This window comes from Deinococcus metalli (genome assembly GCF_014201805.1).
GTDB classification, from domain to species: Bacteria; Deinococcota; Deinococci; order Deinococcales; family Deinococcaceae; genus Deinococcus; species Deinococcus metalli.
Genome location: NZ_JACHFK010000008.1, coordinates 168,508 through 210,864, shown reverse-complemented (window position 1 = coordinate 210,864; position 42,357 = coordinate 168,508). Strand labels below are relative to the sequence as shown.

38 protein-coding genes (1 of these 38 only partly in view) are annotated in these 42,357 nt (G+C 70.9%); 22 read left to right on the top strand and 16 right to left on the bottom strand.

Going from position 1 to position 42,357, the window contains the following annotated elements; all coding sequences use genetic code 11:
* Positions 1 to 138: 138 nt before the first annotated feature.
* Both HNQ07_RS16165 and HNQ07_RS16160 read right to left on the bottom strand, forming a co-directional pair.
* On the bottom strand, positions 139 to 1,455 hold the full coding sequence (locus tag HNQ07_RS16165; protein ID WP_184113626.1) for a vanadium-dependent haloperoxidase: 1,317 nt from the start codon (positions 1,453 to 1,455) through the stop codon (positions 139 to 141).
* 178 nt (positions 1,456 to 1,633) lie between these two features.
* Positions 1,634 to 4,129: a G8 domain-containing protein gene (locus HNQ07_RS16160; protein WP_184113624.1), complete on the bottom strand. Its 2,496-nt coding sequence runs from the start codon at positions 4,127 to 4,129 to the stop codon at positions 1,634 to 1,636.
* Positions 4,130 to 4,280: 151 nt separating this feature from the next.
* Here HNQ07_RS16160 and HNQ07_RS16155 point away from each other — a divergent pair, with 151 nt between their 5' ends.
* The 10 genes from HNQ07_RS16155 to HNQ07_RS16110 all read left to right on the top strand — a co-directional run bounded on the left by HNQ07_RS16155 (position 4,281) and on the right by HNQ07_RS16110 (position 14,360).
* Complete coding sequence (locus tag HNQ07_RS16155) at positions 4,281 to 5,672, top strand: nicotinate phosphoribosyltransferase (RefSeq protein WP_184113622.1); 1,392 nt, start codon at positions 4,281 to 4,283, stop codon at positions 5,670 to 5,672.
* Positions 5,669 to 6,346 carry a hypothetical protein gene (locus HNQ07_RS16150; RefSeq protein ID WP_184113620.1) on the top strand — a complete coding sequence of 226 codons (678 nt, stop codon included), beginning with the start codon at positions 5,669 to 5,671 and terminating at the stop codon, positions 6,344 to 6,346. The genes HNQ07_RS16155 and HNQ07_RS16150 overlap by 4 nt, the downstream gene beginning before the upstream one ends.
* Positions 6,336 to 6,806: a hypothetical protein gene (locus HNQ07_RS24135; RefSeq protein ID WP_229832097.1), complete on the top strand. Its 471-nt coding sequence runs from the start codon at positions 6,336 to 6,338 to the stop codon at positions 6,804 to 6,806. Before HNQ07_RS16150 ends, HNQ07_RS24135 begins: the two co-directional genes overlap by 11 nt.
* 3 nt (positions 6,807 to 6,809) lie before the next feature.
* A complete protein-coding gene (gene ybiA / locus HNQ07_RS24130; RefSeq protein WP_184113618.1) occupies positions 6,810 to 7,253 on the top strand; it encodes a riboflavin biosynthesis intermediates N-glycosidase in 444 nt (147 codons plus the stop codon).
* On the top strand, positions 7,250 to 7,840 hold the full coding sequence (locus HNQ07_RS16135; protein WP_229832094.1) for a nicotinamide mononucleotide transporter family protein: 591 nt from the start codon (positions 7,250 to 7,252) through the stop codon (positions 7,838 to 7,840). Before ybiA ends, HNQ07_RS16135 begins: the two co-directional genes overlap by 4 nt.
* Positions 7,833 to 8,825, top strand: coding sequence for an AAA family ATPase (locus HNQ07_RS16130; RefSeq protein WP_184113616.1), 993 nt, complete (start codon positions 7,833 to 7,835; stop codon positions 8,823 to 8,825). The genes HNQ07_RS16135 and HNQ07_RS16130 overlap by 8 nt, the downstream gene beginning before the upstream one ends.
* Positions 8,826 to 8,871: 46 nt before the next feature.
* On the top strand, positions 8,872 to 9,354 hold the full coding sequence (locus HNQ07_RS16125; RefSeq protein ID WP_184113614.1) for a hypothetical protein: 483 nt from the start codon (positions 8,872 to 8,874) through the stop codon (positions 9,352 to 9,354).
* 263 nt (positions 9,355 to 9,617) lie between these two features.
* Positions 9,618 to 12,659 carry an ATP-binding protein gene (locus HNQ07_RS16120; protein WP_184113612.1) on the top strand — a complete coding sequence of 1,014 codons (3,042 nt, stop codon included), beginning with the start codon at positions 9,618 to 9,620 and terminating at the stop codon, positions 12,657 to 12,659.
* A 28-nt stretch (positions 12,660 to 12,687) separates the two neighbouring features.
* A complete protein-coding gene (locus HNQ07_RS24415) occupies positions 12,688 to 13,509 on the top strand; it encodes a class I SAM-dependent methyltransferase (protein ID WP_184113610.1) in 822 nt (273 codons plus the stop codon).
* Between the two features lie 62 nt (positions 13,510 to 13,571).
* Positions 13,572 to 14,360, top strand: a complete 789-nt coding sequence (locus tag HNQ07_RS16110) for a TM2 domain-containing protein (RefSeq protein ID WP_229832093.1) — start codon at positions 13,572 to 13,574, stop codon at positions 14,358 to 14,360.
* An 87-nt stretch (positions 14,361 to 14,447) separates the two neighbouring features.
* Here HNQ07_RS16110 and HNQ07_RS16105 read toward each other — a convergent pair whose 3' ends face one another.
* A complete protein-coding gene (locus tag HNQ07_RS16105) occupies positions 14,448 to 15,698 on the bottom strand; it encodes an aminotransferase class V-fold PLP-dependent enzyme (RefSeq protein ID WP_184113608.1) in 1,251 nt (416 codons plus the stop codon).
* A 110-nt stretch (positions 15,699 to 15,808) separates the two neighbouring features.
* The gene (mscL, locus tag HNQ07_RS16100; protein WP_184113606.1) at positions 15,809 to 16,192 is read right to left on the bottom strand and encodes a large conductance mechanosensitive channel protein MscL; all 384 of its coding nucleotides are present in this window, start codon (positions 16,190 to 16,192) and stop codon (positions 15,809 to 15,811) included.
* Between the two features lie 144 nt (positions 16,193 to 16,336).
* Here mscL and nth point away from each other — a divergent pair, with 144 nt between their 5' ends.
* Both nth and HNQ07_RS16090 read left to right on the top strand, forming a co-directional pair.
* Positions 16,337 to 17,011: an endonuclease III gene (gene nth / locus HNQ07_RS16095; protein WP_184113604.1), complete on the top strand. Its 675-nt coding sequence runs from the start codon at positions 16,337 to 16,339 to the stop codon at positions 17,009 to 17,011.
* A gap of 83 nt (positions 17,012 to 17,094) precedes the next feature.
* Positions 17,095 to 17,817 carry a zinc ribbon domain-containing protein gene (locus tag HNQ07_RS16090; protein WP_184113602.1) on the top strand — a complete coding sequence of 241 codons (723 nt, stop codon included), beginning with the start codon at positions 17,095 to 17,097 and terminating at the stop codon, positions 17,815 to 17,817.
* A 138-nt stretch (positions 17,818 to 17,955) separates the two neighbouring features.
* Here HNQ07_RS16090 and HNQ07_RS16085 read toward each other — a convergent pair whose 3' ends face one another.
* From HNQ07_RS16085 to HNQ07_RS16075, 3 genes are all read right to left on the bottom strand, one after another.
* A complete protein-coding gene (locus HNQ07_RS16085; RefSeq protein ID WP_184113600.1) occupies positions 17,956 to 18,921 on the bottom strand; it encodes an asparaginase in 966 nt (321 codons plus the stop codon).
* 10 nt (positions 18,922 to 18,931) lie between these two features.
* A complete protein-coding gene (hemC, locus tag HNQ07_RS16080; RefSeq protein ID WP_184113598.1) occupies positions 18,932 to 19,861 on the bottom strand; it encodes a hydroxymethylbilane synthase in 930 nt (309 codons plus the stop codon).
* 72 nt (positions 19,862 to 19,933) lie between these two features.
* Complete coding sequence (locus HNQ07_RS16075) at positions 19,934 to 21,229, bottom strand: MFS transporter (RefSeq protein WP_184113596.1); 1,296 nt, start codon at positions 21,227 to 21,229, stop codon at positions 19,934 to 19,936.
* Positions 21,230 to 21,437: 208 nt separating this feature from the next.
* Here HNQ07_RS16075 and HNQ07_RS16070 point away from each other — a divergent pair, with 208 nt between their 5' ends.
* Positions 21,438 to 22,442, top strand: coding sequence for a C40 family peptidase (locus tag HNQ07_RS16070; protein ID WP_184113594.1), 1,005 nt, complete (start codon positions 21,438 to 21,440; stop codon positions 22,440 to 22,442).
* Between the two features lie 6 nt (positions 22,443 to 22,448).
* Here the strand turns inward: HNQ07_RS16070 and HNQ07_RS16065 are convergent, their stop codons facing one another.
* The gene (locus HNQ07_RS16065) at positions 22,449 to 22,673 is read right to left on the bottom strand and encodes a transcriptional regulator (RefSeq protein WP_184113592.1); all 225 of its coding nucleotides are present in this window, start codon (positions 22,671 to 22,673) and stop codon (positions 22,449 to 22,451) included.
* 287 nt (positions 22,674 to 22,960) lie between these two features.
* Between HNQ07_RS16065 and murA the strand changes: the two genes are divergently transcribed.
* The gene (murA, locus tag HNQ07_RS16060) at positions 22,961 to 24,238 is read left to right on the top strand and encodes a UDP-N-acetylglucosamine 1-carboxyvinyltransferase (protein WP_184113590.1); all 1,278 of its coding nucleotides are present in this window, start codon (positions 22,961 to 22,963) and stop codon (positions 24,236 to 24,238) included.
* A gap of 209 nt (positions 24,239 to 24,447) precedes the next feature.
* Here the strand turns inward: murA and HNQ07_RS16055 are convergent, their stop codons facing one another.
* From HNQ07_RS16055 to ald, 3 genes are read right to left on the bottom strand one after another with little or no spacing between them, the layout of a single operon-like run.
* Complete coding sequence (locus tag HNQ07_RS16055; protein WP_184113588.1) at positions 24,448 to 25,341, bottom strand: aldo/keto reductase; 894 nt, start codon at positions 25,339 to 25,341, stop codon at positions 24,448 to 24,450.
* A gap of 23 nt (positions 25,342 to 25,364) precedes the next feature.
* Positions 25,365 to 27,185, bottom strand: coding sequence for an ABC transporter ATP-binding protein (locus HNQ07_RS16050; RefSeq protein WP_184113586.1), 1,821 nt, complete (start codon positions 27,183 to 27,185; stop codon positions 25,365 to 25,367).
* A 53-nt stretch (positions 27,186 to 27,238) separates the two neighbouring features.
* Positions 27,239 to 28,345 carry an alanine dehydrogenase gene (ald, locus tag HNQ07_RS16045; protein WP_184113585.1) on the bottom strand — a complete coding sequence of 369 codons (1,107 nt, stop codon included), beginning with the start codon at positions 28,343 to 28,345 and terminating at the stop codon, positions 27,239 to 27,241.
* A 160-nt stretch (positions 28,346 to 28,505) separates the two neighbouring features.
* Here ald and HNQ07_RS16040 point away from each other — a divergent pair, with 160 nt between their 5' ends.
* The 4 genes from HNQ07_RS16040 (at position 28,506) to HNQ07_RS16025 (ending at position 31,545) form a co-directional block, all read left to right on the top strand.
* Complete coding sequence (locus HNQ07_RS16040) at positions 28,506 to 28,976, top strand: Lrp/AsnC family transcriptional regulator (RefSeq protein ID WP_184113664.1); 471 nt, start codon at positions 28,506 to 28,508, stop codon at positions 28,974 to 28,976.
* A 43-nt stretch (positions 28,977 to 29,019) separates the two neighbouring features.
* Positions 29,020 to 29,697, top strand: a complete 678-nt coding sequence (locus HNQ07_RS16035; protein ID WP_184113584.1) for a peptidylprolyl isomerase — start codon at positions 29,020 to 29,022, stop codon at positions 29,695 to 29,697.
* A 107-nt stretch (positions 29,698 to 29,804) separates the two neighbouring features.
* Complete coding sequence (locus HNQ07_RS16030; protein ID WP_184113583.1) at positions 29,805 to 30,476, top strand: phosphatidylserine decarboxylase; 672 nt, start codon at positions 29,805 to 29,807, stop codon at positions 30,474 to 30,476.
* A gap of 142 nt (positions 30,477 to 30,618) precedes the next feature.
* On the top strand, positions 30,619 to 31,545 hold the full coding sequence (locus tag HNQ07_RS16025; RefSeq protein ID WP_184113582.1) for a hypothetical protein: 927 nt from the start codon (positions 30,619 to 30,621) through the stop codon (positions 31,543 to 31,545).
* 59 nt (positions 31,546 to 31,604) lie between these two features.
* On the opposite strand, the gene HNQ07_RS16020 is transcribed toward HNQ07_RS16025, so the two are convergent.
* Positions 31,605 to 32,102 (bottom strand): Hsp20/alpha crystallin family protein, encoded by a 498-nt coding sequence (locus tag HNQ07_RS16020; RefSeq protein WP_184113581.1) that lies wholly within the window; start codon positions 32,100 to 32,102, stop codon positions 31,605 to 31,607.
* Positions 32,103 to 32,439: 337 nt separating this feature from the next.
* On the opposite strand from HNQ07_RS16020, the gene pyrR reads away from it, so the two are divergent.
* From pyrR to HNQ07_RS16005, 3 genes are read left to right on the top strand one after another with little or no spacing between them, the layout of a single operon-like run.
* Positions 32,440 to 32,988 (top strand): bifunctional pyr operon transcriptional regulator/uracil phosphoribosyltransferase PyrR, encoded by a 549-nt coding sequence (pyrR, locus tag HNQ07_RS16015; RefSeq protein WP_184113580.1) that lies wholly within the window; start codon positions 32,440 to 32,442, stop codon positions 32,986 to 32,988.
* Positions 32,985 to 33,926, top strand: coding sequence for an aspartate carbamoyltransferase catalytic subunit (locus HNQ07_RS16010; protein WP_184113578.1), 942 nt, complete (start codon positions 32,985 to 32,987; stop codon positions 33,924 to 33,926). Before pyrR ends, HNQ07_RS16010 begins: the two co-directional genes overlap by 4 nt.
* Before the next feature lie 8 nt (positions 33,927 to 33,934).
* On the top strand, positions 33,935 to 35,200 hold the full coding sequence (locus tag HNQ07_RS16005; RefSeq protein ID WP_184113576.1) for a dihydroorotase: 1,266 nt from the start codon (positions 33,935 to 33,937) through the stop codon (positions 35,198 to 35,200).
* Between the two features lie 271 nt (positions 35,201 to 35,471).
* On the opposite strand, the gene HNQ07_RS16000 is transcribed toward HNQ07_RS16005, so the two are convergent.
* The 4 genes from HNQ07_RS16000 to HNQ07_RS15985 form a co-directional block, all read right to left on the bottom strand.
* Positions 35,472 to 36,275, bottom strand: a complete 804-nt coding sequence (locus tag HNQ07_RS16000) for an alpha/beta fold hydrolase (RefSeq protein WP_184113574.1) — start codon at positions 36,273 to 36,275, stop codon at positions 35,472 to 35,474.
* Positions 36,276 to 36,313: 38 nt separating this feature from the next.
* Complete coding sequence (locus HNQ07_RS15995) at positions 36,314 to 37,024, bottom strand: hypothetical protein (protein WP_184113572.1); 711 nt, start codon at positions 37,022 to 37,024, stop codon at positions 36,314 to 36,316.
* 94 nt (positions 37,025 to 37,118) lie between these two features.
* Positions 37,119 to 38,360: an MFS transporter gene (locus HNQ07_RS15990; protein WP_184113570.1), complete on the bottom strand. Its 1,242-nt coding sequence runs from the start codon at positions 38,358 to 38,360 to the stop codon at positions 37,119 to 37,121.
* A 77-nt stretch (positions 38,361 to 38,437) separates the two neighbouring features.
* Positions 38,438 to 40,543 (bottom strand): molybdopterin oxidoreductase family protein, encoded by a 2,106-nt coding sequence (locus HNQ07_RS15985; protein ID WP_184113568.1) that lies wholly within the window; start codon positions 40,541 to 40,543, stop codon positions 38,438 to 38,440.
* A gap of 230 nt (positions 40,544 to 40,773) precedes the next feature.
* On the opposite strand from HNQ07_RS15985, the gene nirB reads away from it, so the two are divergent.
* Positions 40,774 to 42,357: the 5' portion of a nitrite reductase large subunit NirB gene (gene nirB / locus HNQ07_RS15980; RefSeq protein ID WP_184113566.1), read on the top strand. Its footprint extends 972 nt past the window's final position; 1,584 of the gene's 2,556 nt are visible here — the first part of the coding sequence; the start codon lies at positions 40,774 to 40,776; its stop codon lies off the right edge, out of view.

Here is a 42,357-nt window from a genome sequence, read left to right as displayed (position 1 = left end):
GTGACGTCGGGGGGGACGGTGCGGACGACGGTGGCGATTCCGGTGTACGGGGCCGCCTACGACCACTGAACCCATACCTCTGGACCGCGCCTGTCCCACATTGAGGGGACGGGCGCTCCTCTGTATCTCCCGCGAGCGTCAGGTGAGGGGATGCAGCTTCGGGTTGAAGTGGTGCAGGGCGCGCAATACGGCCAGCTGGCCGATCTGGCGGCCGGCGGCGCGGCCCGCCAGGTCCGCGTCCCGGAAGTGCAGGCCGCCGTAGCGGCGTGACAGGCCCGCCTCGTCCGCGGCGTCGCTGAAGGTCGCCCACGTCAGGCGCACCAGACTCACGCCGTCGCCGTGCCCGACGGGGAGGGTCACGCCGTGCCCGAACACGTCGCTGCCGGTGATCAGGCGCAGGGCGGTGGCGGCCGCCGCGCTGAAGGTGCTGTGCCCGCTGGTGTACTCCGCAAAAGGAGGGGTGCGGCCCGTGCCCGGCCGCCACGCGGAGGCGAGGGGAGCGTGGTTGCCGGGCCCGTCCCAGCCGGGGAGGGCGCGGCCGCGCAGCAGCGAGCGGACAGCGCTGGCGGGCTGCGCGTAGTCGTAGTGGCGTTTGGCATCCCAGCACGACACGCCGGCGTCCATGACCGCCCCCGTCACGGCGAGGAACATGCGGGCGTCCTGCGCGGCGTCGTGCCCGTCGCGTTCCGAGACGAACGTGGCGAACAGCGTCCAGTGACCGGGGGGCAGCTCGCCGCCGGGGCCGTCGGCCCAGTAGTCGGCGGTGGCCTGCTGGATGGGCGTGAGCGTCGCGGAGTACGCGAGCACCTCGCGCACCTGTTCCAGAAATTCCGGCGTGCCCCAGCGGGCGGGCGGGGCGGGCTGGAACTGGTCGGGGCGGCTCAGGGCAAAGGGCGTGACGGTCCCCCAGTGCGGCGCGACGAAGCTCTGCACCTGCCAGCCGCCGTACCCGTCGCTGACGCGCAGCGGCTGCCAGCGCCCGCCGTCGGTGATGCGCTCGGGGGTGTTCACGGGCGCGTAGCCGGTGGTGTCGGCGTACTCGTGGAGCTGGTTCGAGCCGTCGCCGTGCCGGTCAGCCAGGACTTCGGCGGCGGCGAGGTTGCCGACGCCGTGCGGCGTGGCGGGATTGGTGTCGGTGCGGGCCGCGTCCAGGCCCAGGTCGTCCAGCACCGCGGCGAAGGTGGCGGCGCGCGCAGGGAACAGGTCGCTCAGGACCCGGCACGCGGCGTAGGCCATGGCGGTGCGCTGGCGGGCCTCGCTGTGCTCGGCGGCGGGGCGGCGGGTCTGGGCCTTCCAGTGCAGGCCGACCGCGGTGCGGTCGTACGCGGCCCACGCGTCAAATATGGCGGCGTGCAGCATGAACAGCGCCCGCGCGGCCACCGGCGGCCCCGGTGGCGCGGCACGGATCGCCTCCAGCGCAATTTCGTTCCAGACGACGCTCGGCGTGTCCGTCATGTCCGCTGCCCTCCCCTCCCCCGGTCCCCGGCCGGATGGTTCAGGGTAGGAGGGGCCGCGTGATCAGCCCATGACCGGCACAGAGGGCCGGCGCGGTCTCGGAGCAGTCACCCCATCCAGAGCATGACCGTCAACGGAGCTGGGACGAGCGGAGGGGCACCGCGTCCTCAGCACGGCGTTACTGACACAGGGCGGCGGCGCAGATCTCGGCCTCGGCGTAGGTCTCGCCGGGGCGCACGACCAGCTTGAGGTACAGCCGCCCGCCGTCCAGGGCGTAGCTGTCGCCGGTCGTGGCATTCAGGCTGGTCAGGGGCACGGCCTTCAGGCGGTTGCGGTCATCGATCCACCAGTCGCGGTAGACCGCGGGCGCGGCGCTCACGGGAAGGCTGAGCTGGACCACGTCGCCGGGCTGGCGGCCGTCGATGCCCACACGCAGGTGCGTGCTCGATCCGGCGGGCGTCAGGGTGTAGCGCTCGCCCACGCGCACGCTGGTCGAGAAGGATGTGTGGTCGTCCGGCACGCCCACCAGCGTCTGGGCGGCTCCGCGCGCGTTGCCGACCCCCACCGGCCCGATGTGGCCGTCCGTGACGTCCTGCATCCACAGCCGGGCGTACTGGCCGCCGCACACGCTGGCGCCCCACGCGGGCCGCGCCGCGCAGTCCGGGGCGTCCTGCAGGATCGCGCTGCCCGTCACGGTGCGCCCGGCCGTGCCGGTCACGCTGCCGTCCACGTCGAGGAAGGTGGCGGCCGCGTCGCCGTCCCGGTCCGGCTGGGCGGGCGGCAGGTACACGCGCACGCTGTCGTCCAGCCACGTCACGCCCTGCGCGGCGTTCTGCGGGTCGATCGGGAAGGCGTTCTCCGTGAGGTATCCCAGGCCGCTGGCCTGCCGCACGCCGTCCGGGCGGAAGCCGGCGATGGCGGTGTCCTGGATGCGGACACGGCCGTCGTAGAACTGGTAGCCACGGATGGGAAAGGTCGCGTCCCACGGGCGCGGCAGGCTGCGGCCGCCCGCGCCGGTCTTCTCCCACGGCTGCGCCTTGCCCACGTTGGCGGTCTCGCCCACCAGCAGCGAGCCGGTCATGGCGGTCTGGTCGGCGGCGAAGGTCGCGCCGACCGCGTTGTCGGCCAGCGCCGCGCCGGAGAGCGTCAGGTGCTCGCCGCGCAGCCACGCGCCCTGGTCGCGCTGCTTGTACGCGGTGAAGGCCGTGAAGGTGGCCGGGGCGGGCGCGGACTGCTCGTCGGCGGGCGTCACACGCGGCATGTAGTACGTGGTCTCGGTATGGCTGCCGTCGGCCTGCGGGCCGTCGTCCACGTTCAGGCCGCGGTCACCGCTGTGCGCCACGTTGCCGCTGAACTCGCCCAGCGGCGTGCGGCGGTTCCACGTGGTCTGCCCGCTGGCGGCCGCGAGTCCGGTCGGGTGCTCCGGGAAGGCCAGCCAGAAGCCGCTGCCCTCCACGCCGGCTGCGACGTTGCCACGCACGGTATTGGCCGGGTGGCTGATCCAGTAGCCGGCGGGGCTCTGGTCGCTGTCCAGCAGGGGCGTCTGGCCCAGGTCCTTGTCCGGGCGGCGCACCAGGGTCACGAGGTTGCCGCTGATGGTGTTCCCGGTCTCGTCGCCGTCCTCCAGGAAGATGCAGTGGCCGACATTGTCGTAGGTCACGTTGTCTTGCACGCGCAGGTCACTGGTGCCGTGCACGACCACGCAGCGGTTGAACGACTGGTGGATGGAGTTGCCCCGCACGTACGACGCGGGCGCGCTGCCCAGCCGGTGGAAGTGCACCGGATAGCGCCGCAGCGTGTTCACCTGCCCGACCCGCGTGAACTCGGTGCCCTCGATGCGCGCCGCGCCGCTGCCCATCACCATCACGTCCGCGCCCAAGTGCGACTGCGCGGCGTCCTCGCTGGCGGCGACGCGGACGTTGCGGGTCAGCAGGCCGACCTCGGCCCGCTCGACCAGGGTCTTGCCGCCCAGGGTGGTCGTCTGCGCCCAGTGGGTGTACTTCAGGGGCGTGGCGAGCGTGACCTGCGCGCCGCTGACGCGCTGCACGACCACCGCCTCGGTCTGCCCCGGGTCGAAGTCGGTGCTGGCAAGGGTCAGCGTGCTGCCGGGCGCCCAGTCCGGCGCGCGTTCCAGCGTCAGGGTCGAGGTGCCGGCGCTCGCGGTGGCGGCCAGGCGCGTCCACGGCAGCCGCGGCTGGCCGTGCAGTTCCAGCGTGCCGTCCATCACGCCCAGCACGCGGTCACCCATGCCCATGACGTTCTCGCCGGGCGTGGTGTCGGTCAGGATGAGGTCGGCGGCGTGCTGGAAGGGCGCGGCCTCGCTGCCGACGCGCAGCTCGCCGTGCACCATGATCCACTCGCTGGTGAGCGTCAGGTCCTGTTCCGCGAACTCCAGGGCGCTGCCGGCCGGGATGGTCAGGCCCGCCAGCGCGGGCGGCGACACGTCCAGCATCACGCGCTTGCCGGCGGGCAGGGTGACGCTGGCGCCGGCGGCCGGGACCGCGCCGCCCCACGTGGCCGGATCGCTCCAGTTCGCCGTGGGCAGGGTCGCGGTGGGAGCCGGAGCGGTCGGCGGCGTGCCAGGCGGCGTCCCGGTCTCGGCGCCCCCGCCGCCGCAGCTGAGGAGCAGCGTGCACAGGGTCAGGGCGAGGGGCAGGCGGCGGGGCAGACGCATGAACGGATGGTAAATGTGCGCCCGGCCAGTTGGCGTGAAGGACTTCGCAGTGGCACCCCCCACCCCCATCGCCCGCCGCCACTTCTCACTTAACTCATACTACAAAATCTGATTATGAGTCGGCAGCAGGATTCATGCTGGGAGGCATACCATGACCACCACCCACCTCAGCGACGACAACCTGATTCTCGACACCGACTCGTACAAGTCGAGCCACTTCCTCCAGTACCCGCAGGGCACCACGCGGCTGTTCAGCTACCTGGAATCGCGCGGCGGCAAGTACCCCGCCACCCGCTTCTTCGGCCTCCAGTACCTCCTCGACCGCTACCTGACCCGGCGCGTGACCGCCGAGATGGTCGAGGAAGCCCGCGCCGTCATTGAGGCGCACGGCGAACCGTTCCCGTATGACGGCTGGATGCGGGTGGTCCACGTCCACGGCGGCCGGCTGCCGCTGGACATCCGCGCCGTGCCCGAGGGCACCGTCGTGCCCATCCACAACGTCCTGATGAGCGTCACGAACACCGACCCCGAGTTGCCGTGGCTGCCCGGGTGGTTCGAGACCATGCTGATGCGCGTGTGGTACCCCACCACCGTCGCCACGCAGAGCTACTTCATCCGCGAGATCATCCGCGCCGCGCTGGAGAAGAGCAGCGACCGCGCCGCCGAGGAGCTGCCCTTCAAACTCCACGACTTCGGCAGCCGCGGCGTGTCCAGCCGCGAGAGCGCGGGCATCGGCGGTCTGGCCCACCTGATCAACTTCCAGGGCAGCGACACCCTGGAAGCCCTGCGCGTCGGCCGCAACCACTACGGCAGCGATATCGCCGCGTTCTCCATTCCAGCCGCCGAGCACAGCACCATCACCAGCTGGGGCAAGGAGCACGAGGTCGACGCCTACCGCAACATGATCGCCCGCTTCAGTAAGCCCGGCAGCGTGTACGCCGTCGTGAGCGACAGTTACGACCTCAAGAATGCCATCAACCACCTGTGGGGCGACACGCTGCGCCAGCAGGTCATCGACGCCGGCGGCACCCTGGTCGTCCGCCCCGACAGTGGCGACCCCCCCGCCATGGTGCGCCTCGCCGTGAACGCGCTGGCCGCCCGCTACGGCACCACCACCAACAGCAAGGGCTACAAGGTGCTCAACCACGTCCGCGTGATCCAGGGCGACGGGATTGACGAGCAGACCATCCGCCAGATTCTGGGTAACCTCGATGTGGACGGCTACAGCGCCGAGAACGTCGCCTTCGGCATGGGCGGCGCCCTGCTCCAGAAAGTCGACCGCGACACGCAGCGTTTCGCGTACAAGGCCAGCGCCGGGCTGATCGACGGCGCGTACCGGGGCATCTACAAAGACCCCGTGACCGACCCCGGCAAGCGCAGCAAGGACGGCGTGCTCGACCTGATCGAGGAGAACGGCCGCCTGGTCACGAAGGCGTACAAGACCTTCGACACCGACTTCCCCGGCAGCCTGATGCGGACCGTGTTCAGGAACGGAGAACTGCTGGTACGGGACACACTGGACGAGGTGCGGGGGCGGGCATGAGCCAGCAACTGGAACGCCTGTTGCCCATCCTGTCCTTGATTCCGGGCGTGAATATCCCAGCAGGCGTTCTCCAGAGCGTGTATATCGCGGCGAGTCAGCGGAAGATTGAGCAACTGGAGCAGGCCCTCATGTACGAAGTCGGTCTCCTGAACCAAAGAGTTTCAGCGGGACGCCTGATGCTCGACCACGACTATGTCCGTTCAGAAGCGTTCACTGCAAACGTTATGCAAGCACTTCGGGCGGCAGAAGTCGCCGAGTCGGAGAAGAAACTGCGTTTTATTGCACGTGCATTGGCGGGGTGCACACTTGCTCATCCTGCACCGCAAATCGACCGATTCCAAACCCTACGAATTGTTGAGAGCATATCCGACCGTGAACTCCATGTCTTCTTTGAATACTTCCGTCTGCTTGATCCAATAGACCCTTACCACGACATGATTCCGGTCGATTCTCAAGTTTCCATTCCGGGATTGACCCGCCAGCAATTTTTGGCTGCCCTATTGGGGCTTCAGCAACTCGGCCTGCTCACGAAAGAAGCCGTAACCAGCCGGGAAGGCGAGTGGTTGGCGGATATCCCCCGACACACAGGAATGGGCTTTGCGTGGCAGCTCACGGACCTTGCGCGGCAGGTGGCGATGCTCAGTCAGGGTGAGGCGCAGACGTATGAGGAATAACTGGCTCGATACCCTCTTTCCAGCCAACGCGGAGCGCACCGTGCCATGGCCGGCAGTCGGCGCTACGGTGACACTGTGGCGGCCGACGGGCCTGCACGAGTTGCAACTGGTGGCAGACTCCGGGTGGCGTGCGTGGCCGCCCAGGTTGCCGGATCAGCCGATCTTCTACCCGGTGCTCAACCGCCCGTATGCGGAGGAGATCGCGCGGGACTGGAACGCGGCACGCAATGCTCCACCCGTGGGTTTCGTGACGGAGTTCGACGTGCGTGCGGACGTCGCCACCCGCTATGCCATTCAGGTGGTGGGTGCTCAGGATCGGCATCAGGAACTGTGGGTGCCGGCCGAGGAACTTGGAGCGTTCAACGCGGCGATCATCGGGCCGATCCGTGTGGTCGCACATTTTGTGGGCGAGGGCTTCCCAGGCCGGATCAATTCTGTGACCCACCTCCCGGAGGACTGAACCGTGGAACCGATCCTCTTCTACGCGACTGACAAACCCTACGGGGAGTTCAGCAATTTCAGCCGGCACCCCGTCGTGCTGGACGGCATCGAGTGGCCGACGTCCGAGCATTACTTCCAAGCGCAGAAGTTCGCCGGGACGCCGCACGCCGAGGAGTTGCGCGCCCAGCCGACGCCGATGCTGGCGGCGCAGATGGGCCGGCGGCGCGACCTGCCCCTGCGCCCGGACTGGAATGCCGTGAAGGACGACGTGATGCGCGCGGCGCTGCACGCGAAGTTCACGCAGCATCCGGAGTTGCGGGCGCTGCTGCTGGGCACCGGGGACGCCGTGCTGATCGAGCACACGCGCAACGATACGTACTGGGCCGACGGTGGGAACGGATCGGGCCGCAACCGCCTGGGCGAGCTGCTGATGGAACTGCGCGGGCAATTGCGGGAGGAAGCGTGAACGTGTTCGGCCTGGAGATTCCCCCGCTGCTGCTCGACCTGTCGGGCGGCGTGTGCGTGCTGGTCAGCCTGTACTTCCTGTGGTCGAAGTCCAGCGTGTACTGGCACTGGAGCAACCTGTCGCTGCTGCCGTACTTCCTGCTGTTCCTGAGCGGCGGGCAGTGGATGCTGGCGGGCTTGCAGGTCACGTACCTGCTGTTCGGTATTCACGGGCTGTACCTGTGGCACCTGGAGGGGCGGCGCTCGCGGGGAGAGGTGCGCTTCAACGAGCCGCTGTGGTACGGGGTGACGTGGGTGGCGAGCGTGGCGATCTTCGCGTACACCGTGGCGGTCACGGACTTCTCGGCGGCGTGGAATGGGGTGCAGTTCGTGGCGGTGACGTTGTCGCTGGTGGCGAACTTCGGCACCACGCGCCGCTGGGCGTGGTCGTGGCCGGTGTGGATCGTGGTGAATGCCGTGCAGGCGGTGTACTTCTGGCACGCGGCGTACTGGGTGCTGTTCGCGCTCCAGTTCGTGCTGGCCGGCATGAGCGTGCACGGCTGGCGCGCGTGGCGGCGCGACGAGCGGCGGGCGGTCACGTTTGCCTGAGTTCCGGCATGGTCTGGTCGTGGGCAAGTTCGCGCCCCTGCACCGGGGCCACATGCTCGTGCTCGACCGGGCGCTGGCGGCGTGCGACCGGGTGAGCGTGTGGGTGTACTCGCGGCCCGACTTTCCTGATATGCCGTCGCCCCTGCGTCGCGGGTGGCTCCGCGAGCTGTACCCGGCGCGGCTGTTTCCAGGGCTGGAGCTGCTGCCAGACGCGCCGAACCCGCCGCTGAACACCGAGCCGGACGCGGCGCACCGCGCGTATGTCCGGGGCGTGCTGGACGGCTGGGGCGTGCGACCGGACGCAGTATTCACGTCGGAGGCTTACGGCGAGGCGTTCGCGGCGTCGCTGGGCGCGGCGCACGTGTCGGTGGACGCCGCGCGGGTGACTGTACCGGTCAGCGGGACGGCGCTGCGGGCGGACGTACACGGCCTGCGACACTTCCTCGATCCGCTGGTGTACGCGACGTTCGTGCGGCGGGTGGTGATCCTGGGCGCCGAGAGCACCGGCAAGAGCACCCTGACGCGGGCGCTGGCCGAATCGCTGGGCACCACGTGGGTGCGCGAGTACGGCCGCGACGTGTACGAGCGCGAACACGGCGCGCTGTCGCCGGAGCACTTCCTGGAGATCGCGCGGGGTCACCGGGCGCTGGAGGCCGAGGCGGCGGCCACGCCTGGCGTGCACCGCTGGGTGGTCAGCGACACGGACGCCGCGACCACGCTGATGTGGTCGTACCTGCTGACGGGCACCGCCCTGCCGGAGCTGCATGCCCTGGCGGACGCCTGCCGCCGCCGCTACGCACACGTCTTCCTGTGCGATACCGACCTGCCGCACGAGCAGGACGGCTGGCGCGCGAACACCGAGGTGCGCGCCGTGCAGCAGGCCTTCATCCGGCAGGAGCTGCACACACGTGGTGTGCCCTTCCACGACCTGCGCGGCACGGTGCCGGAGCGGGTCGCGCAGGCGCGGGCGGTGCTGGGGGAGTAATCTCCCGTTTCATGTGCCTGTGAGCGCCCACGCTCACGCTGCCGGCATGACTCCATCCACCGTTCGCCGCCTGACCCTGCTGGCCGCCGTGACCGCCGCTGCGGGGCCACTCAGCACGTCGCACGCCATCCTGGACAAGACGCGTTTCGTGGCGCACCTGGGCGCGGCGTATTACGCCTTCCACCACTGGGTGCTCACGCCGTACCGGGCCGGGCGCTTTGCGAGCGGCGCGGCCGGGCGCACGGCCACCTTCGCCAAGGGCGGACTGGCCCTGCTGTTCGCGGCTCACGAGGTCAATGTCGCGGAGAAGGTCGCACATAACAGTCACGACCCGCTGCTGCAGAAGCTCGATGGGGAACTCGTCAAGCTCAAGGGGTCGTTCACGGCCATCGGGAACAGGGCAAAGGCCGGGCAGCTCAGCGACGCGGATATCCAGACCCTGGACGACGCGACCACGCGGATCGGCAGCGACTCGGCGGCCGGTGGTCAGCCGATCAAGGACGTGGCCGCGCCGATTCCCGGCCTGTGAGCCCACGACGCGGCCTTGACAGCTGCGTATTGAGGGTCATGGCAACTTCAGACGGCTACAAGCAACGCAACTGGCGGCAGTTCGGCACACTCGCGGGGTCGTATGACCGCATGGTTTCCTGATCCGGACAGCGCAGTTCATGGCCGATCCCGTGGGAGCGCGTCCGGGGCTGGCGATGCTGGAGGGACCGATGCTCTGACCGGTGCCGGCCGCGGTGCCACATGTTGGCGGGTCTGGCGGCGGCCGCCGGATACAGTGTTTTCATGGCCACGTCCCCTGTCGTCGCCCGTGAACCGGAACTCGCCGCCCTGAGCGGTGCCCTGGGCCGGGCGCTGGGCGGTCAGGGCCAGGTCCGCTTCGTCGTGGGCGAGGCCGGCAGCGGCAAATCGAGCGTGGTGCAGGCGTTCCTGCACGAAGCGCAGGCGGGCGTGCCGGACCTGCTGTGCGCGGTCGGCCAGTGCGACGCGCGCACCGGCGCGGGCGACGCCTACCTGCCCCTGCGGGAAGTGCTCGGCGTCCTGACCGGCACTGCGGCCGCTGCCAGCCGGGCGCTCGGCGACAGCAAGACCAGCGCGCAGCGCCTGTTCGAGGTGTCGGGCAAGGCGATCGCCGAGTTCGGCCCCGATCTGGTCGGCCTGCTCGTTCCCGGCGCCGATCTGGTCTTCAAGATCGGCACCTTCGCCACCCAGGCTGTGTGGGCCGAGAAACTGCGGCGTCAGGCCGAACGCGAGGGTCCGCGCCAGGGCGTGACCCAGGATCAGATCTTCGAGCAGTACACCAACGTCCTGCTGGCCATGGCACGCGAACAGCCGCTGCTGATCGTGCTGGACGACCTGCAGTGGGCCGACGCGGCCTCGCTGGCGCTGCTGTTCCGGCTGGGCCGCCGCCTGGAGGGCAGCCGGATCCTGCTGATCGGCACGTACCGGCCCGACGAGGTGGCGCTGGGCCGCGGCGGCGAGCGCCACCCGCTGGAGGGCGCGGTGAACGAACTGCAACGCTACGGCGGCGACATCACGCTCGATCTGGACGCGGCCCGTCAGCGTTCCGGCCGCGCCTTCGTGGACGCCCTGCTCGACCAGGAACCCAACGCGCTGGACGAGGACTTCCGGCACGCGCTGCACGCGCACACCAGCGGCCACCCGCTGTTCGTGGCCGAGCTGCTGCGGGCCATGCAGGAACGCGGTGATCTGCTCGTGGACGCCCAGGGCCGCTGGACACCGGGCGCCCACCTCGACTGGGACACCCTGCCTGCCCGGATCGAGGCCGTGATCGCCGAGCGCGTCGCGCGCCTGAGTGCCGATCTGCGCGAGGCCCTGGCGGTGGGCAGCGTGGAGGGAGAGCAGTTCACGGCCGAGGTCGTGGCGCGGGTGCGCTCGGTCGAGGCGCGCGGTCTGGTACGTCAGCTCAGCGGAGCGCTTGACCGGCAGCACCAGCTGGTCAGCGCCCTTGGCCTGGAGCGGGCCGGCACGCAGCGGCTGGCCCGCTACAGCTTCCGGCACGGCCTGTTCCAGCGCCACCTCTACGCCCAGCTGGACGCGGTCGAGCGGGCGTACCTGCACCAGGACGTGGGCGAGGCCCTGGAAGCGCTGTACGGGGACGGTGCCGACGCCATCGCGGTGCCGCTGGCGCACCATTTCCTGGCGGCCGGCGACGAGCCCAGGGCGCGGCGTTACCTGCGCGTGGCCGGCCAGGACGCGGCGAGACGCTACGCCCACGACCTCGCCCTGGAGTACTTGACCCGCGCGCTGGCCCTGATTCCGGCGGACGAGGGCGCCGAACGCTTCGGCGCGCTGCTGGCCCGCCAGGAGGTGTACAGCGTGCTGGGCCGGCGCGCCGAGGAGCGGGCCGACCTGACAGCCCTGGAGACGCTGGCGGCCGGCCTGGACGACGCCCACCGGGCGCGAGTCGCCCTGGCACAGGCCGGGTATGCCAACAGCACCGCGGATCTGGACGCGGCGGCGCAGGCCGCCCAGCACGCCGAGGCGCTGGCGAGCGCGGCGGGCGACCAGATCCTGCTGGCCCGGGCGCTGCACCTGCGGGGGGTGGCCGTCAACCGCCAGGGTGACCGGGCCACGGAGGCGCAGACCCTGCTGGAGCGCGCCCTGGCCACCGCGCGCAGCGTCGGCAGCCGTCGGCACGAGGGCCGGGCCCTGCTCGCGCTCGGCAGCCTGGAAGACAACTCCGGGCAGCTGGACGCGGCCGACGCCAGCTACCGGGCCGCCCTCGACCTCTTCGTGGCCCTGGGGGACGTGCAGTCCGAGGTCAATGCCCTGAACAACCTGGGCAGTGTGGCCCGCAAGCGCGGCGACCTAGACGAGGCCGCCGCGCTGTCTGCCCGGGCGCTGGGCAAGGCGCGTTCCATCGGCGACCGGCGGGGCGAGGTGTATCTGCTGATCGGTCTGGGCGCTCAGGCCAGCGCGCGGGCCGAGTTCGCGGCCTCCCAGCAGTCGTTCGAGGACGCGCTGGCCGTTGCCGAGGCGATCGCCGATGCCCGCGGCTGCCTGCTGGCCCACGAGGGCGCCGGCCTGAGCGCCCTGCGGCTGGGGAGGTACGCGGCGGCCCGCGTTCATCTGGACGCGGCGCTGGCGGCCGCGCGCACGCTGGGCGACCGGGTGTCCGAGAGTTACGAGCTGAACAACGTGGCCATGGTGGAGCACGCCACCGGCCGGTACGCGGCGGCGCGGGCCGGCTACGAGGCGTCCCTGGAACTCAAGCGCGCCAGGAACAACCGCTGGGCCGAGGGCTACACGCTGGCGTACGTGGGCCTGCTGGAGCACCACCAGGGGAACCACGCCGCCGCCGAGGCCACGAGCGCCCACGCGCTGGACATCGCCCGCGGGCTGGGGGCGCTGGCGGAAGTCGCCAGCGCCCTGACCGTGCGGGGCCACGCCCTGGCCGCGCTGGGACGCGCCGACGAAGCGTCGGCCGCATACCGTGAGGCCCTGGAACTGCGCCGCGCGCTGCGGCAACCGCACCTGGCGTGCGAGCCGCTGGCCGGTCTGGCGCGTGTGGCGCTGTCGGCGGGGGGTCTGGCCAGCGCCCGGGAACACGTCCAGGACATCCTGGGGGTTCTGGACGCCGGCGGCACGCTGGACAGCGCCGACGAGCCGCTGCGGGTGTGGCTGACGTGCATCCGGGTGCTCCAGGCCGCCGGTGAGCCCAGGGCCGGACTCCTGCTTGTCGGAGCGCACCACCGCCTGCAGCGTCTGGCCGCCGCCCTGCCGGACGACGAGGCCCGGCAAGACCTGTGGGCGCTGCCCCACCACCGCGAGGTGCTGGACCTGTGGACGACGCAGGAGCGCTGACCTGGGCCAGGCCGGTCTACACTGGACCATGACGCCAGAAGACGGGCACGAACAGCGCAACCAGCGGCAGTTCGACAACCTCGCGGCCTCATACGACCGGATGGGATTTCTGACCCTGACCGCACAGTTCGTCGCGGATCAGGTGGACGTCCAGGCCGGGCAGGACGTGATGGACGTGATGACGGGCACAGGCAGCGTGGCCCTGGCGCTCGCGGCAAAGACCAGCGGGACGGTCCGCGTGGTGGGCACCGATCTGTCGGACGGCATGCTGGGGATGGCGCGCACGCGGGCAGCCGGCGTGGAGAACGTCTCCTTCGTGCAGGCGGACGCCACGGCCCTGCCGTTTGGTGACGCGTCGTTCGACGTGGTGGTGTGCGCCTCTGGCCTGTTCTTCGTCCCGGACATGGTCGCGGCGCTGCGGGAATGGCGGCGCGTGGTGCGGCCTGGGGGCGCGGTGCTGTACTCGTCGTTCGGGCCGGGCCTGCTGGGCACGCTGCCGGGCCTGTGGCGCGGGCGCCTGGGCGCCCACGGCGTCACGCCGGGCTTTCCACCGCTGGGCCGGATTCCCACCCTGGACGCCGCGCGTGAGCTGCTGGTCGCGGCGGGGCTGGAGGACGTGACTGTGACCCGGACGGACGTTCCGTATGTCCTGGCGGACGTGGAGCAGCGCTGGGGGGACATCGAGGCCGGGCTGGAGGGACAGCCGCTGTCGGCCCTCAGCCCGGACAGCCGCGCGCGGGTCGAGGCGGAACACCGTGCAGAGCTCGCGCCGCTATTCGCAGACGGCGCGGTCACGGTGCCGCTGCCAGTGATCGTCGCGCGCGGCACGCGTGGGCAGAGCGCTTCCTGATCCCCCGGGCACGTTCTTTCGGAGGATGAAACCGCCGGGCGCTTGACGGCGTACTGTGGGGCATGACGAACCCTGACGACAAAGGTGGCCCCGAACGGACTCCGCAGCAGGGCGCGCCCTCCTGGGTAGACGAGGTGCTGAACGCGCCCACGGCGCCCACCCGCCCCGCCGCGGCCCCCACGCCGCCCGCCGCCTCGCCCTCGTGGGTGGACGACGTGATGAACGCCCCTCAGGCGGCCCCGGCCCCCCGCCCGGCGCCCGCAGTGACGTCGCCCGTGGGGACGCCCGTCACGCCCGCGCCCCAGGCGGCGTCTGCATGGCCGGAAGACCTGAGGATTCCCGAGCCCGCGCCGCGCGCCGCGCCGACCGCGCCCGCCGACACCGACTGGGTCTCCCGGGCCACCGGCGCGCAGGCCAAAGACCCGGTCATGCCGCAGGGGCCGTACACGGCGCCGGCCGAGCCCCGCAGCGACTTCGACTCGCTGGGCGCGTCGGCCCGTCAGGCCATGCAGCAGGTGAATTCCGCGATCTCGTCCGGGGACGTGGGGCAGAAGAAGGTGATCGCGGGCCTGCTGGGCATCATCCTGGGCAGCCTGGGCGTGCACAAGTTCTACCTGGGCATGACCACGCCGGGCCTGATCATGCTGGGCGTGAACGTGGGCGTGTGGATCCTCGCGCTGCTGCTGGGCCTGATCACGCTGGGCGTGGGCCTGATCGTGACCGTGCCGCTGGCAAGCCTGGTGAGCGGCGCCATCGGTCTGCTGGGCCTGGTCGAGGGCATCATCTACCTGACCAAGTCCGACGCGGACTTTGAACGCGAATACGTGATCGGCAAGAAAGCCTGGCTGTAACACCAGGTTTCGCGCGGCAGGGTCGAAACAGGAACGACCGGAGAGCAGAGGGCGCCGATCTGGCCCTCTGCTCTCCGCTCTCTGCGACTACAACGCCTGTTCGATGTCCGCCTGGAGGTCCGCCAGGTCTTCCACGCCCACGCTCATGCGGATGGTGGTGGGGGTGACGCCGGCCGCGTGGCGGGCAGCTTCGGGCACGCGGCCGTGCGTGGTCGTCCACGGGTGCACGACCAGCGTGCGGACGTCACCGAGGTTCGGGGCGATGCGCAGCACGCGCACCCGCGCCAGGAACGCGGACGGGTCCGGCACCTCGAAGGTCAGCACGGCGCCCTGCCCGCGCGGCAGTTGCCTCGCCGCGTTGGCGTGAAAGCGGTGGTCCGGCAGGCCGGGGTAACTGACCTTCCCGACGCGGGGGTGCGCCTGGAGCCACTGGGCCAGCGCCAGGGCGGTGGCGCTCTCGCGCGACACGCGCAGGGCCAGCGTCTCCAGACCCTGCGCGATCAGGAACGCGGAGTGCGGGGCGAGCGTCATGCCGATCTGGTGAGCGCCCAGCCAGCGCTGACGCCACGCCAGGGCGTGCTCGCCGCGCACCCTCAGGAGGCTCTGCTCGCCGCCGTCGGTGTAGATGGGCGTGCGGCTCAGGTCGTGCCGCGTGCCGACGGTCACGCTGCCGCCCATCACGCTGCCGTGTCCGCCCGCCCACTTGGTCAGGGACTGCGACACGATGTCCGCGCCGTGCTCCAGCGGGCGGCACAGGTAGCCCACGCCGCCGCAGGTGTTGTCGATGGCCAGCAGCGCGCCGTGCCCGTGCGCGACGTCGGCCAGCGCGGCGATATCCGGCACGTCCCCGGCGGGGTTGCTGATCATCTCGGCCCACACGAGGCGGGTGGTCTCGCGCATGGCACCCCGGATGGCGTCGGGCGTGCCGTCCACCAGCGTCGCGGTGATGCCCATCAGCGGCAGGATGTTGGTGAGCATGCCGGTGGTGCCGCCGAACAGACTCGCGGCGGAGACCACGTGGTCCCCGGCGCGGCACACGCTCAGGATGCTGGTCAGGGTGGCCGCCTGTCCGCTCGCCACGGCCACGGTCGCCGCGCCGCCCTCCAGGGCACTGACGCGGGTTTCCAGGGCGCGCACCGTGGGATTCTGCAACCGGGCGTAGCTCAGGCCGCCGTTGACCTGGAATTCCTCCTGCGCCTCTTCCAGCGTGTCGAACTGGAACGCGGCGGCGGCATGGATGGGAAAGCCGATGGTCTCGCCCAGGCCGCGCGGAATGGCGGTCTGGACGGCGGCCGTCTCGTAGGCCCAGGGGGCGGGGTCATGGGCAGGATCGGTCATGGGCTCAAGCTACGCGTCTGCACAGAGGAGCGTGGTGGGGCTGTCCGGATAGCCCGACACGACGCGCGGCCTGCAGTGCAGGCCGCGCGTCTGAGCAGGGAAGGCCGGATTCAGGGACGTGCGCGCAGCGCGTCGCGGATCTCGGCCAGCAGCTTCTCCTCGTTGCTGGGCTCGGCGACGGCGGGTTTCTCTTCGCGCTTGAAGCGGTCCATCAGGGCGTTGAACGGCACGATCACGAAGAAGTAGATGATTGCGGCAGTGATGACGAAGCTGATCAGCGACGTGAGAAAGGTGCCGTACATGAACTCGCTCTTATTGATGGTGAACTTCAGGGCATCGAAGTTGGGCACGCCCCCGAAGATCCCGATGATGGGCATGATGATGCCCTTAGTAAACGTGTCCACGACCTTGCCGAAGGCCGCGCCGATCAGCACGCCGACGGCCAGGTCAATGAGGTTGCCGCGCAGTAGGAATTTCTGGAATCCGCTGATCATACTGGCGAGTGTTACACCGTCCTTCCCGCGTTAACAGTTCGTATGGATGAGCTGTCTATGCATGTCCTGACCATCCCGTCACTCTCCTCGGGCAGGTGGCAGGTGAGAACGGGACGACGCGGCGAAGCACGCTAGCCTACGGACGTGACCCGCTCCGCCGTGACCACCCGCGTGCCAGCCGGCGCCCGGACCCGCGCTCCGCTGGTGCTGGCCGCGCTCGAGGCCGCGTACCCGGACGCCCGCACCGAACTGGCCTTCACCACGCCCTTCGAACTGCTGGTCGCCACGGTGCTCAGCGCGCAGGCCACGGACGTCAGTGTGAACGCCGCCACACCCGCCCTGTTCGCGCGCTACCCGGACGCCCACGCCATGAGCGCGGCCACGCCGGAGGACATCGAACCGCTGATCCGCAGCATCGGCCTGTACCGCGGCAAGGCGCGGAACCTGGCGGCGCTGGCGCGGCTGCTGGTCGAGCGCCACGGCGGCGACGTGCCGAACGATTTCGACGCCGTGGTGGCGCTGCCCGGCGCGGGCCGCAAGACCGCGAATGTGGTCCTCAGCAACGCCTACGGCTACCCCGCCATTGCAGTGGACACGCACGTGGGCCGCCTGGCCCGGCGGCTGGGCCTCAGCGCGCAGACCAACCCGGACCGCGTGGAGGCTGACCTGCAGAAACTCTTCCCGCGGGAGCGCTGGGTGTTCCTGCACCACGCGCTGATCCTGCACGGCCGCCGGGTCTGCCAGGCGCGCACGCCGGACTGCGCAGCGTGCTCCATGCGCGGTTTCTGCCCGCAGGTGGGCGTGGACCGGCACACCTGACCCGCCGTGCAGCCGCCAGGGGTTCCGTTCATGAGGTAGGCACGCTCCGGGCGCAGGGGGAACATGGGGGTAGACTGCAAAGAATGAGCGACACGACCCCCCTTCACCGCCTGCAACGCGTTCAGGAACTCGACCTGAACCTCGACCGCCTGCGCGATGAGGAGCTGAACATCCCCGACGACCTGCGGGCCGCCCGCAACGAGCAGGAACGACTGAACAACGACCTCGAGGACACCGAGATCACCCTGGAGGACGTCGACCGGCGCGTGCGCGGCCAGGAGCAGGACCTGGCCGGCACCCGCGAGCAGATCGAGCGCGCCCGCGAGGAGCAGGACAAGAACGCCTACGACGCCCGCGCGCAGTCGCAGTACGGCAGCCGTATCCAGCAGCTCGGCGAGCGGGCCGACGAGATGGAAGAAGACCTCGCGCCGCTGCGTGAGCGTCAGCGGGAACTGAACGAGAAGGCCGCCGCGCTGCGCGTCCAGATGCGCGAGCTGCGCCCCGGCCTGTCTGCCCTCGAGACGCGCGACGATCAGCGCGTGCAGGACCTGCGCGACCAGGGCGAGGCCGACCGGCAGGAACGCGCCACGCTGGCCGCCGGGCTCGACGCGCGCACCATGCGCGAGTACGACATGATCCGCAAGGCGAAAAAGGGCCTGGGCGTCGTGGAGATCAAGGGTGGCCGCTGCTCGGGCTGCAACGTGGTGCTGCCGGTGAGCATCCAGCAGAAGGCCGCGCAGGGCAAGCTGCCCCCCGTGAAATGCCCGTCGTGCGGGCGCTTCCTGATCCGACTCGACCTTCAGTAAACGCGGGCAGGCGCGGCGCGGGCCGGGTGCGGTGGCCCGCGCCTTCCGTCGCCGGTCAGGACGCCGTACGCGGTGAGCGCGGCCCGGTGTGGACGATGTGTGGCCCGCGCTCTCTGTGAGTGACCCGCGCCCCCAACCTCAGTACGCGTCTTCCGCGAAGACCCGGCGGATGTCGTCCGTGTCCAGCCCGCAGCTGAGCAGCGTGAGGAGCAGCAGCCGGGCCTTGTGGGCGTTCAGGAAACTGGCGGGGATGGCGCCGGCCTCCACCAGGGTCGCGCCGCCGCCGGGGTAGCCGTACACGGGCAGCACCGGCCCGGCGTGCGTGCGCGTGGCGATCACCACGGGCCGGTCCGTGTCGCTTATCAGCGGCAGCAGTTCGGCCGGCAGGTTTCCGGTGCCCAGCGCCGCGATCACCAGGCCGTCGGCGCGGCTCCGGGCCTCGGCGTAGCCCTCGCCCCGCCACCCGGCGTAGGCGTACAGGATCTCCACGCGGGCGTCGAGGTGCGGCGGCTCCAGCGGCGTGCGGGCGTCCGGCGTGGCGAAGTACTCCACGCGCGCCGCGTGCCCCACCCGGTCAATGCGGCCGATGGGACCGGGGTAGCCACCGAAGGCGTCCACGGCGGTCGTGTGGATCTTCGTGACGGTGCGCGCGTCGAAGACGTCGCCGCCGAACACCACCAGCGCGCCGCGCCCGCGCGTGCGGGGGTGCAGCGCGACCTGCGCGGCGTCCAGCAGGTTGCCCGGGCCGTCCCAGGACGCCTCTTCCATATGCCGCATGGAACCGGTCAGCACGACCGGGATGGAAGCAGGCAGCAGCAGGTGCAGCGCGAAGGCCGTCTCCTCCAGCGTATCGGTGCCGTGCGTGATGACCACGCCGTCGTGCTCCGGGGCGACGCGCGCGACCAGCCGTGCCAGCTCCAGCATGTGGCGCGGCGTGACGTGCGGGCTGGGCAGCGTGAAGGGCTGGTAATCGTGCACGCTCACGCCGTCCAGGCCGGGGACGCTGGGCGCGCGCTGCGGCGTGACGCCGCGGCCGTCCGGCGCGGGGCGGCTGGAGATCGTGCCGCCCGTGTGGATCACGGCCAGCCGCTGGAGCGCGTTCACGCGGGCCCGTTCAGACGTGCGCGGCGTCCACGAGGTCGCGCGCGCCCTGGCCCAGCATGTCCTGCGCGAGTTCGGCGCCCAGGTCCGCGCACTCGGCCGCGTCGCCCTGGGTGGTGCCGCGGATCACCTTGCTGCCGTCCAGCGCGCCCACCCAGCCCTCCAGCGTGAGGACACCGCCCTTGATGGTGGCGTGCGCGCCCACCGGCGCCAGGCACCCGGCCCCCAGGCCCGCCAGGAATTCCCGCTCGGCGGTGATGCGGTCGTCGGTGGTGTGGTCGTGGATGGCGTATGCGACCTCGATGTTCAGGTCGTCGTCCGCACGGGTCTCGAGCGCCAGGGCGCCCTGACCGGGCGCGGGCAGCATGATGTCCGGCTCCAGAAATTCGTCGATGCGGTGGCGCATCTCGGTGCGGATCAGGCCCGCGGCGGCCAGGATGATCGCGTCGTACTCGTCGCCGGCGAGTGCGGCAAGCCGGGTGTCGATGTTGCCGCGCAGGTTGATCACCTGCAGATCCGGGCGGAAGGCCTTCAGGAAGGCCTTGCGGCGCACGGAACTCGTGCCCACCCGCGCGCCCTGCGGCAGGGCGGACAGCTGCTTCATGCCTTCCTTGCCGATCAGGACGTCGCGCGCGTCCACGCGTTTGGGAATGCTGGCGACCTCCAGCGCTTCGGGCTGCTCGGTGGGCAGGTCCTTGAGACTGTGGACCGCGATGTCGATGCGGTTCTGGAGCAGGGCGTCCTCGATTTCCTTGACCCAGAAGCCCTTGTCGCCGCGCTCGGCCATGGCCGCCAGGCTGCCGCGCTGCTGGTCGCCCTTCGTGCTGATCGTCTGAATGCGGAAGTCCGTGTCGGGCCACTCCTCTTTCAGCCGGGCGACCACCCAGTGGGTCTGCGCGAGCGCGAGCGTGGAGCCGCGCGTTCCTACCGTCACCGTACGCATAACCCACGCATTATAGAGGTCGCGCGCTCAGTGCGCACCTGACCGCCGGCCCTGTCCACCGTCCCGCCATGCTCAGTCGCCGGACGCGGCGCGCACACCGGGTGCGGGGAGCTGCCGCGGCAACCGGGTCCAGAGCAGCAGCAGCGACAGCGCCCCCAGCACGACCAGCGCGATCAGGCCCACGCGGGGACCGAGCGGACCGGTCTTGCTGATCAGGCCGCTGGAGATCAGCGCGCCCGGCGGTCCCATACCGACCAGCACGAAGGAGTACAGGCTCATCACCCGGCCGCGCAGGTGATCGGGAATGGTGAGCTGCACGCTGCTGTTCGCGCTGACCAGCAGGCTCAGCATGCCGAAGCCGCACGCGGCCAGCACCGGCACCGCCAGCTCAGGGCCGGGTGTCAGGGCGAGCAGCGTGGCCGAGGCCAGCAGGATCAGCGCGCCCACACGCAGGTTGCGCAGCGGGTTGGGTTTGCTCGCCTGCCACAGCGCGCCCGCCATCGCCCCCGCCCCGAACGCCGCCGACAGCAGGCCGAAGGTCGCCTCGCGCGCGCCGAAGACCACGCGGGCGTAGTACGGGATGATCACGTTGAAGTTCACCACCGTCAGGCTCAGCAGGCCCACCAGCAGCATCACGTTGCGCACGCCCGGGGTGCGCCGCACGTAGCGCAGACCCTCTCGCACGTCGTCGAGCATGCTGCCGTGCGGCGCCCCCTCGCGCGGCGGGAAGGGCAGCGTCGCCAGCACGTACAGCACGACGAAGAACGACACGACATTCAGGTAGAACGGCAGCGCCAGGTGCGACACGTTCGAGCTGTCCCCGCCGGCCAGCAGGCTCGCGCCCAGCGCCGCGACCACGCCGAACAGCGCCTGCCCCAGCGTGCGGCTCACGTTGAACGACAGGCTGTTCAGCGCCACGGCGTTGCTGACGTCGGCGCGCGGCACGAAATCCACGACCATGCTCTGCCGGGCGGGCATGTCGAAGGCGTTGGCACAGCCGGACACGAACGCGATCAGCATCACCAGCGGCAGCGTGACGACGCCCAGGTGGGTGGTCACGGCCAGCGCCACGGCGGTGAGCATCAGCACGCCCTGCGTGGTCAGCAGCACCCGCCGCCGGGGCAGACGGTCGATCACCGCGCCGGCGAACAGCGACAGCAGCAGGCTGGGCATGAACTGCGCGACCGTCACCCAGCCGAGCGCCGCCGAACTGCCCCCCGAAAGTTCCAGCACGAGGTACTGCTGCGCAGTGGACTGCATCCAGCTGCCCACCAGCGACAGCAGCTGCGACGACCAGAAACGGCGGTAATGGGGGTGGCGCAGGGCGCTGAACGTCCGGGCTCGCCACGCGTCGGCACGCGCTAGCACGGTGTCCACCATACGCCCCACAGCGCTGCCCGCGGCCGGCCGGCGGCCCCATATGCCGGACACCGCGTGGCGGCTCCATCCGGCCGCAGATCCGGGAAAGACCGTGCTGGACTTTGCATTCCGGGGCTGCGGCGTGTTACGGTGCCCGGGTCTCCACCGTTCACCGAGTCCAGAGCGTTCCCTCACGTCGCCCCTGAGAGCTGCCCGGATGCCCCGACCCGTCCTTGCCCTGCGCTCCACGCTGCTGCTCCTGGCCCTGGGCCTGGGGGCGCCCGCCCTGGCCGCCGCCCCGACGCTGCCCGCAGCCAGCACGGCCACGACAGTCACGGTGCAGCCCGGCGACACCGCGTACGCCATCGCGCGCCGGGCCGGGATCAGCGTGGACACGCTGCTGGCCCTGAACGGCCTGAGCACGCCGGCCGTGAAGGTCGGACAGGTGCTGCGCGTGCGCGAGGTGACGGTCTATGTCGTGCAGCCGGGCGAGACGCTGTACGCCCTGTCACGGCGCTACGGCGTGAGCGTGGACGCCCTGCTGTACGAGAACGCCCTGCCGCCCGGCGCGACCCTGAAGGCCGGGCAGACCCTGCGGATTCCCGCCGCCGCGTCCGGCAGTGTGGCCCTGGCCGCCGCACCCGTCACGGCGCCCGCCGTGGTGAGCACGCCGGCCACGCCGTCTGGGGGCGTCCTCGGCTCGCCGTTCGTGCCGGCCCTGCCCGCTCCGGACCGCCCGAGCCTCAGCGCGCCCAGCCGCCTGCCCACGCTGCCCACCCCGCCGGACGCCCTGCTGCCGCCGCTGGCGCCCGCGGCCGTGAACGCCCAGCCCACCGACTGGCTGTCGGCCGCGCTGGCGCTGCTGGGCACACCCTACGTGTACGGCGGGGCCACGCCGAGCGGCACGGACTGCAGCGGCCTGGTCGTGCAGGTGTTCACGCCGCTGGGCGTGACGCTGCCGCGCACCAGCGCCGAGCAGGCCCGCGCCGGCGCGCCGGTTGAGAGCGGCCAGTGGCAGCCCGGCGACCTGGTGTTCTTCGACACCGAGGGCCAGGGCCGCGTGTCGCACGTGGGCATCTACCTGGGCAATGACACCTTCGTGGACGCCAACACCTACCAGGGCAAGGTCGTGATCGACCGCCTGCTGGGCGACCGCTACTGGGCGGCGCGCTACCTGGGGGCGCGGCGCGTGCTGCCGGACCCTCTGGCGCTGCGGCCGTGACCGGCGCTACGCGTCGTCGCTGACGTCGTCCGCGTCGAGGATGGCGCGGTACTCGTCGATGTGCGCGCCCTCGCCGAGTTCGCGGGCGATCTTCTCGATGGCCAAGCGCACGACCTCGCTCTTGCTGATCAGCCGCTCGGGGCTGGACAGTTCGTAGGCCGTGCGGGTCAGGAGGGCGTCCTGCTCATCGCTGATGACCACCTGCAGGCGTTTGCGTTCCTTCTTGGGCATACCCTCTCCTGATCGGGCCCCGGGCGCGCGCCGCGGAACACGCGGGCAGCGTAGCATGCGAGGTGAGTGTGCTCAACATCGTCCTCACCGTTGCCACCAAGCTTGGCAGCGGCATGAGTATAGTACTCACGTGAGGTCCGCCGACGTCTGGACACCCGGATAGAGGCAGTGGCACGTGACCTCACGTAGACGTACAGTGAGCATCGTGTGTAACATGCACCTGCACCCAGGTGCGTGCCCTCCCCTGTACTCCCGCGGCCGGCCGCGCCGCTTCCAAAAGGACCTCCATGCAACTGACTCCACTGCACATCAAGGGAGGCCGCCCGCTCGCCGGGACGGTCGCCGCCCAACACAGCAAGAACGCGGCCCTGCCCGTGATCGTCGCGAGCCTCCTGAGCAGTGAGAAGATCACCCTGCACGGCATTCCGCGCCTGTCGGACGTCGTGACCATCCTCGACCTGATGCAGCACCTCGGCACGCAGCACGCGTGGGTGGGCGAGAACAGCCTGGAACTGCACACGCCCGAGATCGTGAACACCGACGCGCCCTACGCGCTGGTGAGCAAGATGCGCGCGTCGTTCATCGTGCTGGGCGCCATCCTGGCCCGCACCGGGCAGGCCACCGTGTCGATGCCCGGCGGCTGCGCGTGGGGTCCGCGCCCCGTGGACCAACACGTCAAGGCCCTGAGGGCGCTGGGCGCCGAGATCACCGAGGACGGCGGCAACTTCGACGCCCGGCGCAGCGCGTCCCTGAGCGGCACCTTCATCTTCGAGCTGCTCACGGTCGGCGGCACCCACAACGCCATCCTGGCGAGCGTGCTGGGTGACGGCGTGGTCACGCTGGAGAACGCCAGCATCGACACCGACGTCGTGGACATGATCGAGTTCCTGAACAGCCTGGGCGCCGACATCCAGGGCGCCGGCACCAACACGCTGGTGATCCGCGGCGTCCCGGCCCTGCGCGGCGGGGCGTACACCGTGATCCCGGACCGCATCGAGGCCGGCACCTTCATGATCATGGCCGCCGCCACGCGCAGCCGCGTGGAACTCACGAACATCCGTCCGGATCACCTGCGCGCCGTGAGCGCCAAGTTGCAGGAGATGGGCGTGGACGTGCAGGAGGGCGACACCAGCGTGGTCGTGGACGCCCGCGGCCGTGAGCTGCGGCCCGTGAACATCACCACCCAGAGCTACCCCGGCTTCCCCACGGACCTGCAACCGCAGATGAGCGCCCTGCTCGCCACGGTGCCCGGCACCAGCGTCGTGCAGGACCCGGTGTACCCGGACCGCCTGACGCACGTGGCGGAGATGCACCGCATGGGTGCCAACATCACCGTCAGCGGCTACACCCAGGTCATCCAGGGCGCGCGGCTGCACGCGGCGCCCGTGAAGGCCGCCGACCTGCGGGCCGGCGCGGCCCTGATCATCGCCGCCCTGACCGCCGACGGCGAGACCGTGATCGACGGCGTGCAGTACCTCAACCGCGGCTACGAGCGCCTGTCCGAGCGCCTGCGCGGCCTGGGCGTGGACGTGCACCAGTCCGAACTCGCCCTCGCGATGGACTGACGCCAGCCCAAGAAGTGCGCCCGCCTCCAGTGCTGAGGCGGGCGCGCGTCGTACCAGTCAGCGGCCGTTCCGAGCTTTCACAGCGGTCACCAAAACGAGTGAAGGAAAGCCCTTCACTTGTTCTGGGGCGAGCAGAGCGAGTTACCGCGCCACACAGCGGTTGGAGTGGAGTTGAGGGGCCAACAGCGCCACTCAACGGAACGCCGCTGTCAGACCTCTCCGCCCCAGCCCCTGCCGTGCTCGTCCCACGCGGCCTGGATGTGCGTGAGGACGTCGATGGGCAGCGGGCCCTTCTGCGCGAGCTGGATGTTGCGTTCGAGGTTGTCCACGCGGGCTGTGCCGACAATGGCGCTGTGCACGCCGGGCGTATACGCGGCGAAGCGCAGCGCGAACTCGTCCCACTCCAGGCCGGCGCCCTGCCGTATGCCGTCCAGGTCAAGCGTTCCCAGGCGTTCCCAGTAGGGCTCGGCGTACTGGCCGGCGGGGCGCTGGGCGTACTGCCACGCGGCGTTGGCGATGGGCCGCTTGGCGATCACGCCCAGGCCCGCGTCCCGCGCCTGCGGCAGGACGTGCTGCGCGCTCCACTGGTCCGCGAGGTTCACGCTGGTCTCCACGCTGCCGAAACGGCCAGACGTCGCGGCCCAGCGCAGGGCGTCGTTCTCGCCGCTGTAGGCGGCCACGCGGATCAGACCCTGGGCGCGGGCGTCGTCCAGCGCGGCCAGCAGGTCGTCCCGGCGCAGCACGTCCAGCGGGCAGGAGTGCAGGTGGAAGATGTCGATCCAGTCCACCCGCATCCGGCGCAGCGCCTGCTCGATGCCGGAGCGGATCGCCTGCGGAGTCCAGTCGTCGGCGCCCTCCGCGCCATACCCGCCCTTGCTGCTCAGGATGAAATCGTGGCGGCGCCACGACAGGTGCCGCCCGATGCGCTCCTCGCTGAGGCCGTAGCCGCGCGCCGTGTCCACCAGCGTCACGCCGAAGTCGAGCGCCCGGTTCATCAGGGTGCCGGCCAGATCCTCGCTGTGGCGGGCGTCGCCGATCTGGCCGGCGCCCAGGCCCAGCACGCTCACGGTCAGTCCGGTGGTGCCAAATTCACGCTGTTCCATGCGGGCATTGTGCCGCAGAGACGTCAAGCGAGTTCCGCCCGGCCCTCCTGCTGCGTCCGGAACTGCAGGTCGTACAGGTCGCGGTACAGGCCGCCGGCGGCGATCAGCTGCGCGTGCGGGCCGTCCTGGACGATGCGCCCGGCGTCGAGGACCACGATGCGGTCGGCGTTGCGCACGGTCGAGAGGCGGTGGGCGATCACGAAGGTGGTGCGGCCCTGCATCAGGCGTTCCAGCGCCGACTGCACCAGCGCCTCGGACTCGTTGTCCAGGGCGCTGGTCGCCTCGTCGAGGATCAGGATACGCGGGTCTTTCAGCACCGCGCGGGCGATGGCGACGCGCTGGCGCTGCCCGCCCGACAGCTTCACGCCGCGCTCGCCCACCACCGTGTCGTAGCCGGCCGGCAGCGCCGTGACGAACTCGTGGACGTTCGCGGCGCGGGCGCTGTCCTCGACCTCGGCGGGCGTGGCGTCGGGGCGGCCATACAGGATGTTTTCGCGCACCGTGCCGGAGAACAGCAGCGTTTCCTGCGGCACCAGCCCCACCTGGGCGCGCAGGTCCGAGAGCGTGTAGGCGCGCACGTCCTGTCCGTCGATCAGCAGCGCGCCGCCGCTCACGTCCCAGAAGCGGGGAATCAGGCTCACCAGCGTGGTCTTTCCCGCCCCACTGGGACCCACCAGCGCGACCACCTGGCCGGCGGGCACGTCCAGGCTCAGGCCGCGCAGCACGCCGGCGTCTCCGTACCCGAACGACACGTCGCGGAAGGTCACGCGGCCCTCGGCGCGCGTGAGCGGCGCGGGCGCAGTGGGTTCCGGAAGGTCGCTGCGCTCGTCGAGCAGCTCGAAGATGCGGCTGGACGCGCCCAGCGCTTCCTGGAACTGGTTCACGACGCCGGTCAGCTGCGCGACCGTGCCGCCCACCTGGAGGGCGTAGAACAGGAAGGTCACGAGGTTCCCCGGCGACAGCTGCCCGGCCATGACCAGCCGCCCGCCGTACCACAGCACCAGGGCCAGCGAGGAGAAGGTCAGGAAGCTCATGATGCCGGACATGAAGGCCTGCAGCCGGGCCCGGTGCAGGGCCGCCACGAAGCTGGCGTGCACGCCCCGGCCGTAGCGGGCGCGTTCGGCGTCCTCGGCGGTGAAGCCCTGCACCACGCGCACGCCGCTGATGGCCTCCTCGGCGCTGGCGTTGGCCTGCGCGACCGCGTCCTGCACGCTGCGGCTGACCACCCGGATGCGCCGGCCGATGGTCACGGCCGTGCCGATCACCAGCGGAATGATCACCAGCGTGAGCAGGCTCAGGCGCGCGGAGGTGGTCACCAGCAGGACCAGCGCGCCCACCAGCGTGACCGCCTGGGCGGCGAGCTGGGCCAGGGCGGTGCTGGTCACGCCCTGCACGGTGCCCACGTCGGCGGTCAGGCGGCTGGTCAGGTCGCCGGTCTTGTGCTCCCCGAAAAAGCGCGGCGAGAGCGTGAGCAGGTGCGAGAACACCGCGCGGCGCAGGTCCGCGACCACGCCCGCCCCCACCCGCGCGAGCAGGTACGACTGCGCCGCCCCGAAGCACGCCGACAGCGCGAACACGCCCAGCAGCAGCAGCACCGTGCGGTCGAGCGGCCCGGTGTCCGCACTGCCCAGCCGCAGGAAGGACGCGTCCACCAGGCCGCCGAAGAGTTTGGGAAACACCAGATTCAGGCCGCTGGACAGCAGCGTGGCGAGCACGCCCAGCACGAACAGCGGACGGTACGGCCGGGCGTAGGCCAGCAGCCGCGCGAGCTGCCGGGGATCACGGGGAACGGAAGCGCCCGCCCGGCCAGCGGGCGCACCGAGCGGGCGGGGACGCGAGAACATACCGGCAGGGTACGCCCTGAACGCCCGGCGAAGGGTGGCCGCCCCCGGCGGGGTCAGGCCAGGACGGCGTCCGGCGCGGCGTGGGGCAGGTCGAACGCGTCGGCCACGCCGCGGTACGTGAGCTGGCCGCGGTGGGTGTTCAGCCCGAGCATCAGCGCGGGGTTGCGGTGCAGCGCATGAACGCCGTGGTCCGCGAGCAGCAGCGCGTACGGCAGCGTCTGGTTGGTCAGGGCGAAGGTGCTGGTGCGCGGCACGGCGCCGGGCATGTTCGCCACGCCGTAGTGGATCACGCCGTCCACGACGTAGGTAGGATCGTCGTGCGTGGTCGGGTGGATGGTCTCCACGCAGCCGCCCTGATCCACCGCGACGTCCACGATCACGCTGCCCTCCGGCATCAGCTTCAGCATGTCGCGCGTGACCAGGTGCGGAGCCTTCGCGCCGGGGATCAGCACGGCGCCGATCAGCAGGTCCGTGGTGGGCAGCAGGTCGCGGATGTTCGCCTCGCTGCTCATCATGGTGGTCAGCTTGCCGAAAAACACGTCGTCCAGGTACGCCAGCCGCCGCTGCGACACGTCCAGGATGGTGACCTTGGCGCCCAGGCCCATCGCCATCTTGGCGGCGTTCGTGCCCACCACGCCGCCCCCCACGATGGTGACGTGACCGGGCTGCACGCCGGGCACCCCGCCGAGCAGCACGCCGCGCCCGCCCACGGGCTTTTGCAGGTGGTACGCGCCGGCCTGCACGCTCAGGCGCCCGGCGACCTCGCTCATGGGCGTCAGCAGCGGCAGGCTGCCGTCGGCGGTCTGCACGGTCTCGTAGGCGACGCCGGTGGTGCCCGCGGCCAGCAGCGCGTCGGTCAGGGGCCGGTCCGCGGCGAGGTGCAGGTACGTGAACAGCAGCAGGTCGTCACGCAGGTAGCGGTATTCGCGCTCCACGGGTTCCTTGACCTTCACGACCATCTCGGCGGCCCACGCGTCGTCGCCGCTGCCGAGCTGCGCGCCGGCCTGCACGTACTCGCTGTCGGGAATACCGCTGCCCACGCCGGCACCCTGCTCGACGGTGACACTGTGCCCGCGCCGCACCAGCGTCGCCACGCCGCCGGGCGTGAGCGCCACGCGGTTTTCCTTGACCTTGATTTCCTTCGGGAGTCCGATATGCATACAGAGACCTCGCTGGGCCGCGGCCCGTCCGGGGCGGCCGGTGATGCTGGATGTGGCGCAATGCTAGCAGGACCCGCCACGGTCAGGATTGCCGGAAGGCGCCCGCCGACGGGTGATCCGAGCAATCCTGTTGCCCGGATGTGCCATGATGCTTTCAATCATGTCTCAAGAAGCGCTGGACGCCATCGACCGTCAGATCCTGGGCATCCTGCAGCAGGACGCCCGCAAGCCCAATACCGAACTCGCCGACGAGATCGGCCTGACGCCCGCGCCCACCCTGCGCCGCGTGCGGCGGCTGGAGGACGAGGGCATCATCCAGCGCTACGTGGCGCTGCTGGACCCCAAGAAGGTGGGGCGCGAGCTGATGGTGCTGGTGCGCGTGACGCTCGACAAGCAGACCAAGGCGGGCTTCGAGGACTTCGCCCGGCAGATGCAGGCCCGCCCCGAGGTGCTGGAATGCTTCCTGTGCCTGGGCGATATCGACTACCTGCTCAAGGTCTGCGTGCCGGACCTGGACGCGTACCAGCACTTTCTGGTCAACACGCTGGCGGCCATTCCCGGCGTGCGCAACACCGCCAGCACCATCGTGGTCAAGCAGGAGAAATACACGACCAGCCTGCCGCTGGAGTGAGCCTGGCGCCCGGCCCTCACGCAGGCAGGCGATACTGCGGGTCATGCGACGCTTCCCTGTCCTGGCCGCCCTGCTGAGCGGCCTTGCCGCCGCCCAGACCACCCCGGCGACCTCCTCCGCCCCGGCGCCGACCTTCACCCCGGTGCCGTTCCTGTCGCCCACCCCGGTGCGGACGTTCAAGGAGGCCGCGTGGGTGATCGACCCCGCGAAGACCTACCGCGCGGTGCTGAACACCACCCAGGGCGACATCACGGTCGAGCTGTCCGCCAGGGCCGCGCCCAAGGCCGTGAACAGCTTCGTGTTCCTGGCCCTGAACCACTTCTACGACGGCACCCGCTTCCACCGCGTGATCGACGGCTTCATGGCGCAGGGCGGCGATCCGCTGAGCGCCGACCCGGCGCAGCAGGCGCGCTGGGGCACCGGTGGCCCCGGCTACGGCTTCTACGTGGAACTCGACCCGGCCCTGACCTTCAAGTCGGCCGGGGTGCTCGCCATGGCGCGGTCGCAGAGCCTGTACTCGCAGGGCAGCCAGTTCTTCCTCACGCTGGCGCCGGCGGACTTCCTGAGCGGACAGTACACCGTGTTCGGCCGGGTGGTGGCGGGCCAGGACATCCTGGCGAAACTGACGCGCACCGCCCGCAGCACCGCGGCGGGCGAGACGCCGATTGCGGGCGCCGTGCCGGACGTCCTCAAGGGCGTGCAGGTGCTCGTCTCGCCGTGACCGGGCAGGCCGCGCCGACTTTATGGTTCGCCCATGAACGGAGTGGACGGCCCACCCTGACACGATTCCCGCTGGTGGGGATGGGTGCCGCAGCCTAGACTTTTCGCATGCGTTTGCGCCGCCTGTTTCCCCTCGTCGCCGCTGGTCTCGCCGCCGTGTATGTCCGCCAGGTGCACCGCTTCCGCGACCCGGTGCGGGTCCTCGGGGCCGCGGATGGAGAGGTGGTCAGCCCGGCCGACGGCGTGGTGGCCTTCGTGCGCCGCGTGGAGGCAGGAGAAGTGACGGCCGGCACGAACGGCGCGGCCGTCCCGGTGCAGGAGGTGCTGGGCACCGCGGCGGAAGACGGCTGGCTGCTGGGCGTCCTGATCGGCCCGCTGGACGTGCACTACACGTACCAGCCGGTCTCCGGCACCGTGACTGGGGTGCGCCGCATGGACGGCCGGACGCCCACGCCGCTGCTGACTCTGCTCGCCCGCGCGGCCCTGCTGGCGGGCCGGCCGACGGACGTGCTGGGCGCGCCGGGCACGCGGAACAATGAGCGCCTGAGCGTCACCCTGGGCAGCGACGCCGGCGACGTGACCGTGGCGCTGGTCGCGCCGGGCGCGGCGCTGGACGCCATGCCGTACGTGAAGGAAGGCGACCGCGCGCGCGCCGGGAACAAGCTGGCCTTCCTGCCGCAGGGCGGCCTGGTGCTGCTGCACCTGCCCGGGCACCTGACGCCGCTGGTGACCGTGGGGGAGCACGTCACGGGCATGCAGACCGTGGTCGCGCGTTCCTGAGGGCGGTTTCCGGGCGGGCGAACCGCAGGGCAGCCACGTTCCCTGACCCACATGCCGCGCCCGCCCGGTGCGGCGCATTCCGGCCGGGCCGACACTTCCTTATGCAGACCCGCGCTATGGTGCTCCCCCGAGGAGACCCGCCGTGACCGACCCCCACCCCCACCGGGACGCCGCCCCCGAGCGCACCCTGGAACGCCTCAGCGCCGACCGCAAGGTGCGGGCGGTGGCGCAGGCTGGCAGCTACGGCACGCCCGCCGCGTGGGCGGGCTCGCAGCCCACCTTCGTGACCTTCGAACGCGATGTGCTGTCGGCGCGCAGCGAGACCCGGGCGGGCATCACGGTCGAGCGCTTTCCGTACGCGAAGCTGGAGGCATGGCGCGAGTGGGACGCCGCGCGCACGGAGGCGCCGCTGGCGCTGCTGGCGACCAGCCGCGTCGCGTACGATCCCACCGGGCATTACGGCCGCATCCAGCGGATGCTGTGGACCCTGAGCGAGGCCCAGCGGGCCGCCCACCGCGGCGACCTGCTGACCGCGGCGGGCGAGCGGCTGGAGACGGCCCGGGGGGCCTACACCGGCCCCGGCCACGGCATTCAGGAACAGCTGCTGGCGCTGGCCGACGCGCGGGACATCGCCCTGGGCCTGCTGTACCCCGCGCTGCTGACGTGGCTGCACCTGTGGCCGGAGTTCGAGATCCGGCTGCCGCACGCGTGGCGCGCCTCGGCGGGCCTGAAATTCCCCAAGGCCGTGTACCGTCTGGAGGCGCTGTACGCCTTCGGCGGCGAGTTCGAGGCCCGGCGCGTGCTGCTCGCCACCCGCGGCCTGGGTCTGGTCGAGCAGGAACGCCGCGCACGCGCCGCCTTCCAGGCCGGCTACTACGACGGCGCGGTGCGCTACCTGCGCGACGAGGCCGCCCGTACCCACCGCCCCGACCTGCACGCGTGGACGCACCTGAGCAGCGCCCGGCGCGACAAGCTGGGCACGCTGCTCGGCGTGAGCCGCGCGCCGCTGGGCCCGGCCGCGCTGGAAGTGGCCGGCGACCTGCTGGACGCCGTGCGGAACGGACACTGAAGGCAGACAGTAGAAACGGCCGGGGAGCATATGCCCCGGCCGTTTCTGCTGAGTGTGGGTTACGCCTGCTGGGCCGTGCCGCTGGGCTGGGCCGCGTTGCCGCTGGGCTGCGCGGCGGCGTCCACGGTCTTGGGAGCCGTCAGCTGACCGCCGCTGCGGACCGTCACGGCGCGCTTCTGGGCGGCCTCGGAGCGGGGCACGCGGATGGTCAGGGTGCCGTGGTCGAAGTCGGCCTCGACCTTGGTCAGGTCGTACTTGGCAGGCACGCTGAAGGTGCGGGCCAGGGTGCCGTAGGCGCGCTCCACGCGGTGCGCGGTGCGGCCATCGGTGCGGGCGTACCTGCGCTCGGCCTGCACGGTCAGGGTGTTGTTCTCGGCCTCGATCTGGATGGCGTCCGGCTGCACGCCGGGCAGGTCCAGGGTGAGTTCCAGGCCCTGCTCGTCCTCGTGGACATCCACGGGCGGGGCGAGGCGGGCGCCGCTGCTGGCCTGGCCGAAGGCCCGGTCCATGCGCTGGGTGAGTTCCTCGATTTCACGGAAGGGATCAAATCGCATCACTTGCGTACCTCCTGGAGTGGTGGAGTTCCGGAGCGCTGGCCACGCACATCGCCTGCATGGATCTGAGTGCCCTGCGCTCAACGTCAGACATAGTAAAACCTGAGCGCAATCATGTCAAGTTTAGTGCGCCTTAAATCACGCGTGCGGGGGTGGCCCGGCCGCCGCCGCACCTCTGCTACACTCCCTACGGTTCGGGGTACGCGCCCCACCTTTTTCCCGGCGATCCCGTGAGGTCGCGCCCGCCCCGTGAGGCAGGAGAAGGAGTGAAGTATGTGGAGTGAAGTCGTGGGCCGTCAGCATGCGCTGAACGGCGATTTTTTTTGGCTGGGGGCACCCCATGGCGCCTAAGGCCACCATCCTCTCGGCCGACGAGATCCGGCGCGGCCTGACGCGCATCGCGCACGAGATCGTGGAGCGCAACAAGGGCGCGCAGGACCTCGCGATCATCGGCGTGCACACGCGCGGCATTCCGCTCGCCGCGCGCCTGGCCGCGAAACTGTCCGAACTGGAGGGCGTGGAGATTCCGACCGGGATGCTCGACATCACCCTCTACCGCGACGACCTGTCGGAGGTGGCGCACCAGCCGATCATCCGCGAGACGCACGTGCCCTTCGACATCGCGCAGCGCCGGGTGGTGCTGGTGGACGACGTGCTGTACACCGGCCGCACGGTACGGGCCGCGCTCGACGCCCTGATCGACCTCGGGCGGCCGCTGGGCATCCAGCTCGCCGTGCTGATCGACCGCGGGCACCGCGAACTGCCGATCCGCGCGGATTACGTGGGCAAGAACCTGCCGACCGCGAAAAGCGAAGTCGTGAAGGTCAAGTTGCAGGAGACCGACGGCGTGGACATCGTGGAGCTGTGGGACCTGGAGGACGTGAAATGACGGCCGCCGCGACCTCTGCCCGGCCGCGCCACCTGCTGGACTTCCAGGACTGGAGCCCGGAGCGCCTGACTGCCATCCTGGACAACGCGGACACCATGTTGCAGGTGCTCGACCGGCCCGTGAAGAAGGTGCCGGCCTTGCAGGGCCTGACCATCTGCACCGCGTTCTTCGAGAACTCGACGCGCACACGCACCAGCTTCGAACTCGCTGCCCGGCGCATGAGCGCCGACGTGATGACCTTCGCCGCCGGAGCCAGCAGCGTGTCCAAGGGCGAGAGCCTGCGCGACACCATCGAGGTGCTGACGCAGTACAAGGTGGACGCGTACATCGTGCGGCACCACGCGTCCGGCGCCGCACATCTGGTGCACCAGTACAGCGGCAAGCCCGTGATCAACGCCGGCGACGGCCGCCGCGCCCACCCCACCCAGGCGCTGCTCGACGCGTACACCGTCCGGCAGGAGTACGGCTCGCTGGAGGGCAAGACCGTCGCCATCCTCGGGGACGTCCGGCACAGCCGCGTGGCGCGCAGCAACGCCGAACTGCTGCCCAAACTGGGCGCCAAGGTCATCCTGTGCGGCCCGGCCACGCTGCTCCCCGCCGACCTGGGCGCGCTGCCCGGCGTCACACTGACCACCGACCCCGTGCAGGCCGTGCGCGGCGCCCACGCCGTCATGGCGCTGCGGCTCCAGCAGGAACGCATGACCGGCGGCTACCTGGGCAGCCTCCAGGAATACGCCGACACCTACCAGGTGAACGAGGCGCTGATGGGGCACGCGGAGAGCGGCGCCATCGTCCTGCACCCCGGCCCCATGAACCGCGACGTGGAGATCAGCGCCGAGGCCGCCGACGGCCCGCGCAGCCGGATTCTGAAGCAGGTCGAGAACGGCCAGGCCATCCGCATGAGCGTGCTGTACCACCTGCTGGTCGGGCGGGACTGAGGACTTCCATGATCATCACCATCACGAACATCAAACGTGTCGGCTCAGACGAGCTGACGTCCGTGACCATCGAGAACGGCGTCATCAAGGGCTGGAACCTGCCGGAAGACGGCGAGGTCATCGACGGCCACGGCGGCACCGTCGCGCCCGCGCTGATCGAGTTGCACGCGCACCTGCGTGAGCCGGGGCAGACGCAGAAAGAAGACCTCGCGTCGGGCCTCGCGGCGGCGGCGGCGGGCGGATACGGCACGGTCGTGTGCATGCCGAACACGTCCCCGGTGATCGACGACCCGGCCATCGTCCGCAGCCTGCTGGAGAAGGCCGGAACGCTGGGCCAGGCGCGCCTGAAGCCGGCGGCGGCCCTGACGCGCGGGCAGCAGGGCGAGGCGCTGGCCGAACTGACGTACCTGAAGAACGCGGGCGCCGTGATGTTCACGGACGACGGCCGCACCAACGAGAACGCCCGGGTGCTGCGGCTGGGCCTGGAAACGGCCGCGAGCCTGGGCATGGTCGTGTCGGTGCACGCGGAGGACGCGTCGCTGCGCGCGGACGGCGTGATGAACGAGGGCGCGGTGTCCGAGGCGCTGGGCGTGCCCGGCAACCCGGCAGCGGCCGAGGCGGCGCGCGTGGCGCGGGACATCGAGATCGTGGCGGGCCTCGCCGCGCAGGGCCGCCCGGTGAGGCTGCACGTGCAGCACCTGTCCACCGCACGCGCACTGGATCTGGTGCGCGACGCCAAGAAGCGCGGCCTGGGCGTAACCTGCGAGGTCTGCCCGCACCACCTGACCCTGACCGACGAGGCGCTGCGGGCTTTCGACGCCGTGTACAAGGTCGCGCCGCCCCTGCGGACGCAGGCGGACGCTGATCACCTGCTGGAAGGCCTGCGGGACGGCAGCGTGGACTGCCTCGCCACGGACCACGCGCCGCACACCCGCGCCGAGAAGGAGCGTGACCTGCTGGACGCGCCCAGCGGTATCGCGTACATCGAACTGGCGTTCCCGCTGATGTACACGCGCTTTGGCGAGTCGCTGGGGCTGGAGAAGATCGTGGAACTCCTGACCGCCGCGCCCGCCCGCGTGATGGGCTGGCCCGAGCCGACGCTGGACACCGGCGCGCCCGCCGATCTGGTCGTGTTCGATCTGGATACGCAAAGAGAAGTGAAGCCCACCGAGTTCAAGAGCAAGGCGAAGTTCACGCCGTGGGCCGGAGAAACCTTGAAAGGCTGGCCGGTGCTGACCGTGGTCGACGGCAAGGTCGCGTACCGACGGGAGTAGGACGCAGTTCCAAAGATCAACACCTGTTGATCGTCCAGCGCGAGAACGGGAGTTATCCGCCACCCCAACCCGACCTCCCGCGCAATGGGAGGAGCTTGAAAACCGAAGCGTCCCGCCTTGCCCCTCACCGAATGCCATCGTGCGCGCAGCACGCTGGCGCTGACGACGTCAACGCAGAAGGCGGGGCAGCTGCCTCCACAGGCAGGCAATCACGACCAGCAGCGCGGCCGACCGCGCACTTTGCCCAGCGCCCCACCCCCAGCTCCAGCCCTTAACTGGTGGGGGCCGGTTCCTGTTGCAGAAAGTCGCGGATAATCTCCACCAGTTCGTCCGGTTCTTCCAGGCTGGGTAGGTGCCCGCTGCGTTCCAGCACGACCATCCGCGCGTAGGGAATCGAGCGGGCGATCACCTCGCCCTCCGCTGGCGGGTTCAGGGGATCGTGGCGACCGCTGATGACCAGCGTGGGCGCGGTCACCCGCGGCAGCTCCGGGCGGAAGTCGAAGCCCTCCAGGGCGCGGTTCGCTGCCTGGAACTGCCCGGGCGTGAGGCTCAGGCCCAGCTCCATGTCCCGCTGGGTGCCCTGGTCGCGCCGTGCCCGCACCTCTGGGGACGTGGTGGGCGCGAACATCAGGCCGCCGATGAAGGCCAGCACCTCGTCGTTCGACTTCCCTTCCAGCTCGGCCGCGTGCTCTCCGATGAGCCGCGCGACAGACGAGGTCGTGCCGCTCGCCTTCGGCACGACCAGCACGAGTTTCGACACCCGCTGCGGCGCGCGGATCGCCACGCCCTGCGCGACGTAGCTGCCCATGGAGGTGCCCATCACGTCGGCCCGCTCCAGCCCCAGCGCGTCCATCACACCCAGGACGTCCGACACGTGGTCAGCCAGGGTGTATGCCGCCGGGCGATCCGAGCGGCCGTGGCCCCGGCTGTCCAGCGCGATCACGCGCCGGATGCGGCTCAGCTGCTCGATCTCGGGCCGCAGCCACTCGACGTTCGAGCCCAGGCCGTGCAGCATGACCAGCGGCGGCCCGTGGCCGTGGTCTTCGACGTGGAGTTCGGTGCCGCCGACGTTCATGCCCGGAAGATAGGCCATGCGGCCGCAGGGATGACGCCCTACTTCCCGCCCAGGCTCAGCCGCGTGAAGTCGGCGGCCGTGTAGTCGCGCGTCTCCGGGCCGTAGCCGCGGTCGAACACAAGCTGCACACCCTGCGTGGCCGCGTGGGTCTCCGGCCTGATGTCGTAGTCGCTGAACTCGAAGACGCTGAAGCCCCGCCAGCGGCACACATTGTCCTGGCACTCGCGCGTCCACAGGCCCTGGTCGACCTTCGCGGCGGCGTCCCGGCGGCTGTCGATGCGGGCCAGTTCCCTGCCGCCGGCGTCCAGCAGGCGCAGCGCGGCCGTCACCTTCAGGGCGTCTTTCAGGGCCACGAGTTCGCCCTGGATATAGACCTGCGTGGTTCCCGAGTAGCGGGTGATCTTGACCGGGCGGCCCTCGCGGGCGGCGTTCGCACAGATGTTGCCGACGGTGCCGGCGGGCAATTCGAAGATCACGCGGCTCGCCACGCCGGCCGGCACCTTCACCTCGGGCGGGCTGCTGCGGTCGTCGGTGAGTTTGCGGCCCACGCGTCCGGCCTCACTCGGGTCGCCACTGGCGTACTTCTGCCCGGCAGGGGTGGGATGCGCCTTCTCATAGGCGGTGGCGGCGTCGCAGGCCTGCTGCCTGGCCTCCACGGTGGGCCGGAGCAGATCGGCCCAGGTGGGCGTGGCGGAGGTCTGGGCCACGGCGCTGCCGAGAGCGAGCAGGACGACGGACAGGCGCTTCATGTCCCCAGTTCTAACAGGCACGGCGGCCAGGTGGTCCCTCAAATGGGCAGAGGGGAGAGCCGCCCGCGCTCTCCCCTCCAGTGATCGGCCCGGTTTACGCCGGAGTGGCGAGGCCGGGCTGGCGGCCGAGCACCTTCAGGCGCAGCATGTTCGCCACGAACACCACGCCGGTGCCGAGCGTGAGCACGAACAGCGTGATGAAGGCCGACTGCGCGCCCAGCGTGGGCTTCAGGGCCGCGAAGATCAGCGGCAGGAAGAAGCCGCCCAGGCCGCCGAGCATGCCCACCAGGCCGCCCACCACGCCCATCTGGCCGGGGTTCCACTGCGCGACCAGGGTGTAGGTGCTGGCCTTGCCGATGCCCATGCCGACCCCGACGACGGTGGTGAGCAGCGTGAAGGTCGTGACCGGCAGCTCGCGCATCAGGGGCAACAGGCCGAGCAGCATGATGGCGAACGCGGCGATGGTCACGGCGCGCGGCCCGAAGCGGTCGCTGAGGTAGCCGCCCAGCGGGCGCAGCAGGCTGGCAGGGAAGATGAACAGCGCGGTCAGCAGCCCGGCCTCGGCCAGGGGAATGTCGTAGTGGTCGACGTAGTACTTGGGCAGGAAGAGGCTGTAGGCCACGTACGCGCCGAAGAACACCACGTAGTACAGCCCGAAGCGCCACACCTGCGCGCGGGCCAGCGGGCGCAGCCAGTCGGCCACGCTGCGGCCGCTGGGCGTGACGGTGTCGGCCGGGGTGAAGCGGGCGGTGGCGGCGGCGCACAGCACCAGCAGGATGGCGAACACGAAGGGCACGAAGTGCCAGCCGCCAGGAATCAGCAGGCCGGCGGGCACCAGCGCGATCAGCAGCGGGGCAAGCAGCTTGGTGATGCTGGCGCCCGCGTTCCCCGCGCCGAAGGTGCCCAGCGCGAGGCCCTGACGGGCGGTGGGCACCCACTGCGCGATCCACGCGTTGCCGATGGCGAAGCTCACGCCGGCCAGACCGACGCCCAGCGCGAGCGCGAGCAGCAGGCTGTAGCCGTTGGCGTACGCCAGCGCCAGCGAGAACGCGGCCGTGACCAGCATGTTCACGGTGAAGACCTTCTTGCCGCCGTAACGGTCGGCCCAGATACCGGCCGGCAGCCTCAGCAGCGAGCCGGTCAGTACCGGGATGGCGGTCAGCAGCGTGAACTGCGCGTCGCTCAGGCCGAGCTGCTTGCGGATGGGCAGGCCCACGATGGCGAACATCACCCACACGGCGAACATCAGCGTGAAGCCCAGGGTGGAGAAGGTCACGACCTTCCGGGCATCGGGGCTCAGGGCAGGGGCGGGCGGAGCGGCGGTGGGTGCGGTCATGGTGGGTTCCTCCTGGAATAGGCGGGGTGTGGGAGCGGGTCAGGACGAGCGGTCGGGAGTGAAGCTCACGGGAGGGTTCAGGTCGCCGCCACCTCGCCCGTCAGACCCGGGCGAAGGGGGATGCCGGCGACCGAGTGCGCCGGCATCAGCGTCACGGGTGTGCCCTTGAAGGCGGGCATGTGCGAGTGCGGATCGAGGGTGTACGGATCGGTGAGCAGATTGGCAGTCTGCGGCCAGTGGAACGGCAGGAACACGGTGTCCGGCCGGATGGCGGGCGTGATCTGGACGGGCAGCGTGGCCGTGCCGTGCAGGGTGCGCAGGGTCACGCTGTCGCCGGGGCGCAGGCCGTGGTCGCGGGCAGTGTCGGGGTGGATCTGCGCGGTCGCCTCGGCCTTCAGGGCGGCGTTGCGCCGGGTCTGGGTGCCGCTCTGGTACTGGTTGCCCAGCCGGCCGGTGGTCAGCGTGAGCTGCCGGGGCGGCGTGGGCAGCGGGAACGAGGGAACGTGCAGGGTCGCCAGCCCGTCGGCAGTGGGGTACGTGGGCGCGTAGGCGTAGGGCGTGTCAGGGCCGGTTGCAGACTTCACCGGCCACTGGGCAGTCGCGCGGTCGAGCCGCTCGGCGCTCAGGCCGCTGTAGTCGGCCTTGCCGCCCTTCGTGGCCAGGAAGAACTCGTCCTGCAGTTCGCGGAAGGTGCCGTACGTGAATCCCTGTGGGCGGCCCACGGCGGCCGCGAGGTCGCACAGGATGCGCCAGTCCTCGCGGGCGGCGCCGGGCACGGTGATGGCCCTCCTGCGGCGCTGCACGCGGCCCTCCAGGTTGGTGGTGGTGCCCTCTTCCTCGCACCACATGCTGCCCGGCAGCACCAGCGTGGCGAGCTGCGCGGTCTCGCTGGGCAGGAAGTCGATCACGATCAGGTGCTTCAGGGCCCGCAGGTTCTCCGTGACCTGACCGGCCCCGGCGGCGCTCACGACGGGGTTGGAGCCCAGCACGATCAGCGCCTCGATCTCGCGGCCGCAGGCGTTCAGGAGGTTCTGCGCGGAGCGGCCGGGCTGGGGCAGCTCCGTGTCCTCCACGCCCCACAGCGCGGCGATCTCGGCGCGGTGGCGGGGGTCTTTCAGGCTGCGCGCGCCGGGCAGCTGGTCGTTCTTCTGGCCGTGCTCGCGCCCGCCCTGGCCGTTGCCCTGGCCGGTCAGGGTGCCGTAGCCGCCGCCGGGCTTGCCGAAGTGCCCGGTGAGGAACGCGAGGTTCAGCCACGCCTGCACGGTGTCGGTGCCGTGCGCGTGCTGCTCCGCGCCGCGCCCCGTGAGGATCAGGGGCCGGGCGGCGTCCGCGTAGCGGCGGGCCAGGGTCAGCAGGTCCGCCTCGTCGATGCCGCACTCGTGCGCCACGCGGGCGGGCGGGTAGTCGTCGGCCTGGGCAAGCACGCCGGGCATGCCGTGGGCGGGCGCGGTGGGGCGGATCTTCCCCCACTGTTTCATCAGGTGCAGCACGCCCAGCGCCAGCACGCCGTCCGTGCCGACCCGGGGCGACAGGTGCTGCCCGGCGACCTTCGCGGTGGTCGTGGCGCGCGGGTCGATGGCGTAGATCACGCCGCCGCGGTCCTTGGCGGCCTTGAGGTACTGCATGATCGGCGGCAGCGTCTCGGCGATGTTCGCGCCGACCAGCAGGATCAGGTCGCTGCTCCCCATGTCCGCGAGCGGGAAGCCCAGGCCGCGGTCGTAGCCAACGCTGCGGTTCAGGGCGCTGCTGGCCGAGGCCATGCAGTAGCGGCCGTTGTAGTCGATGTTGGCGGTCTTCAGGGCCAGCCGCGCGAACTTGCCGAGCAGGTACGTCTTCTCGTTCGTGAGGCTGCCGCTGCCGAACACGCCCACGGCGTCGGGCCGGGTGTCGAGCAGCGGGGTCAGGGCGTCACGGACGTACGCGAGCGCCTCGGCCCAGCCCACCGGCACGAGCTCGCCGTTCTTGCGCAGCAGCGGCTGCGTCAGGCGTTCGGGGTGGCGCACGTCGCTCAGTGCGGCGAGGCCCTTCTTGCACACGGTGCCGTGGGCGACCGGGCAGTCCTTGGTGGGCGTGACCTTGACCGGCAGGCCGCGTTCGATGTGCAGGTCGAAGGTGCACTGCACCGCGCAGTACGGACAGGTGGTGCGGACGAGGCGCGCGTCGGGAGGAGTGGGCGCGGTCATGGGGCCACCTTGCCGAACAGCGGTGCGGATCGTCAAGGCCAAATTGGTCGAAGCGGACAAAATTGCCCGACATTTTGCTCAATCTGTCTACACCAACCCGGCCTTTGCGACCTTGAGTGAGCAATCTGGACAGCAAACCCTTGACAATCTGCATGCAATCCTTCTCAATGGGGCGCGACGGAGGGCCACTCCGGCCTGCGTGCGACGGTGGCACGCCCCCAGGAGGAGACATGACGAACCGCACCCCCCCGCCCCCCCATGTGATCGTGATCGGCAACGGTATGGTCGGCCACCGACTGGTCGAGCAGCTGCGTGCCCAAGCCGATGTCCACACCCTGCGCGTCACGGTGGTCAGCGAGGAACCCCGCCTCGCCTACGACCGCGTGCACCTGTCGTCTCACTTCGACGATCCCCGCCCCGATCTGGCCCTCGCCACCGAGGCCGGCTACACCGAGTCCGGCGTGGAGGTCGTGTACGGCAAGGCCGAGCACGTCGATCTGGCCGCCCGCACGGTCACGGTTGACGGCCGCACGCTGCCGTACGACGCGGCCGTGTTCGCCACCGGCTCCATCCCCTTCGTGCCCCCGCTGCCGGGCCGCTTCGCCAAGGGCGTGTTCGTGTACCGCACCCTGGACGACCTGGACGCGATCCGCGAGGCCGCCGCGCACGCGACGACCGGCGTGGTGATCGGCGGCGGCCTGCTCGGCCTGGAGGCCGCCGGGGCGCTGCGCAAGCTGGGCCTGGACACCCACGTGGTGGAGTTCGCGCCGCACCTGATGCCCGCGCAGCTCGACGCGGAGGGCGGGGCCACGCTGCGCCGCACCATCGAGGCGATGGGCATCGGCGTGCACGTCAGCAAGGCGACCACCGAACTCACGTGGAACGCCGCCGGCCGCGTCAGCAGCCTGGCCTTCGCGGACGGCACCACGCTGGAAACCGACCTGCTGGTGTTCTCGGCCGGCATCCGACCGCGCGACGACCTCGCCCGCGCCTCTGGCCTGGACGTGGGCGAGCGCGGCGGCATCCGTATCGACGACACCGGCCGCACCAGCGACCCGCACGTGTACGCGGTGGGCGAGTGCGCCCTACACGACGGCCGCATCTACGGCCTGGTCGCGCCCGGGTACCAGATGGCGAAGGTCACGGCCACGAACGTGCTGCGCGAGCTGGGCGTGCTGAGCGGCGAGCCCGCGCACTTCCGGGGCGCCGACCTGTCCACCAAGCTCAAGCTGCTGGGCGTGGAGGTCGGCTCCTTCGGGGACGCCAAGGGCGTGACGCCCGGCAGCCGCAGCGTGTCCCTGAGCGACAACGTGCGCGGCACGTACTCCAAGGTGGTGCTGTCGCCCGACGGCAAGGCGGTGCTGGGCGGCCTGCTGGTGGGTGACACCGCGCGCTACAGCGACCTGCTGGACCTGACGCTGTCCGGCACGCCGCTGACCGTGCCGCCCGAGACGCTGATCGTGCCCCCGCTGCCCGGCGGCGCGGCGCTGCCGGCCAGCGCCGATGCGCTGATCTGCTCGTGCGAGAACGTGCGCACCAGCGCCATCTGCTCGGCCATCGAGGGCGGCGCGCGCGACGTGGCGACCCTGAAGAAATGCACCAGCGCCGGCACCGGCTGCGGCGGCTGCGTGCCCAGCCTGCACGGCCTGCTCCAGACCGAGCTGCGCCGCCTGGGCGAGACGGTCACCAACCACGTGTGCGAGCACTACGCGTACTCGCGCCAGGAACTGTTCGACGTGATCCGCGTGAAGGGCCACACCACGTGGGACGAGGTGCTCGCCGCGCACGGCACCGGCCTGGGCTGCGAGGTCTGC

Excerpts from the sequence above, each read along its gene's own strand:
- mscL (WP_184113606.1), bottom strand. The coding sequence starts at position 16,192 with ATGATCAGCGGATTCCAGAAATTCCTACTGCGCGGCAACCTCATTGAC.
- HNQ07_RS24415 (WP_184113610.1), top strand. The coding sequence starts at position 12,688 with ATGACGCCAGAAGACGGGCACGAACAGCGCAACCAGCGGCAGTTCGAC.
- HNQ07_RS16050 (WP_184113586.1), bottom strand. The coding sequence starts at position 27,185 with ATGTTCTCGCGTCCCCGCCCGCTCGGTGCGCCCGCTGGCCGGGCGGGC.
- HNQ07_RS16160 (WP_184113624.1), bottom strand. The coding sequence starts at position 4,129 with ATGCGTCTGCCCCGCCGCCTGCCCCTCGCCCTGACCCTGTGCACGCTG.
- hemC (WP_184113598.1), bottom strand. The coding sequence starts at position 19,861 with ATGCGTACGGTGACGGTAGGAACGCGCGGCTCCACGCTCGCGCTCGCG.
- HNQ07_RS16070 (WP_184113594.1), top strand. The coding sequence starts at position 21,438 with ATGCCCCGACCCGTCCTTGCCCTGCGCTCCACGCTGCTGCTCCTGGCC.
- HNQ07_RS16030 (WP_184113583.1), top strand. The coding sequence starts at position 29,805 with ATGCGTTTGCGCCGCCTGTTTCCCCTCGTCGCCGCTGGTCTCGCCGCC.
- HNQ07_RS16010 (WP_184113578.1), top strand. The coding sequence starts at position 32,985 with ATGACGGCCGCCGCGACCTCTGCCCGGCCGCGCCACCTGCTGGACTTC.
- HNQ07_RS24135 (WP_229832097.1), top strand. The coding sequence starts at position 6,336 with ATGAGGAATAACTGGCTCGATACCCTCTTTCCAGCCAACGCGGAGCGC.
- HNQ07_RS16165 (WP_184113626.1), bottom strand. The coding sequence starts at position 1,455 with ATGACGGACACGCCGAGCGTCGTCTGGAACGAAATTGCGCTGGAGGCG.
- HNQ07_RS15985 (WP_184113568.1), bottom strand. The coding sequence starts at position 40,543 with ATGACCGCGCCCACTCCTCCCGACGCGCGCCTCGTCCGCACCACCTGT.
- HNQ07_RS16000 (WP_184113574.1), bottom strand. The coding sequence starts at position 36,275 with ATGAACGTCGGCGGCACCGAACTCCACGTCGAAGACCACGGCCACGGG.
- HNQ07_RS15995 (WP_184113572.1), bottom strand. The coding sequence starts at position 37,024 with ATGAAGCGCCTGTCCGTCGTCCTGCTCGCTCTCGGCAGCGCCGTGGCC.
- HNQ07_RS16155 (WP_184113622.1), top strand. The coding sequence starts at position 4,281 with ATGACCACCACCCACCTCAGCGACGACAACCTGATTCTCGACACCGAC.
- HNQ07_RS15990 (WP_184113570.1), bottom strand. The coding sequence starts at position 38,360 with ATGACCGCACCCACCGCCGCTCCGCCCGCCCCTGCCCTGAGCCCCGAT.
- HNQ07_RS16055 (WP_184113588.1), bottom strand. The coding sequence starts at position 25,341 with ATGGAACAGCGTGAATTTGGCACCACCGGACTGACCGTGAGCGTGCTG.
- HNQ07_RS16125 (WP_184113614.1), top strand. The coding sequence starts at position 8,872 with ATGACTCCATCCACCGTTCGCCGCCTGACCCTGCTGGCCGCCGTGACC.
- HNQ07_RS16150 (WP_184113620.1), top strand. The coding sequence starts at position 5,669 with ATGAGCCAGCAACTGGAACGCCTGTTGCCCATCCTGTCCTTGATTCCG.
- pyrR (WP_184113580.1), top strand. The coding sequence starts at position 32,440 with ATGGCGCCTAAGGCCACCATCCTCTCGGCCGACGAGATCCGGCGCGGC.
- HNQ07_RS16040 (WP_184113664.1), top strand. The coding sequence starts at position 28,506 with ATGTCTCAAGAAGCGCTGGACGCCATCGACCGTCAGATCCTGGGCATC.
- HNQ07_RS16065 (WP_184113592.1), bottom strand. The coding sequence starts at position 22,673 with ATGCCCAAGAAGGAACGCAAACGCCTGCAGGTGGTCATCAGCGATGAG.
- HNQ07_RS16090 (WP_184113602.1), top strand. The coding sequence starts at position 17,095 with ATGAGCGACACGACCCCCCTTCACCGCCTGCAACGCGTTCAGGAACTC.
- HNQ07_RS16035 (WP_184113584.1), top strand. The coding sequence starts at position 29,020 with ATGCGACGCTTCCCTGTCCTGGCCGCCCTGCTGAGCGGCCTTGCCGCC.
- ald (WP_184113585.1), bottom strand. The coding sequence starts at position 28,345 with ATGCATATCGGACTCCCGAAGGAAATCAAGGTCAAGGAAAACCGCGTG.
- HNQ07_RS16005 (WP_184113576.1), top strand. The coding sequence starts at position 33,935 with ATGATCATCACCATCACGAACATCAAACGTGTCGGCTCAGACGAGCTG.
- HNQ07_RS16110 (WP_229832093.1), top strand. The coding sequence starts at position 13,572 with ATGACGAACCCTGACGACAAAGGTGGCCCCGAACGGACTCCGCAGCAG.
- murA (WP_184113590.1), top strand. The coding sequence starts at position 22,961 with ATGCAACTGACTCCACTGCACATCAAGGGAGGCCGCCCGCTCGCCGGG.
- HNQ07_RS16120 (WP_184113612.1), top strand. The coding sequence starts at position 9,618 with ATGGCCACGTCCCCTGTCGTCGCCCGTGAACCGGAACTCGCCGCCCTG.
- HNQ07_RS16105 (WP_184113608.1), bottom strand. The coding sequence starts at position 15,698 with ATGACCGATCCTGCCCATGACCCCGCCCCCTGGGCCTACGAGACGGCC.